Raw genomic sequence first — 57671 nt, 5'->3', positions numbered from 1 at the left:
ACAGAATGCACTATATCTCGTCTTATCCATCCATTGTATATCTGTTTTCCGTTCTTCCATCACTTGGGCAAGACGACCATATAACTGTCTTCCCTCCGTATTTCTGATGTTATGAGGTGGGAAAAGTACAGTTTCCGGGTGATACGGATCATTTTCTTCGTGCAGATCCACAGCCATGATTACCTCATGTTTGTTCTTACAATAGGCCTCGGTTACAGCTGCAATCGTCTCTTCAATCTCTACTGCCGGCTGACCTACTGGCAAAGAACCTGTCACAAAATCCTTCGTAAAATCAATGACAATCAGTGCTTTCATCGTCAACACTCCCTTAGCCCAGAAATGGTTGATCTTGATTCAATCAGATTGACACATCTACACCTTATTACGTATAGATGGACAGGCGTGGTACGAGTTCTGTAAAACGATATAACTGCGCCGGACGCTGCGAGTACTGGTTGGAACTCACGAGGTTTCCCTCTTCATCTCTTACTTCTTCCACAATGCCTTTACGGCTGCGAGTAGACGTAATCTTGCGTATGAAGTTTGGTTCTTCAAAATCCGGTACAACACTTTGAATAACCTGATATAATTCACTTAATGTAAAATCACGTGGCAGGAACTGACGAGCAATCGTCGTTTCCAGCATCTGCTGTTGGATACGTCGATAAGCATCTTCGATGATTGTTCTGTGATCAAAGGCCAGCTCCAGTTCTTGCAGCGCCTCCTGAATCGTGAACAATCCAACATCCTCAGCATCATCTGCGGCTTGGCGTTGATCCAGCATCCAATCTTCCACAAGCGCGAAAAATGCGTGAGAGATAATCCAGCCCCTCGGGTCACGACCCGGCTGACTGTATACATTCAAGTACTCCAGATGTCCACCGTCTACACCTGTCTCTTCCATCAGCTCACGCTTAGCTGCACCATAGATGGATTCATTTTCCTGACAAAATCCACCGGGTAATGCCCATCTGCCTGCAAAAGGCCAGCCTTTGCGCTTAATCAGCATCACTTTCAGTTCCCGAATGGGAAGTGTCTTCGTCACCGTCTTACGCTCCCGCTTCGTCAAGGTGAACATAACGATATCCGCAGGAACACCATCGGGGGTACGATATTTTTTGGAACTATAAGCACGTGCTGCTTGTTCGTCGCTCTCTGCATTAAAGTGTTCGTAGTTTTCGCTCATGGGCACCACCGACTATTTTCATTTTGATAATTTCATTATGACATAATAATATCTTTTGTCAACCGCAGGATTCGTTCGTTACGTTCTAGGGCGTGCTATGCGGAATGTCGCCGTAGCCATACATCCCAACGTGCCCGATGCATCACGAACCTCTGATTGAGTCGTCACACTGCGTCCTGCTTGATGCAGTACGGTAGCTGTCACCGTTAATTCCCCTTGTTTCATTGGTGCGAGAAAATGTACGTTCAGATTCGTTGTCACACAGCCGTCCACTTCCATTGCTGCTGTTGCAACCATACCCATGGCCTGGTCCATCAGTGAAGTCAATACACCCCCATGAATGATCCCCATGGAGTTCGTATGATGTTCGCCTGCTGTCAACGCGATCTGTACTTCTTTACCGTCTCCTTTAATGTAACGACAGCCGAGAAATCCCCAGAATCGTCCGTCTCCGTCTTCCACCATTTTGTCCAAAATGCTCATTATTCATTTCTCCTTTATTCACTGTACGTATATAGCTCTCTTGATGTCATGTGCCTTTATCATTAAAAATCAGTTGCGCCACACAAAATAACCCCACAGCGTGGAGCTTTGTTTGGAATTATATTCCGAGTACTTGGCGATAGCCACTCCACGTTAACGGTTATGCAATGTAAGAAAAGCTTCTGATCGAAGCCCTATCGATGATGCCACATTCGTGGTTCAGCAGTTGCTTTTCTTGCGATTATCGAATCCTTTAGCTACGCTGAAAACTTATAATTCTATAATCGTCAAAAAAGGCGCGGACAGCGTCCGCACCCTTCCGTCATTTAACCGCAACTGGTCGGAGGTGAATCCGTTCCAGCCTCCACGTTTACTTTTTCAGAAACTGTATCCCGGATTACGGAGATCACGAGTTGAAGCAAGTAGTTGATGTCGCTCTGGCTCTGCTGAAATTCCGTAACCAATGGAATACTGTCCAGCTCGCTTTGCAGGTCTTCAATTTCCTGTTCAATTTTGCTGACCATCTCCACATTTTTGAAGCTTTCAAAAGCAACAATCTCTTTTTGTTTTTTCTTGATCGTTGCAATCAACTGCTGGATGCGCTCATGATCCCGAATTTTGGTTTCAGCCTGTTGAAACTGTCTAACTTCCTCACTCGTTCCGAGCATATCAGCCAATTCTTTGGCTTTTCCCATAATGTCGTCGCGTATGACCAGATTGCGCGTATCGTAGGTTGGCATTCCATAATGGTTGTACTGCACTTCTTCCTGCGCCACTGAAATCGCTCCATTCTATGAGATGATATAAGATGAGAACCTGGGCTCAAATGAGTTCAAACGTCTGCTCCATGACCGCTGCGGGTACGGATCGTTCTTTTGATCGCTGTTGTCTCCGGATTTTTCTGATTACACTTGTTCATAGTTAAAATCCGGAGACAAAGGCGAACGCTTCGCTTCTACAGACCGATTCCGTCCCCTCCGCTACTTGCGCGAATGTCCGAACCTGATATTGAACCCCAAAATTCTCATCTTATTGGTGTGTGTATTACTGATTGGCAGCTACCGGCTCGGAGAGCAGGTTGCCCCGAATATAAAAAGTCATCGGATCGGTGATTTCCACTTGTACGAAAGTACCGATCAACTCTTTGGGTCCTTCAAAATGCACCAGCTTGTTGCTGCGCGTACGTCCTGCCAGAACTTGGGAATTCCGTTTGCTCTCACCTTCAACGAGCACTTCAACAACTTTGCCACGTTGTTCTTCATTGCTTCGGTGGCTGTATTCGTTGATTGTTTCGTTCAAGCGCTTCAAACGTTCCTTCTTCACTTCCATCGGCACGTTGTCTTCCATCACCGCAGCTGGTGTACCTTCCCGTGGGGAATAAATAAAGGTATAGGCAAAATCATACCCTACTTCACGGACAAGGGAAAGTGTATCTTCAAATTGTTCTTCCGTTTCCCCCGGAAAACCAACAATAATATCCGTTGTCAACACAACATCAGGGATGGCCTTTTTAATTTTGTCAGCCAGTTTCAGATAGTGTTCCCGGCTATACTTGCGGCTCATACGCTTGAGTACTTCCGAACTGCCAGACTGCACTGGAAGATGAATGTGCTCCACCAGGTTTCCGCCCTTGGCCAGCACTTCAATCAAGTGGTCATCGAAGTCACGTGGGTGACTGGTTGTAAACCGTACACGCGGAATATCAATTTGGCGAATGGCATCCATCAAGTCACCAAAGCTGTAGTTCAGGTCGGTGAAGTCCTTGCCGTACGCATTCACATTTTGACCAAGCAGCGTGATCTCCTTAAATCCTTGTCGTGCCAAATCCCGAACTTCGGCAATGACATCTTCAGGACGACGGCTGCGTTCTTTGCCCCGTGTAAACGGAACGATGCAATATGTACAGAACTTGTCGCAGCCATACATAATGTTCACCCAGCCGCGCATACCCTCACGTTTCTTCGGCAGGTTCTCAATAATGTCGCCTTCCTTGGACCATACCTCAACAACCATTTCTTTGCTGAACAGCGCTTCCTGGATTAGATGCGGCAGTCGATGCACGTTATGTGTACCAAAGATCATATCCACAAATCCATGCTTCTGCATGATTCGATTGACTACGCCTTCTTCTTGGGACATACACCCACATACGCCAAGTAACAATCCCGGACGTTCGAGTTTTAGCGTTTTCAGGTGACCCAGCTCACCGAATACTTTATCTTCCGCATTTTCCCGTATGGCACAAGTATTGAGCAGAATGATATCAGCCTCTTTGCGATCCTCTGTGGCCTGATAACCCATAGACTCAAGCAATCCTTTGATGGTCTCCGAGTCATGCTCGTTCATCTGACATCCATACGTATATACAATATAGTGTTTGTCTTTCCCTATGTTTTTCAGTTCATCGGGAACGGCATTTTCGTAAAGCACCTGGACGTCTTCCTTACCCCGCTGTTTCTCCTGACGATGATTGGGTTCCGATTTGATGTTAATCTCACGGCCCCGGATTCTTATCTTTTTGCTGAATTCATCTTGCGAAATTACTTTGGCATCGGAGAAATCAAAATATTGGGAGTAATCCTTTTTTGAGTCTTTAGCCATTTCCTTCGGTCACTCCTTACAGCCTCTAGTAATAAAAAATCGTTCATTCATCCTTGTTCCACGTGAATTTCTTGCTTGGAACATTAAAAGAGCATTACAGCAAATTATAGCATGAATTGGGCTGTAGTTCCACATCCAAAGCGCATGTCCCTTCGTCTAATCCGAATCATGCCATGCTCAGAAGAACACTCAGAAAATACAAAAACCTGAGCCTTGCCATCAGGGCTGGAATTAACCTTCCCCTGTTGACTGTGCTCAGGTTTATATGTTATTCAGACCGCCTAATTGGCGGCTGAAGCTATTACATGTAATTAATCGATGATTTCAGCAGTGTCGCCATTACGAGCGCCAGCAGCGTTAGCTTCATCCGTATCAATATGCATGTCCAGTGCAAAAGAATCGGATACACGAGCCAGTACATTTTCCAGTACCAGACCGCGATCTCCGCCGAGACGAACTTTCAGCATTTGTTTGTCCTCGATACCCCATTTAGCAGCATCAGAAGTATGGAAGTGAATGTGACGAGCAGCAACGATAACACCTTTATCGATCGTTACTTCGCCAGCAGGACCTTTAATCGTGATTCCTGGTGTACCTTCAATGCTTCCAGATTCACGTACAGGTGCTTTAACACCAATCGCAAATGAATCTGTCATGGAGATCTCCAGTTGCGTTTCAGGGCGAACAGGTCCAAGGATACGCACTTTATCAAACTGTCCTTTCGAACCAATGACCGCTACAGTTTCGTTAGCAGCGTATTGGCCAGGCTGGGACAGAGGTTTAAATTCAGTCAGTTCATAACCTTTGCCAAACAAAATTTCAACGTGCTCTTGGGATACATGAATGTGACGGGCAGATACGCCCACAGGTACTGTTTTACTCATTGTAAATTTCACTCCTTGTTTATCTATGGCCTGTTCTCAGGCTCTTAACAATCCAATGGTATTATACCCCTTTTTGGAGTGAAATGAAAACGAACTGGTGAAAATTCATGAAATACACTTATTTCAGCATCATTCCACTCCTTTATTTGGAAAACAAGTTTCAATTCAACCCGTTCAATGCATACACCAGTTCACTATTTCATGGAATTCCCCTTCATCTGCATCTTCGGATTGCTCTCTGGCAAGTGTTCCCCCAGATAACTCATCGCATTCCCCCACAACCAGCCGCGCACTAAATGTTCATCATAATGCTTGAGTAAGATTTCTGTCAGTCTCGGGTAATGTCCTGAATGTTCAAGTCTCTGAATATACGTTGAAATCCCATCAAAATCAGACCCCATCACCAGGTGATGCTGACCGCCCAAAGAACAGATCTGCTCGATATGAGGCAACAGATCTTCTATAAGCACTTCCCCCTCCTTTTTAACAAACCAGGGTACAAACGTCAGTCCGATCCGCCCTTCCCGGGCAATGATGGCCTGAATCTGATCATCTTTCAGATTACGCACATGGGGACATATGCTATAACTGTTGGAGTGGGAGGCGATAAAAGGACGCTTGCTTAAGTCAGCCAGTTCCCAGAACCCTTTCTCCGTCAGATGTGACACGTCGAGCAGCATTCCGATTTCATTACACTGGCGCACCAGTTCCTTCCCCTTCTCCGTCAGACCTGCTCCGCGCTTCTCCATGACTCCGTCAGCCGCCCAGTTGGCATAATTCCACGTTAGTCCAATAATACGAACGCCCATCTGATAACATAATTCCAGATAGAACAGGTTGCCCTCCAGGCCATCCACACCCTCCAGTGTGATTAATCCCCACGGCCCCTCTGTTTGCCCCACCTGAGCCACCTGTTCACGCCATAACAACGTCTGTGTGCCGCCAGGCCGCTCCTTACTTATCTCTACACGTCTACGATAAATCTCCAACTGCCCCATCACATGTTCAAACTTGCCTCTGCCAAGCACTTCGGGTAAATAGATGGCGAACGCCTGTAACCCTACATTCCCCTTTTTCAAACGTTCCAAGTTCACATCCAGTTGTGGAGCATCTTGGAATGAAAGAGCAGGCTGCATCAAAATTTTGCTCAGTGCATCACAGTGAAAGTCAGCTACACGCCAATCAGACATGGACATCTTAAACCCTCCTCCATATTTTATTGCAAAGAAAACGCAAAAAAACCTGTCTACATCCATCGTAAACAGGTTCAATGCATAGTCCATGTATTATCTGGGCTCCACAATCAGCTTAATGGCCGTTCGGTCCTCGCCGTCGATCACAATGTCTGTAAAAGCTGGAATACAAATCAGGTCAACTCCGCTTGGTGCTACAAATCCCCGGGCTATCGCTACCGCTTTAATGGCTTGGTTCAGTGCTCCCGCTCCAATTGCCTGCAGTTCAGCATTTCCACGTTCACGAAGAACCCCTGCAAGAGCGCCGGCTACAGAATTAGGATTGGACTTTGCTGAAACTTTTAATACATCCATGGTAAGTACCTCCCTGGGAATGTTGAAAGTTTGTTTCCACTTACTAGATGTTATTCGCGGGAGGCAAAAAAATTCCTTCTTTTTAGACGGGTTTCCCTGCAAAATGGGACAATACCCCTATTCCATGCGCCACTCGTCCTCCATCAGACGAATTTTTTCGATGCGTGTTGCCGCACCTGTAGCTTCATCAATTTCAACAAACACACCATGGAAATGCCATTTGCCATCATCCACAACGAAACGTACGGGGAGCTGGGTGTAGAACTTGCGCAGCACGGCCTCACGCTCCATGCCCAATATGCCGTCACGCGGCCCTACCATGCCCGCATCCGTCAGGTAAGCTGTTCCTCCAGGCAAAATCCGATCATCGTTACTCTGTACATGTGTATGTGTACCTACAACGACAGACGCACGTCCATCCAGATGCCATCCCATGGCAATCTTCTCCGACGTCGCTTCAGCATGCATATCGACCAGAATACATTTATAATCTTGGCGCAGCTCATCTACAATTTCATCAGCTACACGGAATGGGCAATCCAGAGCAGGCAGGAACGTTCTCCCTTGCAGATTGACAATGGCCAGCTCTTTCCCTTCGCCTTTGACAACCGTATATCCTCGTCCTGGTGTGCCTGGTGGAAAGTTCGCTGGACGAATCATGCGGGGCTCATCATCTATAAAATCAAAAATATCCTTATTGTCCCAGGTATGATTACCAAGTGTAATACCATGTACACCCCAGTTGAAAAACTCATTTGCAATTGCTCCGGTAATGCCGCGACCTGCTGCCGCATTTTCACCATTCACAATCACTACATGTGGCTTATACTTCGATTTCAGGTACGGTAAATTTTCCTTTAATGCCTTACGTCCCACGTTGCCTACAATGTCACCAATAAACAAAACTTTCATTGATTACTGCCTCCTCAATTCCTGCAAAGTCCTTTTACTTCACATGTTGAACCTTTGCAGGACTCTATCTCATGCTCCATGATGTGTTGTTGCCTTCTAACAGGCTATCAACAGGAAAAGTGGCCCACTACTGCGGCCACTTTTCCGTAATGCTCTATTTTGCGTATTCAACCGCACGGGTTTCCCGGATGACGGTGACTTTGATGTGACCCGGATAGTCGAGTTCATTCTCAATCATCTTCGTGATGTCGCGGGCTAAGCGGAAGGCTTCAGCATCATCGATCTTCTCAGGCTGTACCATAACGCGAACTTCGCGTCCGGCCTGAATGGCGTACGATTTCTCGACACCTTCGAAGGATTCTGAGATTTCTTCCAGCTTCTCCAGTCGTTTGATATACGTTTCCAGCGTTTCGCGGCGTGCGCCTGGTCTTGCTGCGGAGAGCGCATCTGCTGCGCCAACCAACATGGCAATGACCGAAGTCGCTTCGCAATCTCCGTGATGGGACGCGATACTGTTGATTACAACCGGATGTTCTTTGTATTTCTTCGCCAGTTCCACGCCAATTTCGACGTGTGATCCTTCCACTTCGTGATCCAGCGCTTTACCGATGTCATGCAATAGACCTGCACGTCTTGCCAGAGTTACGTCTTCTCCGAGTTCGCCAGCCATCAATCCAGCCAGATAAGCGACTTCCATGGAATGTTTCAAGACGTTTTGACCGTAACTTGTACGGAACTTCAACCGGCCCAAAATTTTGATCAGATCCGGATGCAGACCATGCACGCCCACTTCAAAGGTAGCTTGCTCACCGTATTCACGGATGCGCTCATCCACTTCTTTGCGGGACTTCTCAACCATCTCTTCAATCCGTGCCGGGTGAATACGTCCATCAGCCACCAGTTTCTCCAGGGCAGTACGGGCGATCTCACGGCGAATCGGGTCAAAGCCCGACAGAATAACAGCTTCTGGCGTATCATCGATAATGAGGTCAATCCCTGTAAGGGTTTCAAGCGCACGGATGTTACGTCCTTCACGACCGATAATCCGGCCTTTCATTTCTTCATTTGGCAGGGTAACAACAGAAACCGTTGTTTCCGCTACGTGGTCAGCCGCACAGCGTTGGATGGCAAGTGTAATAATCTCGCGGGACTTTTTGTCCGCTTCTTCCTTCGCTTGTTGTTCAATGTCCTTGATCATTTGAGCCGTCTCATGACGAACTTCCTGTTCTACGTTGGACAGTATGATACTGCGTGCGTCTTCCATGGTGAGGTTGGATATACGTTCCAACTCTGTCACCTGGTTTTTGTAAATCATTTCGATCTGCTGCTGAGTCTCATCAATTCGTTTCTCTTTGTTAGCCACTTGCTCTTCTTTACGTTCGAGTGATTCCAATTTTTTATCCAGCGACTCTTCTTTTTGCAACAATCGTCTTTCTTGTCGTTGAATTTCATTCCGACGTTCACGAGTGTCTTTTTCAGCTTCAGCACGAATGCGATGGATTTCATCCTTCGCTTCCAGCACCGTTTCTTTCTTCAGTGCCTCTGCCTCTTTCTTCGCGTTCTCCACGATTTGTACGGCAGCTTGTTCCGCACTAGAGATTTTAGCCTCTGCAAGAGATTTGCGAATAAAATATCCTACTCCGAACCCAATGATTAGCGCGGCCACAACGAGAGCGATCGTGATTGCAGGTTCCATACTGTTCACCTCCTCGTTGGTTCCTCCAAGGCATTCCTTGGGTTAATTTGCAGTTTTCAAACCTTACATATGTTTGGGAATAACGAATACTCACGGCGATCCCCCGCCGATTTTCATTTCACATGTACATGTTTCCACGTACTATTCACTGTTTCCAGCGAACCCATAATTAAGAATGGTATAAATCTTAAGAAACCGAAACCGCTTTTTTGGAAGGAAAAAGGGTTGTCCATTTCTTACAGACTCATGTCCATTTTAGTATTTGACGAAAGAAATTGTCAAGAGAATGCAGTATAGAGACTCTGGTCTGCTAATCCCATAACAACGCTTCGTCATCTTCAGCGTCTACAGCCTCATCTTCTTCAATTAAACAATTCACGACCCGGCGCACCATATCCATTGAAAAACCACGTCTCATCAGGAAGGGAAGCGTTTTATTTTTCTTCTCTTTGACGTCTCCTTTGACCTGATTCCATTTTTTGCGTCCGGCACTCAAAGCAGTCTCAAATTCCGCATCCGTACTGACACCTTCCAGTGCTTCAGCAATGAGATCATTGGCAATCCCCTTTTGACGCAGCTCTTGCCTTATCCACAGTTTTCCCTTCCGCTTGCCCTCCATACGCTGTCTTGTCCATTCCTTCGCAAATAGATCGTCATCCACTAACTTCTCCCGCTCAAGTCGATCCAGCGTCTCTTCAATTAACGGTGCAGCAAACTCCTTCTGACGAAGTTTCTGACTTAATTCATGGCGCGTACGTGGCTTATGCTCCAAAAAACGCAGAGACTGTGCATACGTCCGCTGTCGCTCATCAGCTACAATGATTTCTTCCAAATCCTTTTTCATAAAGGTATTGCCTTGAGTCATCCTGTATTTAATCATCACATCTTCAAGAACCGTAATGGAGTGGATGCCAAAAGTGATTCGATAACGAGCTTGCCTGCTTTTCGTTCGTTCTACACGTGTAATAATAAGTTCTTCGTTGTCCGGAAATTGGGATAGGCCATCCTTTTCTGCTTCTTCATATAAATCCTCGTCATGTTGATCCATTCAGGTCTCCCCTTTCATAACATTTTCATTCTGACTACGCCAAGCACATCTTCACATAAGACAGAGAACACTAATACAAAAGGCCGGGACTCAGCCCGGCCTTTATCTGCACAGTTAGCGTACTAACAGCCCCTGTCCATTGGGACAGGGGCTGTTAGACAGCATAAGTACCCTCACTTCAATCCAATATCCAGATTGATCCAAGCTCAATCAGATAAGTTTACGGAGTCCAGTGGGGAACACCCTCAGGTCCTCCCTACAAGGGAGGATTTGAGAGATTACTCGTTGATTTCAAACAATTCTTGTTCTTCTGCTGCTTCTTTTTGTTGCTCTTCACTAGTTGGCGCAGGAACTGCGGTAGTCAAGTTACTAGCTACACGAATTTTTTGTTCAATGATTTCAGCAATGTCTTTATGCTCTTTCATGAACTGTTTTGCGTTCTCACGGCCCTGTCCTAAACGCTCGCCTTCGTAGGAGTACCATGCACCACTTTTATTAACGATATCCAGCTCTGTACCAATGTCGATGATACTGCCTTCTCTGGAGATACCCTCACCGTACATGATATCCACTTCCGCTTGTTTAAACGGAGGTGCCACTTTGTTTTTCACAACTTTAATACGAGTACGGTTACCAATCATGTCATTGCCTGATTTGATACTCTCAATACGACGCACATCCAGACGCACCGTAGAATAAAACTTCAGAGCACGACCACCAGGTGTTGTTTCCGGGTTACCAAACATAACGCCGACTTTCTCACGAAGCTGGTTAATGAAGATTGCGATTGTTTTGGATTTGCTGATTGCACCAGACAATTTACGTAACGCCTGAGACATCAAACGCGCTTGCAAACCAACGTGTGAATCACCCATTTCGCCTTCAATCTCTGCTTTTGGAACCAAGGCAGCTACAGAGTCAATAACGACGATATCTACTGCACCACTGCGTACAAGAGCTTCTGCAATTTCCAGCCCTTGCTCACCCGTATCTGGCTGAGATAGAAGCAATTCATCAATGTTAACGCCCAATTTGCTTGCATATTGAGGATCAAGAGCATGCTCGGCATCGATAAATGCTGCTTGTCCACCAACACGTTGTACTTCAGCAATCGCATGCAATGCGACAGTTGTTTTACCTGAAGATTCAGGTCCATATATTTCAACAATACGGCCTTTAGGCAAGCCGCCTGTTCCTAATGCAATATCCAAAGCCAAGGAACCACTGGGAATAATTTCCACATTCATATGAGTGGACTCACCCAGTTTCATGATGGATCCTTTACCAAATTGCTTCTCTATTTGACGGAGCGCCATATCAAGCGCGGCACGACGGTCTGACAATAAGCTCACACCCTTTACTGTTTATAAGATAATGATACCTTGTTTTAACACGTTTGCCAAGCTTTTTTTCGAACATACATTCGTTTTTTTTGTGAAGGCCGAGGCGCCTCTTCCTCAAAGAAACTTTCCATTAAACAGAAAAAAGAACCGTAAACAAGGCTGTAAAGCCTAATTCTACGGTTCTTCCGTCTTCCTTAATTATACTTGCTTGGAACTGTAAATGCAATCAAAGCGATTAACGAATCAATCCATCGCCACAAGTTTTTGCCATAAGCGATAGAGAATCGCTTTGGCTGAACGAATGCGAACCGTCTCGCGATTACCATTAATACGCAGTTCATGAATTTCCGTCTCTTTTCCACGTTCAGCAAGAGCGATGAAGACAAGTCCGGGTGGCTTGCGTTCCGAATATCCCGGTCCAGCTACACCAGTAACAGCCAAGCCAAAATCAGCGTCACCAATCATGCGGATCTGCTCAGCAAGCACTTTTGCAACCTCAGGACTTACCGCCCCAGGCGCATCTTCACCTTCCAGATAATCATGAGGCACATTCAGCAGCTTTTCTTTAATTTCATTGGAATAACACACAATTCCACCTTTGAGCATTGAGGCACTTCCCGGTACAGAAGTCAGACTTTGCATGACAAGCCCTCCTGTACAGCTCTCAGCAGCGCTAAGCGTCAGCCCCATATCAGACATCATGGTTACAATCGTATACTCTATAGGCACATCCTCGTTCGCGTAGAGATGTTCTGTCAAACGCTCCCGAATCTGAACCTCCATCGCATCCAGCTTCAGCTTCGCCTCTCCCTCACTTGCAGCCTTAGTAGAGACACGTACCGTAACTTCGCCTTCGCTCGCGTAAGGAGCAATCGTAGGGTCTGTCTGCGCGTCAATCAGATCCAACAGTCGATCTTCCAGAGCAGATTCACCAATACCTGCGAATTTCAGCATTCGGGAATAGATCGGCATTTCTTCTGTGAGTACATGCTGGAACAGCCAAGGCTTGACTTCCTGTTCAAACATTGGAATCAACTCTTTAGGTGGTCCAGGCATCACAACATAATGTTTATCATTATCAGAAATGGCATTTCCTGCCGCAAGGCCCGTTTCATTGGCCAGAGGTGTGCCACCATCAATAACAATCGCCTGACGTCGGTTATTCTCTGTCATGTCCACATTACGATCTCTGAAAAAGCTCTCAATTTTGTCCATAGCCATTCGATCTGTATGCAGTTTTCGGTTAAGAACAGCTGCGAGCGCATCCTTGGTCAGATCATCTTGGGTAGGTCCGATGCCACCGGAAAATAAAATAACGTCTGCACGGCCCTGCGCAATACGAATAGCTTCACTAAGGCGGTCCAGGTTATCCCCAACCACCGTTTGGAAATATACATCGATCCCCATCGCAGCCAATTCACGGGATAGGTATCTGGCATTGGTATTGACGATTTGTCCAAGCAGTAGCTCTGTGCCAACTGCAATGATTTCTGCCTTCATTGAGCATCCTCCTGACATGGTGAGTGATCAAAGGGCAATAGGATAATTTCCTATTGCCCCTGACCCAATGCTTCCTTCATGATTACCCATTTAAGAACAAACCATTATGCTTTTGTTAAATGAAGCAGGTTTTTGTTTTTGATAAAGTAATCGATACCCGACCAGATGGTAATAAGCGCTGCTGCCCATACCGCAATAATATCGACGTGAATACCCGTGTATGAGAACGGGAAATTGTTCAACAGCAACAGCACAATCGCCACAATCTGCACTACAGTCTTCAGCTTGCCCCAAGCACTAGCGGCAACAACCGAACCATCCAGCAATGCAATTTGACGCAAGCCGGTAACTGCGAATTCACGACTAATAATAACAACTGCAATCCAGGAATCCAGCTTGCCCATCTCCACAAGCGAGATCAAAACTGCAGTAACCAGCAGCTTGTCTGCGAGTGGATCGAGCAGTTTTCCCAGATTGGTAACCATGTTATTTTTCCGCGCAAGGTATCCGTCAATTCCATCTGTGCTTGCGGCGATGATAAAAATAACAGCAGCAATCAGTTGATTATACGGAAGCAAAAAGCTTCCAAGCTGCAAGGGCTCTGGATAAAATGGAAAATCCACGAGCAGGAACACCATCAAAAAAGGGATTAAGCAAATTCGTGCAAGCGTAATCCGGTTGGGTAAATTCACAAGACGCCCTCCCTCATATCCTCCATTACTCCAAACAATCATCATAATCCCGTTATCATCATCCGGAACATGAAATGTACAGTTTCAATGTCAATCCATATTAACATGATCCCACTATGTAAAAACGCAAAAAATAAAGTCAACCGCTCAAAAGCAAAACCGCTTTAAACGTTCCGGTGACTTCCAGAAGATGTACTGCTTTTCACAAAGTCAGCAAACGATGAGGACTGGACTTGATGCATGACTGCCAGCAATGCACATTTAGTATAATATACGCCCGATACCGTGTCAAAAAACACTTTTGCTACAAAAAGGCTATATTACTTGAAATTTGTATATTGCAAATCCAGAGGCAGATTAGCACCATTTAGCAACTGCATGACTGCTTGCAAATCATTTTTACTCTTACCAGTTACCCGGAGTTGGTCTCCCTGAATCTGACTCTTCACCTTCATCTTGGAATCCCGAATAAGGATATTGATTTTCTTGGCGATGTCCTGATCAATCCCCTGTTTAAAATTCAAACGCTGGCGGACTGTACCAGAAGATGCTGGCTCTACCTTTGCGTAATCAATGTTTTTCAGTGGTAGACCACGCTTCGCCATTTTGGATTGCAGCACGTCAATGACAGCCTTGAGTTTGGTCTCATCATCAGATACGATCGTTAACGCATCTTTATCGAGTTTCAGGCTGCTCTTGCTGCCCTTGAAGTCATAACGAGTGCCAATTTCCTTCTCGGTTTGTGTAACGGCATTTGTCAATTCTTGCAAGTCCATTTTGGACACGATATCAAATGAATTTTCTGAACTCAAACCAGTCACCCTTTCAGTTAATCGTATGTTCTGTAACATTATAGAGGATACCTTAAGCAAAAGTCTAATTTCAAGCTGTTTTACACAAAGAAAAAGCATTTTTGGCTTCCACTTGAGGTGGTTGCCAAAAATGCTTGATGGTCCAGCATCCAACTAATAGCGACTGCGGTTGGGCTGTCTGAACATATCGAGCACACCCAAAACCACATGTGCAAGTCCAAAACCCAATATTCCGTAACCCCAAGCACTTGGAGTCAGGTAATAACCCAGGAGGCTGACAATGATCCCTAAACCCGTTACGATCCAGCTGACTGTCACAGCCATCCACCTCACTTCATCAAAAGTTAACTGCAAGTTAAGACACGATTATTGTCTCCTGCAGTTGACCCGGTTATTCGCTACCAGTGGTACCGTCCGTTGATCCATTTTCAACACCTGTGGAAGAAGTAGTATTACTACTGTCTTCACCAAGCTTCAAACGGATCCGATTGGTTGCCTTGCCATCCGTTACAACTTGCCCGCCAACCTCAATCGTGGTCGCTGCAGCGTAACCGGACTTAATATACATGCCTGCACTATCCAGCTCAAAGGTATAGCTGTCACCGTCGGCTGTATTACCATACTCCAACTTCTCTCCGCTGGAGTTCTCGCCCTTATAAACTTCCAGCCAGCTATGACCTGTGGCTTTAATCGTAACCGTTACAGGTTGCCCTGCACTTCCGTTAACTTTGAAGTTCGTAATATTACCTGATTTCCCATCTTCTGCAACTGTTACAGCAGACGGTGAATTGTCTGCTGGTTCTTCTTGATTTTCTCCGGTCTGTCCGTCCGTTTGACCATCAGTTTGACCGTCCGTCTGTCCTTCCGTATCTGTACCGCCACCGTTACCGCCAGCGTCGCCCTCACCAGTAACGTCAGTACCTGAATCTGTCGCGGGCGGATTAGATGCCTGTCCGTTGTCGGCAGGTTGATCCGGTTTATCCTCAGGCTGTTGTTGACTGTCTGTAATTTTGACTTGATCAAGCCCCGGATTATCTGATTCATCACCCTTGTTATACACCACGTATACATACAACAGTACTACGATCAAAACAGGGAATGTCCACATCAACGCGACAGACATCCACCGATTACTACGCTCAACCGGACGGCTGGAACGCTTCTGAATCACCGGTTCCATCGTTGCTTCCGTCTCTTCTGCGGGTACGTCTTTTTTGTGTCCCTCCAGCAACTCATCAGGGTTCAGTCCCACAGTCTCCGCATAGGTTTTGATGAAAGCACGCACATAGAAGCTGCCCGGTAGCACTTTATAGTCTCCTGCTTCTATGGCCTCCAGATACCTCTTGCGAATTTTTGTCATTTCCTGTACATCGTCAAGACTCATCCCTTTTTGCAGCCGGGCCTCCCTTAACTGCTGACCCAGTTCAGACATGCCATCTCCTCCTTATGTTTATCTCTTGAGTTGTTGCTAATCTATTCCATGATTCCGTACGGTTACTTACAATTCATCGGTGTAGCTAGCCGTAAACGTATCATAAATAATTTCTTCATTCGGATTGTTGCGAAGTTCAATAATAATATCAAAATCATTAAAATCATATTCCGATTCCTGTACAAAAATATCCGGATGTTCGATAACTTTGGTGCTAGGCATGGTCATAATATCCTGCAACAGGTTGTAATGCCGCTCACTGGAGCGAATCGTGCTAACAATACCGTCGATAATGAACACATTATTTGGGTTCAATTCGTCCTCAGAGAGTTGGCTCCTTATGGTCTGACGAAGAAGTGTGGAGGAAACAAACGTCCATCGCTTCATTGCACATACGCTGCCCGCAATAATGGACTCCGTTTTGCCAACACGAGGCATTCCGCGCAAACCAATGACCTGATTGCCTTCCCTCTTAAATACTTCACCCAAAAAGTCCACAAGTAACCCAAGTTCATCTCGTGTGAAACGAAATGTCTTGCGATCATCCGAGTCACGGTCAATGTATCTGCCATGACGCACGGCCAGAATATCCACCAATTTAGGTTGACGCAAAGCCGATACGGTAATGCTGTTTACTTTGCCAAGCATTTCACCAAGCAAACGGATTTTTTCATCATCATCCGATTCAAGCAGCATGCCTCGAGTTTTGCCTTCAACACCGTTAATGGTCAATATATTCACTTCAAGCATCCCCAGCATAGAAGCAATATCGCCTAACAAACCGGGTCTGTTCTTATGTATTTTATATTCCATGTACCATTGTTTAGATTCCATTTCAACACCCCGTAATGCATTATTCCACATTATTCGACAGCAACAGAACGTGTCCACTGGACAACAATCTGAGACATCTTCTAAAAATGGGTCACGTTAATGATATATAAAATGAAAATGAATTACAAGAACAGCTCTGTAATCCGTTTGTAATCATTAGAGAAAAGCCCCCTTGCGGGAGCTCTTCATCTGTAATCTTATGCGTTTTGTTTGGCCAATTTGACCATCAGGCACGCAATCGTACGACGCTCATCTGCATCGCCAACATCCCATAACTCTTTCAATGCCCGGTTGGAATGGTTCGCCGGATCAACTTTCTCATCAAGGAAGTCGCCGATTTCATACGCAAGTTTGTTGATGGTTTCTTCACTCATCCCCATCTTCTCTGCTTGCAGTACGCGGTCACCCAGGAACTTCTTCCATGTGTCAAAACTGGAGAGCACTGTTTTTTCTGTTGACATGATAAATCCTCCTTAGATGACGCATGAGATTTAAAATCAACAGTTGTAATATGTGCTTTCGAGACATTTTATATACGAGCAGTTTGAAAATAATCCGGAAGAGGTCGCTTCTCAGCAACCTTCACCTGTTTCGTTCACAGCCAGTCAAGTTTCTTGGCTTTTTTACGTTAACCAACCGCCATTTGGACTGATGATCTGCCCATTGATATAACCCGATTCAGGGAGGGCCAGAAAATAAACCAGTGATGATATTTCATCAGGTTGAGCAAGTCTTCCTGCCGGAATTTCCTCTTCCAGCATTTTCAGTTCACTCTGATCCAGATGGTTCAGCATGGATGTCTGAACAGCGCCAGGAGCAACCGCATTTACGGTTACTCCTGAAGGTGCGAGTTCTTTCGCAAGCGCTTTGGTGAATGCATTCACCCCACCCTTGGTTGTGGAATACAGCACCTCACAAGAAGCACCAGACAGTCCCCAGATCGACGATACATTAATGATTCGGCCGTACCTTTGGGAGATCATGTGAGGCATCATTTCCTGAGTACACATAAACGTGCCTTTGAGGTTAATCGCCATCACTTCATCCCAGATCTCCTCTGTAACATCAGACAACATCCCATAGTGCGAGATTCCTGCATTGTTCACAAGGATATCTGGCATGAGATTATGCGACTCGAGCTTCTCACGCATGCGCTCAATCTGTTCCCGGCTGCGAAGATCCGCAGACACGGTCATGATTTTTCCACTGCCCTGTTCCATGCACTGTCTGGCAGCTTCATTCGCTGCTTCATGCGATTTCATATAGTGTATAACAACATTCATTCCCACTCTGGCGAAGCGTTCTGCGATAGCCGCTCCAATGCCACCGCTTGCGCCGGTTACCAGTACAGTCATTTCCCCGATTGCCTTCAATTGTCCTGTTCCCCTCTCCATATCAAGGACTCACGACCAGCGATACAGCCAGTTGATCCCAGCGAATATGCTCTCTCAGTCTGAGATTTACATCTTCCAGTGTAATCGATTCATAGAGCGGGAGCATATTGAAGAAATCACCCCCGCGGAATTGCTGACGTGTAAATTCATGCGCAATGTTCTCCGGAGAATTGAGCATACGCAAATAACCACCTATTTTCTTTTTGCGTGCACGTTCAAAATCCGTGGATTCAAACCCTTTTTCTACAATGGCATCCACTTCTTCACGTATACGCGCGAGTAGTTGATCAGGGTCTTTCGTATCACCACCAATGGCTGAAAAAGCATATTGCGGCGAACTGTTATACTCATGTCCAAAGCTGTCCGAGATCAGATCTTCATCGTAGAGCTTCTGAAATAATCGTGTGCTTGAGCCAAACAAAAGATCCATCATTAGCTGCGTTGTCATATCTCGCCGTAACAATTGTTCTCCGGTAAGTCCAACGTCTGTCTCCTTGAATCCAAACAGACATTTGGGCAGTGAAACAGCCAGTTTTGCTTCCCTTCTGACTTCTCCTACCTGCTCAGGCTCCGGTTCGAAGAAACGTTGAATACTTCCCTGTGGCTTATAATCCTTCTGCTCCTGGTTCGATCGAACCATAGCAATGACTTCCTGTGGATCTACACCACCTACCACGAATAAGAGCATATTACTCGGGTGATAGAAGGTGTTATAGCACTCATACAGCATCTCTTTGGTAATCGTACGGATGGATTCCACCGTTCCTGCAATATCGATATGCACGGGATGTTTCTGATACATGGCTTCGATCAGGCCAAAATAAACACGCCAATCCGGATTATCAGCATACATGTCAATTTCCTGTCCGATAATGCCTTTTTCCTTTTCCACATTTTGATCCGTGAAGTAAGGATTTTGCACAAAGTCGACTAATGTTTGTATATTTTCATTCACATATTCGGTCGCTGAAAACAAATAAACCGTCTGATCAAAGCTCGTAAATGCGTTAGCTGAGGCACCGTGAGACGCAAACGTGGCAAAAATATCGCCCGTTGGTTCTTCAAACATTTTATGCTCCAGAAAATGGGCAATCCCATCCGGAACCTTCACTGCTTCCTGTCCTTCCACCTGAAAGTGATTATCCACCGCTCCATACTTGGTTGCAAACGTAGCATACGTTTTCTGGAATCCCGGTTTAGGCAAAATATAGACATGCAGTCCGTTATCCATTACTTCGTAAAATAGTGTCTCCTGCAAATGCTCATACCGAATGCTCTCCACCGATTATTCCTCCTTCTCGTCCCGCAAGAAATAAATCGTATCCAGACGGAATTGTTCTGCCGCCTCACGAACATCTTCCTTGCTAATATGTTCTACCTGAGCCAACAGTTCTTCAGCCGTTCTTTCTTTACCAGACAACTGTCGATTGAAGTCATAAGCGATCATCTCAAAGGCAGAATCCTGCATTTCCTTAAGCAGATTACGGATCATTGCTTTGGTCTGGGACATTTCCAGATCACTGATTGTGCCGCTTTTCATTTCTTCCAGCTGCTGCTTGATGATCGTGACGGCCTTCTCATAATTAGGGATTTCAATCCCGGATTGAATCGTTGCAATGCCCTTATGTCCGTCATATCGCGAAGACGCGTAATACGCCAGGCTTTCTTTTTCACGAACATTTACAAACAGTTTGGAATGAGGATAACCACCGAGAATCCCGTTGTACATTAGTGCTGCGGCATACTGAGGATCTCCATAAGTGATAGATGTACGGAGTCCCATATTGAGTTTTCCCTGACTCACATTCAGTCGCTCAACAACGGTCTCTACTTCCTTATCTCCTCGAACCGCTGCCTGTGTCTGGTAATCGGAGGAGGACGTTCGATCTACATTGAAATGACGCTGAACAAGGTTCTCCACCTCTTCCAGTGTCGTATCCCCTACCACGTACAGATCCATACTCGCCTGTTGCAGCCAATCCTGATAGGACGCAGTCAGTGTGTCAGGCTCAATTCCGGGCAGATCCTTTCGCTCACCCAGTGGGTGAAGACGGTACGGCTCGTTCTTGCACATTTCCTCAATACTGCGTTCAGCGGCATAGCGCATTTTATCATTCACGATGGATTCCAGCTTTTTACGAACAGTCTCTCGCTCTGCTTGTACATAAGACGTCCTGAAATGTCCATTCTCCTGTGCAGGCCGTGTAAGAACCTCTCCAAGAAAGGCAAATGAACGATCCAGTAACTGTTCATCCCCTCCAACAAAGGAATCATTAATGGTATCCATCCGAAACTGTACAATCTGGTAATCCCCGCGTTTATAGACGTCAAAACCAAAACCTGCCCCATACAGATGCTCCAGTTGCTCACGAAATTGTGTTGTTTCCGGATAGGACTCCGTGCCGCGTCGCAGAACAAAAGGTGTCAGCGCTACTTTGGTTACTGTATCTTCCCGTAAGGGAACTCCTGCATATAGCGATATAGCAAACGTTTTGAAACGTTTAGTCGGAAGCACATGTATACGAAACTCTCTATTGCTACCTCGTTCGAATCCTGATGTATTCAAATGTCAAAACCCCTTTACGGCGTCATTTATCATGCAATCGTATTAAGCTAAACGTAACAACCATTTTAACCCATTCAAAAGGCAAGAAGCAACCGAAGTCACGCCTTCCGGTTGCTTCCAACATCATCACATACAAAAAATATGCTGTCCGATTGTTTTCACTTGTGGGCGGGTCCAGATCCATTTGGATGTTGCTGTCCTTGGATTAAAATAATAGAGACATCCGCCGGATGGATCCCAGCCATTCAGAGCCTGCTCCACTGCCTTTTTGGCTTGTGCGTTCGGTTCCAAATAGATCTGTCCGTCCGCTACAGCGGTAAATGCACGTGGCTGGAAAATTACTCCGGAAGGAGTATTAGGGAAACTTGGTGCTTTAACCCGATTCAGAATGACTGCTGCTACCGCCACCTGACCTTCAAAGGGTTCCCCCCGGGCTTCACCATATACAGCGTTAGCCATAATCTTGAGTTCATTCTCTGAGAGACCAAGGGCATTGGCAGATCCCATATTGTCTTGCTCTTTATCTGCCGTATTGTCACTGCCTCCACCCCCACCTGAGGATTCTTTGTGTAGCGGCTGCTCTGTTGGCGACCATTTGGTTGACGCATTGTACAGCTTTAGCTTGGTCTTAGCTCCAACCACACCATCTGCCTTCATGCCAAACTCGGATTGGAACCATTTGACGGATTTCAGCGTGCTGCTGCCAAAATTACTGTCGATCTTACCATTGTAAAATCCCAGGTACTTCAGACGCCCCTGAAGCTCATACACATCTTGACCGTAACTTCCATATTTTACTGTATTGCTGCTAAACGTAGGCAAGGCCTTTTCTTCTATCTGCGGTGTACGCTCTGCTGAACTTTCTTTTGCTGTATTCCCAGGAAGCAAATATCGAATTCCCAATGCGGATATCAGCAAAATAGCAGTGAAAAGCCATAGGTTCATTTTTCGCATCGACTGTGCTCTACCTTTCTCTTGTGGGATTAACAGAATCGCTAAGGTTATTATGACAAGCCTGGTTGCTTCCTATGCACCAAATCATCCGATCTTTGTAGTAGATGGCAAAAATTCATTCTCCTGAAAAGCAAAAAGCCCTCAACCAATACGGTTGAGGGCTTAAATGATTCGTTGTAACAATGTTACACTACGAACTTATTTTATTCTGCTGATACTGTTCAAGTGAAACCAGTACTTCCCTTGGTTTGCTGCCCTCGTAAGGACCGATTACACCCCGGGCTTCCATGGAGTCAATTAAACGCGCTGCACGTGTGTAACCAACCCGCATACGACGTTGCAACAGAGAAACTGAAGCTTGTTTTGCCTCCAGAATAATCTGTACAGCTTGCTCATATAACTCATCCTGTACTTCATCTGCTGCCTGAATGGAGTCATCCACTTCAGGTACAATGGATTCATCATACTGCGCTTCACCTTGACCACGTACGTAGTTTACAATATTCTCGACTTCTTCATCGCTCATAAATGCACCTTGTACACGAACCGGTTTTGATGCGCCCATAGGCATGAACAACATGTCTCCACGACCCAACAGCTTCTCAGCCCCACCCATATCCAGAATCGTTCGGGAATCCACTTGTGAGGATACACCGAAGGCAATTCGCGATGGAATGTTAGCCTTGATTACCCCGGTAATAACGTCAACCGAAGGACGTTGTGTGGCAATAATCAGATGGATTCCGGCTGCACGGGCCATCTGAGCGAGTCGTGCAATGGCATCCTCCACATCTCCGGCTGCAACCATCATCAGATCTGCAAGCTCATCCACTATGACAACGATATAAGGCAGAACAGCAGCAGGATTATCTTTCATCAGATTATTGTAGCCCTCGACGTTACGTGTCCCTGATTTGGAGAACAATTCATATCGTTTCTCCATCTCGACCACAATCTTTTTGAGAGCAAGTGACGCTCGTTTAGGATCAGTTACTACTGGTGCCATCAGATGTGGAATACCGTTATATACGTTCAACTCAACCATCTTGGGATCGACCATCAGGAACTTCACTTCATCCGGCTTGGCTTTGTACAATATGCTGGTAATAATTCCGTTAATACACACCGACTTACCGGAACCTGTAGCACCCGCGACCAGCAAATGGGGCATACGAGCCAAGTTACCAATAATCGTCTGTCCCGAGATATCTCGGCCAAATGCAATGGTCACTTTGGATTCTGCATCCTGGAATGTCGCCGTCTCCATTACCTCACGCATCGTTACAACCGATACCTCACCATTAGGTACTTCGATTCCAATAGCAGACTTTCCGGGAATCGGTGCTTCCATCCGAATATCCTTTGCCGCCAAAGCCAACGCGATATCATCAGTCAGGCTGACAATCCTGCTGACCTTAACACCAATATCAGGCTGGATTTCATACCTTGTAACAGCAGGCCCCCGAACCACTTCAAGTACTTTGGCGCGAACACCGAAGCTCTCCAGTGTAGCTTCCAGCTTGCGTGCTGTCTGCATATAATCCTTCTGGTCACCCGCCTTGCCCCCATTGTTTGGCTTGGCAAGGAGACGGAATGACGGCAGCTTGTACGGCTTAGGAGGTGGCGGTGGTGGTTTCACAGGTTGTGTGTCCTGCCCTTCAGAGGTTGGAGTATCTGATCCCTGCATTGCATCTTGAGGTACTTCTTCTCCACTCTGAATCTCATCCACAGCATTCATCCCGTTCGTACCCGCATCGGATGCAGACCACTCTGTCTCTACCAGTTCATCCGTTATTTTAATGGCATGCTCGCCCTGTTGTACTACGTTCGGATCGGCCAGATCATCCGGGAAAGGATAAGCATCGTCCAGATCATCTTCAATGCTTGCCTCTTCTGCTCTGACGTGCTCGAAAAAGTCTCGAATGATCGGCGCTGAGTTAGGTTTAGCCTGAACAGGAACACGTGATGAAGCTGATTTGTTCGCTACATCTTCGGTCGCATCCTGCCACGCCTCTACATTGTGATCTTGTTCAGCACGGTATACAATCTGTTCCGTTTCTACCGAATCGGCCTCATCCATTTCAGGTCCTGATGTCGTCTGTTCCCGATTAGCTCCCCATTTTCCAAAAAGTTGGAAGAATATTGGCGCTTTACGTTTTGGCAGATGCTGTTCCTCTAACTCATCCTCATACTCGTCTTCGTCATCTTCAACAGGAACAGGTACCACTTTACGAGCGTTACCTTTCTTCCTTCCATCAGATGCTGAAGCAGAACGTGCAGAGGGCCTCGACTCCAGCTTCTTGTACATCGAACTCCCGGCATCCCAAATCTTGGTTCGGAATATTCGAATCAAATCCACATAAGATAGACTTGTAATCAGCATAAAACTGATCACAAACATGACAATCATGATAAGTCTCGCCCCAAGGCTGCCGAACAGCCAGAGGAAAAGAGCAAATTGCCCAGCTCCGAGATAACCACCGCTGATGTCCTTGTTAAGCATAGAGTCCCTCTCACCTGGCGCAGCAGGGGTTAGCAACTCGGTTTGCATATCATTATGTACCTGTGTAATCACAGCACCAGGCTCAAGCGCACCAACCGGAATGAGCTTCTGGTGCATTGCAGAGACGGTACTCATCAGGGTTAAGGCAAAAACCAGCAAAACCAGTCCTGTTTTGCGTGTGGTCCAGCCACTCGGCCATTTCCGGTGAATCATCACCATGAGACCATAATAAATACCAACAAGTGGAATCGCAAAATAAAACTTACCAAGCATCAGTCCGAACATCTTGGAAAGCGAACGTCCAACGGTGGCTTCACCCGATAATGCTATGACAGCAAGGGTAATAAGCACAATCCCGTAAATTTCATATTTTAAAACGCCGCTAAAACCAGCGCCCTTTTTTTTCCTCTTTTTTCTTCTGGCCAAAATCAGGTCACCCCCAGAAGAATATTATACCATACAAATATAATCCGTACATATGTTCTTTTTCTGCTCAATTTGTCTGAATTCGTCGCGTTATGCTGATCCCAAGTTACCTGAAAGCGGAATGGTTGAACCTGGCATATTAGCAGGATTGAGATAGGCTTCAAGTGGACAATCCAGCAAACGTACAATAACAGCTTCATTGTCATTTACAGGTCTCACCTGCATTAATAAACCATTCATCTTGATCTCCCTTGTATCTTCGCCCTCTTTCCACATTCCCGACCAGAGTTGTTCCGGGGGCATCACTGTATATAACGTCATTGGGTATAACCTCCCGCTTGTAGGGTCTGTCTCTTGTCTCCTATGAGCTGATTTAACTGGGCAATGGCTTGTCCAATACCGCCTACCGCATCCATCAATCCATATTTAACGGCATCTGCGCTTCCTACAGCTGTACCGATGTCCCGATTCAACTCACCAGTCTTAAACATCAGTTCTTTGAACATCTCTTCAGAGATATTCGAATGAGAAGTCACGAACCGAACAACCCGCTCCTGCATTTTCTCCATATATTCAAACGTTTGAGGTACACCAATGACAAGGCCATTCATCCGAATCGGATGGATCGTCATCGTTGCACTTCCGGCAATCAGGGAATACGTTGAAGCTACAGCAATCGGTACTCCAATGCTATGCCCGCCTCCAATGACCACAGTAACCGTAGGTTTGCTCAGAGAAGCGATCATCTCTGCAATGGCCAGACCGGCCTCCACATCTCCACCTACCGTGTTCAAAATGATCAGAATACCTTCAATACGCTGATTTTGTTCTGCGGCCACCAGCTGTGGAATGATATGCTCATACTTTGTTGTTTTATTTTGTGGCGGCAAAATCAAATGCCCTTCGACCTGTCCAATAATGGTCATACAGAAAATATTCGATTCACCTGCAGGCGACTGTGTCTGCCCAAATTGCTGAACAGTCTCTGTCACGGGAGAGATGGCCTTGTCCTCCTGAATCGGAATCTCCGGCGCTTCAACTTCCGGTTGATTGGATCTTGACGCCTGTTTGCCATTCATACGTTCATTCATTTCAATAATCCCCTTCTCCAGAAACATTTAATGTATTTCCTTAGTATGGGGATTTTTCCAACCGCCTTATACCCGCTACATCAAATTGCTTCACATATTGATCCTATTGCAGATCTTCCTGAAAACGCAAAAAAAGCCCCTTCTCTACGAGGAACCGTCCAATATTACTCGTAGAGAAGGGGCGACTGTGTGCCTGAATATATGTTTTTGTTTAGCCTATTTTAAACTTCCATAATGATTGGCAAAATCATCGGTCTACGACGAGTTTGCTCATACAGGAAGCGTCCCAGTGCATCTTTAACATTCGTTTTGAGTGAAGCCCACTCGTTAACGTTCTCACTCATCAACTTCTGCAATGTGCTGCTAACGATCCGGTTGGCCTCATCCAGTAGTCCTTCCGATTCACGTACATACACAAATCCGCGAGAGATGATGTCAGGACCGGAAACAATTTTTCCATCCTGTTTGCTCAGTGTTACCACAACAACAAGGATACCATCTTGTGACAACAATTTGCGGTCACGAAGTACAATGTTACCCACATCGCCTACACCCAAGCCGTCGATCAACACATTACCTGCAGTAACTTTACCTGCTCTGCGTGCTGCTCCACCTTGAATTTCAATCACTTCACCGATATCCGTGATGTAAATGTTCTCAGGTTCCACCCCTACAGATTCAGCAAGAACTGCGTGGCGACGCTGCATACGGAATTCACCGTGAATTGGCAAGAAGAATTTCGGTTTCATCAGGTTGAGCATCAGTTTCAGCTCTTCCTGGCTACCGTGACCAGATACATGGACACCACTGTTAGCACCGCTGTAATGCACGTTAGCACCCAGACGGAACAGTTCATCAATCGTACGGCCTACATATTTTTCATTACCTGGAACTGGTGTTGCTGCGATAATGACAGTATCACCTGGCAGGATGTCCACTTTACGGTGTGTGGAACGAGCCATACGTGTCAGTGCTGACATTGGCTCTCCTTGACTTCCTGTGCAGAGAATCACGACACGATCAGCTGCCATCTTGCCTACTTCTTCAGGTTCAATGATCATGCCATCCGGAATCTCAAGATAACCCAGTTCTGAAGCAATACCCACCACATTCACCATGCTGCGTCCGATAACTGCAACTTTACGTCCAGTCACTTCTGCTGCATTGATCACTTGTTGGATACGGTGTACGTTGGAAGCAAATGTAGCTACAACAACACGTTGACTCGCTTTACGGAAGATATCTTCCAGAACGATACCGACATTTTTTTCCGAAGGTGTGAATCCAGGTTTCTCAGCGTTCGTACTGTCAGACAACAGCGCTAGCACGCCATTTGTTCCGATCTGTGCCATACGCTGAAGATCTGCATATTGACCATTGACTGGAGTATGGTCGAATTTGAAGTCACCTGTGTGAACAACTGCACCTTCCGGTGTTTCTACACATACACCAACAGAATCCGGAATACTATGGTTAGTAGCGAAGAACGATGCTTTCAATGCAGTTCCAAGTTGAATCTCGGAATCCGCATCAATCAGAATACGTTTTGTTTCACCCAGCAAGTTCGCTTCTTTCAACTTGTTTTCTACAAGTCCAAGCGTCAGTCTTGTTCCGTATACAGGAACATTCAGATGTTTGAGAACGTATGGAAGACCACCAATGTGATCCTCATGTCCGTGAGTAAGGATGATTCCTCTTACTTTGTCACGGTTCTCAGTCAGGTAAGAAATGTCAGGGATGACAATATCAATACCAAGCATATCTTCTTCCGGGAATTTAAGACCAGCATCTACGACTACAATGTCGTTGGCGTATTGGATGACGTACATATTTTTACCAATCTCGCCTACGCCGCCCAAAGCAAAAATCATCAGTTTATCGTTATTATTTTTCTTAGACAAATGAATCTAAACCTCCTATGGTAGTTGGACGTCGTACCTTATTATTTATTGTAAGTTAAGAAAAGTAGTCCATACATCACATACCCATCTATCGGGATGAATGCAAAAGAACACCTTTATTCACGATATTTGGAAGAAGTTCTTCGAAGTTATTCCCTTTTGACCAACAAGTTGGATTTGAAATTTCCTCTTAGCCGTTCCTTCCTTTTTCACCGCAAAGCTACACCACAAAACGATGTGGCTTTCAATTTCAAAAAAATACCGCACCCAGTCACTTGACATCATTATACATGATTAAAAACAAAAAAAACAAGTCACTCTCTCGTTAACCTGTAGGTTTCCCCTTAGCAGTGAAAAAGAAACCTCACATTACTCGTAAAAAAAAGAACCGCAGCCTCTACAAAGAGGAGCGGTTCTTTTACTGATCTGAAGGATGTTCCCATAGTTAATAAAATAGTCCATATACAACCAAAATGATTACAAATTAAGCAATTTTTTGATATAAACTTGTTCCTCTTCCGTTGGCGGAATAAGAGGCAACCGTACGGAGCCCACGGCTAGACCACGCAATGTCAGCGCATATTTCACCGCTACCGGGTTCGGCAGAGGCTGAGGACACTCAAACAGCCCTTTAAACACTGGGAACAGCTGCTGATGAATCTGAGCAGCCTGAAGAGGCGCTCCGCCATAGAAGGCGTCAATCATTTTCTTCATTTCTGCGCCTACGACATGACTGGCCACGCTGACAATTCCATGTGCTCCAACCGCAATCGCTGGTAAGCCTGAAGCATCATCTCCGGAATAAACTCTGAAATCTTCTGGAGCACTTGCTGCAATCAGCGTAACCTGCTCCATAGACGCACATTCCTTCGTAGCGACGATGTTAGGAATCTGTGCAAGACGAAGCGTTGTGGCTGCAGACAGGCTGGTTACTGTACGCCCAGGCACGTTGTAGAGCATAACTGGCAGCTTGGTTGAGTTTGCAATTGCTTCAAAATGCTTGAACAAACCTTCTTGACTCGGTTTGTTGTAATACGGAACAACCAACAATATGCCATCCACTCCGGCACGTTCAGCTTCCTGTGTCAAATGGATGGAATGTGCCGTGTTATTGCTTCCCGTTCCAGCTATAATTTTGCACCGACCGGCAGCATGTTTCACTGCAAATTCGAATAATTGAACTTTCTCAGTATCACTAAGTGTTGGAGACTCCCCTGTTGTTCCAGAAACTACAAGCGTCTCCGACTTTTGATCTACAATCAGATAGTCGATTAGACGTGCCGTTTCCTCCCAATGAATCTCTCCTTGTTCATTGAACGGAGTGACCATTGCTGTAATCAATCTTCCAAAGTCCAATTCGATTCCTCCTTCAAAACAGGTTTGGCTCCTCTAACTTCATTTATTTATAAATGAAGTTCGAATGAGGCGTGAAGTGCCCTCAAGGCCTGAACCATATCTTCTTTTTTTACGAGCACCCAGATCGTTGTATTCGAATCTGCCGATTGCAGGATCTGAATGTCTGCGAGTGTCAAGGACTCAACGATACGAGCCATAATTCCAGGTACACCATTTATACCTCCGCCAATGACGGACACTTTGGCACAACCGGACAGGCTTTGTGGCTTGAGACCTATCTCCTGTAATACATGTATGGCTTTCTCGGAATCACTGTCAAAAACAGTATAGACAACTCCCGAGGGGGTAACATTAATAAAATCAACGCTGATCGAATTTTCAGCCATGGTTTTGAATACTTTTAGTTGCAATCGATCTGCACCACCAGGCACATCCACCGTAATTTGCGTTACATTGCTTACGTAGGCGATGCCTGTTACATAACGGTCAACTATGCCTGTCTGCACATCCTGGAATCCTTCCGGATGCGTAACCAGCGTTCCTTCCGTGTCTGCAAAAGTAGATCTTACCCGCACTGGAATCTGGGATTGCATCGCAATCTCAACCGCACGTGGATGGATTACCTTGGCCCCGTGGTGGGCCATGTTACAGATCTCTGCATAACTCACAACAGTCAGTGGGCGTGCATCCTCAACAATTCGCGGATCAGCGGTGAGTATCCCGTTCACATCTGTGTAGATATCCACCATTTCGGCACGTAATGCTGCACCGAGAGCTGTTGCAGAGGTATCGCTTCCCCCACGACCCAGTGTCGTGAAGTCTCCGTTCTCCGTCTGCCCCTGGAATCCGGTTACAATAACGACACGGCCAAGCTGAAGCTGCTCCAACACACGAACAGGACGGACATCCAATATCCGGGCATTCCCGAAATTGTCGTCCGTCACAAAGCCTGCTTGTGCACCGGTCAGCACTGTAGTTGGAATGCCTTCATGTTCGAGTAAACTGCTCAACGTTGTCGCAGATATGATTTCACCACAGCACAGCAGTAAATCCTTTTCACGTGCGGATAGTGCGTTTCCGTTCTGTGCAGCCCAGTCCAGCAACGTATCAGTCGCATATGGCTCGCCGCGGCGCCCCATCGCAGACACAACGATGACCAGACTCAATCCTGCTTCAAGTTCACGTTTAACGTGACGGAGCACATGCTCTCTCGCCTGAACAGTGGAGAGGGACGTGCCTCCGAACTTCTGTACCATGATACGCATCTTTATTCCTCCATTTGTGTACGCAAGAAGACTGGACACGGGTCAAATCAACAAATGGATCACTCTAGGGAGCGTTCTGATGCGATAATTTCAGCATTTTATACGGCATTCCATGCCGCTCCTTTTTTTGTAATTGTCTGGGACAATCGCAAATTAAAGGCCGCGGATGTTATCGAGGTCATGACGCATACATTCACAATAGACCTCTCCCGCTTGCTTAAGCTGTACTGCCCGCAAGCAGGAATGCCTTATATACAGGAACGTGGACATAGTAGCTGTTCAATCCAGCATATCGTCCCCCATGATTTTCTTTGTCTCTCGAACCCTTCATTTCTCCAAGCGCATAAACGTTGTCACCGAATCATTGTTCCATCAAGCCTGTGAAGAACGCTCCACAATCATCGGCTGCAACTGTTTGCCCTCAAGAGCACTCCAGCAAGCCTCTGGAATCAATTCCATTTTGGCGACTAACGAGTTTGGTTTTTTCATTGGATCGTCCTGCCCAAATGGCACAAAATACAAGTATTTTGCCACGAGCAATTTGGCGATATTTGCAGCATTCAATCCCAGACCGTCATTCGTGGAAATCGCGAGCACAAGCGGACGCTGATTGCGCATCTGCGCTTTGGCTGCCATTAGCACTGGACTGTCGGTCATCGCATTAGCCAGCTTGCTTGTTGTATTCCCTGTGCATGGAGCAATAACCAGCACATCAAGCAGCTTGGAAGGCCCTAATGGCTCCGCTTCAACAATTGTAGAAATGATATCATTACCTGTTATATCTTTCAACTGTTTTTGCCAATTTTGCGCCGTACCGAAGCGTGTATCCGTCGTCAGAACCGAATTCGAAATAATCGGAATAACGTTCGCACCTTCAGCTACGAAGCGGCTAATTACCGGCATAACCTCTTCAAACGTACAATGAGAACCCGTAATTGCATAACCTACCGTTTTTCCCTGCCAGTTCATGATTTAACCTCCCGTGCGTTCTGTTCTTCCAAAAGCAAACGGATCAACGCGTCGGCAATAATGCCGCCAGCCGTTTTGGGAGCAACAATGCCGGGGAGGCCAGGCGCAAGTAGCGCTTTGATACCGCGTTTGTCAGCATACCTGAAATCACAGCCGCCAGGAGCGGATGCGAGGTCGATAATGACAGCCTTTTGCGGCATTCTGGACAGGATTTGTGCTGTGATTATCATAGTCGGTATCGTATTAAAAAGCAAGTCAACTTCCCCGGTTTGAGCGGCCAAATCCGTTGTCATGAAAGGCTTCCAGCCCATTATTGTAGCGCGGGCAGCATCCTCTTCCCGCCTGATTCCCACCCGTACATTTGCTCCAAGTCCCTGCAATGTTTTGGCCATTGTGAATCCTGTTCGACCAATGCCAAGCACAATGCATTCCGAACCATGGATTGTGAAGTCCGTCTCCCGAATAGCTATGGCGATGGCTCCCTCAGCTGTTGGAATAGAGTTGTAAAGTGCAATATCATCACGATCAAGTACTTCAACAAGTCGCAGCCCATTTTCAAGACAAAGTTCGCGCAAGAACGGTTTAGCCATACCTGTGAACACAATACAATGCTCCGGTAATGCTGCAATATGTTCCTTTTTCAAATAGATCGGCGTATCACTGAATGAAGTGCTTACTTTTCCCTGATCATCGCAACCGACGACAGGCAGTACCAGTACATCTGCGGAAGCAAACACTTCGTCCTCCAGTTCCTGGTGCTCGATCCCTGGAATGGAACGCTCTATTTTATCGAAACCCACCACACTTACCGTTGCGTCCAGCTCAGCGCACTTTTGAATGACTTCAAGCTGCCGCGCATCTCCGCCCAGGACTACAATCCGGACTCCGGTCAGCATCGGGACGTCACTCCTTTCACCACATGTATGCCTTATCGTATGCAGGGGCCCACATGGGGGTGAAAACAATAATTCCATTCCACCGTCCGTTTCTCAAATGTAAAAAAGAGCCGCCCCTGTCAGGGACGACTCTAAATAATGGGATTATTAACCTGCTTATTTCCCGGTATGACCGAATCCGCCTTCGCCACGTACCGTTTCCGAAAGTTCATTCACTTCAGTCAATTCAACCGCAGGCACGGTCTGGAAGACGATCTGTGCGATGCGCTCTCCCCGTACAATCGTGAACGGTTCCTGACCCAGATTAATCAACAGCACTTTAACTTCTCCGCGATAGTCCGCATCAATGGTACCCGGTGTGTTGAGGCAGGTAATTCCATGTTTGAAAGCCAGTCCGCTCCGTGGACGGATCTGTGCTTCCAATCCAGCAGGCATTGCCATCGCAAGTCCGGTTGGAATCAGCGTACGCTGACCCGGCTGCAATACAACATCTTCCTGAAGTGCGGCTACTACATCAAAGCCGGATGCCAGCTCCGACATTTTTTGAGGCAGTTTAATATCTTCATTGCCCGGCAGTTTCTGTATTTGAACGTAATGCAACAAAATCATCCCTTCTCAATCCAGCGATCGTCTTATCTGAAGCGCCAACCATGGCAAGTGCAAAAGGCTCAGCAAACATCAGATCAAGTACCGCGTTAATATCGTCCATGGTAACTTGCTCAATTTTGGTGATCATCTCATCCAGCGTATGGTGTCTGCCCAGCATGAGCTCGTTTTTGCCCAGACGGTTCATGCGGCTACCTGTGCTTTCCAAGCTTAGAATCAAGCTGCCCTTCAGCTGTTCTTTACCTTTACGAAGTTCATCTTCGGACAAGCCGTTTACAGCCAAGTCGCACAGTACCTCTTTGGTCAGATCGAGCACTTCTTTGGTCTGTTTCGGTGCTGTACCCGCATATATCGTGAAAAGTCCGCTGTCCGCATGAGAGCTATGATAGGAATACACGGAATACGCAAGCCCCCGTTTCTCACGAATTTCCTGGAACAGTCTGGAGCTCATGCCTCCACCAATGGCGTTATTCAGAACAACCATAGCGAATTGCAGCGGATCTCCGATTTTACAGCCCGGGAACGAGATACAGATATGATTTTGTTCCGTTTTCTTTTTGTGAAAGAGTTGTCCGCTTTGGAAGGCTGGCATCGTGACTGCTTCCGTTACTCCATTTACATCAAAAGCACCAAAATGCTTCTCCATCAGATCGATTACACTGTCATCAATATTACCTGCGATACTAATAACCGTGTTCTCAATCGTATAGTGCTCCTTCATATATGCACGCAGATGGCTGGAATCCATCGCTTTGAGACGTTCTTCCGTACCCAGAATAGGGTATGCGAGCGGATGCTCACCATAGGCGGCCAAGGCCATCAGATCATGAACCATATCATCAGGTGTATCTTCATACATCGAAATCTCTTCCAGAATAACGTTTTTCTCCTTGATCAGTTCACCATCATCCATCTTGGAGCGGAAAAACATATCAGACAACACATCAACCGCAATCGGCAAATGTTCATCCAACACTTTAGCATAATAACATGTGTATTCTTTGGAAGTGAATGCATTCACGTTACCGCCAATCGCATCGAACTGCTCCGCAATCGCCTTGGCATCATAACGATCTGTCCCCTTGAACAGCATGTGTTCAATAAAATGTGATACTCCGTTACTTGCAGGTTGCTCATTGCGCGAACCTGTCTTGACCCATATTCCGAAAGACACAGAACGGCAGGTCGGTATCTGTTCCATGACAACTCTGAGGCCATTGCCCAGCTGAATTTTTTTCATGGTTGGCCCTCCTACATCTCTATAATTGCCTTGATCTCAACCTTGAATTGAAATCGACATTTGGTTCCAACTTTTTGATATTAACAAAAAAACAACGTTCACTCAACCGCAGCGGTATTTACACGTTCCGAAGACAACGTCTCACTTACCGTTCCGAGCACGAGACCTTTGGCCCGAATGGATTGAATCATACCCTTTAAAGCTCCCGAAGAAGCAGCGGTAGGGTGCATTAGAATTAGCGTGCCTGCCTCTGTATTTTTCGCTATTTTGGCAACAACGGCATCCGAGCTTGGCTTACGCCAATCCACAGTATCTACTGTCCATAACACGGTTTGCAATCCCATGGAAGAAGCAATGTCAACAGTCTTCTGATTAAAGTCACCCGAAGGCGGAGCGAACCAGCGATTCTCTACCCCCAGTGTTTTATGGAGCAGATCCTGGGTTTTGCTAATTTCCAGCTTGGCCCGTTCCGCGCTCAATCGACTCATATTAGGGTGAGAATATGCATGATTGGACATCTCATGTCCACGCTTCTGAATTTCTTTGGCCAGTTCAACGTTTTTGCTTAGCCAACTTCCATCCAGAAAAAAAGTAGTCTTCACTTTCTCGGCATCCAGCGTATCCAGCATCGGTTTAATGTATTCGTTCCCCCAGGCTACATTAATCATAAAAGAAACCATCGGTTTGTTCGCATTCCCCCGATAGATCGGATGTGCACCCAAATCTTTAAGCTGGATCTCCGGCTCAATCTGACGGTAGACATACGCTATTTTGGTATTAAACGTTCCACTCAGCGCCTTACGGTATGTCGCTTCCACATCAATCTCCATGCCATTATAACCAGGAATCGCTTTCCATACCCGATCCACTCTGGCATTCACCGGAGCAATTTTCGTTTCAGCCGCTTTATCCCGAATCGCAGACAACAGCGCATCTTCTCCATTTGCCTCTTTAAACATGTCAAAAGCATTTTGCGTACCTGGCCCATCACGGATCTCCGTAATGTATGTACGTACACTGCCAACTTGTCCGATCAATATGACCGCAGTCACACCCGCCAGAACAGCCGCCAGCTTTTTGGATTGGTTTCTCACAGCTCCATCCTCCCGCCGTCTTTGTCCCCATCATATGAGGACAAGGGCAAAAATATGAATGATAAGCTATGGTTTCATCCTTGCTTTACATATTTAAACGTTAAAAAAAGAGCCAGAAATTCACATTCTGTCTCTTCATTCAATCTATCCATTTATAACGTGTAGCTTCGTATCCTAGGATTGAGCCGGAGCTTCAGCAGTCAAAACTGCTTTACGGGACAAGTTGATTCGACCTTGTGGGTCAATTTCCGTTACTTTTACCGTAATGGAATCACCGATCGCTACAACATCTTCCACTTTGGCAACACGTTCAGTTGACAGTTGCGAGATGTGTACCAGACCTTCTTTGTTCGGAAGTACTTCAACAAATGCACCGAATTTCTCTACGCGTTTTACTTTGCCAACATAAATCTCGCCGACCAATACTTCACGCACAATACCTTCGATGATCGCTTTGGCCTTATCATTCATCTCCTGGTTGGAAGAAGCGATAAAGACACGTCCATCCTGTTCAATATCAATTTTAACACCGGTTTCTTCGATGATTTTATTGATAATTTTACCACCTGCACCGATCACATCACGGATTTTGTCCGGATTGATATACATCGTTGTAATTTTAGGTGCATATTGTGATAACTGCTCACGTGGCGTATTCATCACTTCAGTCATTTTGCTCAAGATATGCAAACGACCTTCTTTGGCTTGAGCCAATGCTTCAGACAAAATTTGACGATCGATACCATCAATTTTGATGTCCATTTGAATCGCGGTTACACCTTCAGGTGTTCCGGCTACTTTGAAGTCCATGTCACCGAGGTGATCTTCCATACCTTGAATATCACTCAGAATGGATACATGATCTCCATCTTTGATCAGACCCATAGCTACACCCGCAACTGGAGCTTTGATTGGTACACCTGCATCCATCATCGCCAGTGTGCTGGCACAGATACTTGCCTGGGAAGTTGAACCGTTGGATTCCAGAACTTCAGATACCAGACGAATTGTGTATGGGAAGTCTGTTTCGGAAGGGATGACTTTGGAAAGCGCACGCTCACCCAGAGCACCATGTCCGATTTCGCGACGGCCTGGAGCACGTAATGGACGAGCTTCACCTACGCTGAATGGTGGGAAATTATAGTGATGCATGAAACGTTTCGTTTCTTCAAGGCTGATTCCGTCCAAAATCTGAACATCGCCCAGTGCACCAAGGGTACAGATGCTAAGTGCTTGCGTTTGACCACGTGTGAACAAACCTGAACCGTGCGTACGTGGCAGCAGGGAAGTATCACATTCAATTGGACGAATCTCAGCAAGTCCACGTCCATCTGGACGAACTTTATCATGCGTGATCAGACGGCGCACTTCTTCTTTAACGATATCGTGCAGGACTTCCTTCACGTCTTTAAGCAATTCTGGACTTTCAATATATTTCTCTTCGAAGTGAGCAACCGTTTCGTCATTCACTAGATCGATTGCATCTTGACGAGCATGCTTCTCGGCAATTTTAACGGCTTCAATCAGACGAGCACTAGCGAATTCACGCACACTGCTGTTGACTTCAGCATTAACGGCATGCAACTTAACAGCCATTTTCTCTTTACCAGCAACTTGCACGAGTTGTTCGATTACCGCAACAATGTTTTTGATCTCGTCATGTCCGAACATGATTGCTTCAAGCATTACCTCTTCCGGTAATTCGTTAGCTTCAGCTTCAACCATCATGATGGCATCCTTAGTTCCTGCAACCACCAGCTCAAGTTCACTGACTTCAAGCTGTGCAATCGTTGGGTTAATGATGAACTCGCCATCAATACGTCCAACTTTCACGCCACCAATAGGTCCGCTGAATGGAACATCCGAAATGCTCAGTGCTGCTGATGTACCGATCATTGCAGCGATTTGCGGTTCGCAGTCTTGGTCCACACTCATAACAATGTTCAGAACTTGTACATCATTCCGGAAGCCTTCCGGGAACAATGGACGAATTGGACGGTCTGTCAGACGGCTGGAAAGAATTGCTTTCTCACTCGGTCTGCCTTCACGTTTAATAAATCCACCCGGAATTTTACCTACAGCATACAATCTTTCTTCATAGTTCACCGTTAATGGGAAAAAGTCCAAATCTTTCGGCTCACTTGATGCTGTCACGGTACACAATACCACGGTATCCCCGTATGTTACCTTAACCGCAGCATTAGCCTGCTTGGCCAAACGCCCGGTTTCAAACGTAAGCTTTCTTCCGCCAAGCTGCATTTCAACACGCTGTTCCATGAAATTCCTCCTTTTATTCGTCCTAACTCAATGGATTCTGCATATTCACAGTATTTCCTGCTTGTCCTGCATTCATTAGCTATGTAAGATCCTGCAACATGCTAATCTGCACAACAAAAGCTCCTCACGGAGCCCCATCTACAAATATATGGCAACATGTTCATCTACAAAACAACCCGGCTGTAAGTTCCGCTTGTCCTTTTAGACAAAAGAATGACGGATAACAGCCAGGTTGGTTTTGAAAACATGTACGATAATTAACGACGCAATCCGAGTTTTTCGATCAGTGCGCTGTAACGTTTAACATCTTTGTTTTTCACGTAAGCCAAAAGCTTACGACGTTGACCTACCATTTTCAAAAGTCCACGACGTGAGTGGTGGTCTTTCTTATGCGTACGCAAGTGGTCTGTCAAACTTCTGATGTTTTCCGTAAGGATAGCAACTTGCACCTCTGGAGATCCTGTATCGGACTCGTGAGTTTTGTGCTCGTCGATCAGTTGTTGTTTACGTTCTTGAGTCAATGCCATCCTGTTCACCTCCTTCAATATAATCGCCATTAGCCTCGTCACCGCCGGTGAGAGCAAGCAACCAAGCCAAGGTTAATGTTGTCTCAATCGACAACGTAGTACAGTATATCATAATTGCCTAGTTAAAGTAAATGTAAACATGCATTTAAACCTGAACCTTTAAGATAACAGGCGGCCGGCTGTTAATGCATCTTCACGAATCTGGCTAATCAATGCATCAATGGAGTCAAACTTTCGTTCTGCACGAATATAGTGAACGAGCTCAACCTTTAGTTCCTGGTCATACAAGTGTCCATCAAAATCAAGCAGGTGCACTTCAAACGTAGGTTTCATCCCGCTTTCATGAAACGTAGGTTTCACACCAAGATTCATGACGCCATGCAGTTCCTGTTCGCCATACTGCACACGAACAGCGTAAACACCCTTCGACGGGGTAACGTAATGATCCGTGAGTTCAAGGTTGGCCGTAGGAAATCCAATGGTTCGTCCACGCTTCTCCCCGTGAATGACAGTCCCTCTGATGCTGTAAGGTCGGCCAAGCCACTGACTGGCCTCATCCATCTCCCCACGCTTCAACAGGCCACGAATGAGAGAACTGCTCACTTTTTCACCGTTTAACAAAAACGGAGGAACGGTTTCCACCGTCATCTCTCCTTCTCCCAAAGTACGAAGAAGTTGTTCATCCCCTGCACCTTTATGACCAAAACGGAAGTCAAAACCCACCACCGCTGTTCGTGTCTGAAGAGGAATCAACAAGTCGTGTACGAATTGTTGCGGCGTGAGCCGTGAGAAATCTTCATTGAACTCCACCACATAGAGTACATCAACGCCCATTCCTGCCAAGATGTCTTCTTTATCTCTCAAGGGAGTTAAATAACCCTCGTAATCCCCTTTGCGCATAACTTCCTTCGGATGTGGATGAAAGGTCATGACCGCTGCCTGCATGCCCGTTTCCCGTGCAATGCGGACAGCTGATAAAATGACACTTGCATGTCCGAGATGCAGTCCGTCGAATTGACCAATAGCAAGCACTTGGGGCAGTGTGCTCAGCTCAGTCGAATGTAACGTCTGCGGATAGGTTAGCATTACGGTTTTCACAATCATTCACCTGCATTTCACTAGATAGGCCAAGCTTGAGCATCACCACAACTCCAAGCCCGAAACCTCTTTATTCCGGCAAAAAGACTTTAACTGCCCTCACCGTTGGTTTTAATTCATCCCGTTCAAATATCCCCAGAAACGTACCATCCTGAGCATACAACCGCAATAAACCAGGTTGCTCTACAGGCGGTTCCAGAAGACGTGCAGACAGTTTCTGACCTTGAAGTGCTCCTTTGGTCTGCTCTTCTCCAACCTTGTGGGCCGGAATTGAAGCAATAGCCTCGTCAACAGGAATCAGCGCCTCCGCCAAAGTCCCGTCAGCCATAAGTTGTTCCACTTCTTCAATACGAAGACAACGATCTGCAGAGATACCTGCCGATATCGTACGCTCCAGTTGAACCATGGTCGATGGATATCCGAGTTGCCTGCCAATGTCTACACACAATGTCCGAATATAGGTACCTTTTGAGCACAAGGCCCGGAAGGATATATCGGTGGTCTCACCCTGAGTCTCAATCCCAGTAAGCTCAAGCTCATAGATTGTGACCTCACGGCTCTTACGCTCTACCGTTTTCCCTTCACGAGCAAGCTCATAAAGACGTTTGCCGTCTACCTTTACCGCAGAATACATGGGTGGCACCTGTGAGATCCTGCCCAGGAACTGCTCAAGCACCTGTTGAACCTGTTCCTGCGTTACTTTCACAGTTGTTTCAGCCCGTTCAATAACTTCCCCTGTCATATCCTCTGTGTCAGTAGACAGTCCCAATCTGAGCGTAGCCAGATATTCCTTCGGAAGCTCCTGCATGTACTCCACCACACGTGTCGCCCGTCCAAGACAGAGCGGCAGAACGCCTGTAACTTGTGGGTCAAGTGTGCCCGTATGCCCAATGCGCTTCATTTTGAGAATGCGACGCATTTTGGCTACAACATCATGAGAAGTAAATCCCGCCGGTTTATATACCGGAAGTACACCTTCAAATGGCTTTACCATTGTAAATTCACCTGCTTCAGTACTTTTGCAACAATATCATCAAGTCTGCCTGCCAGACGACATCCGGCTGCGAGCACATGCCCGCCTCCGCCAAAGGTCTGTGCTAGTGCAGCAACATCAATCTTGCCAGCTGAACGCAAAGAAACCTTGACTGCATTCTCGTTGATGACTTTGAAAAAGATACCAACCTCCACGCCCTGAATGTTTCGCGGATAGTTCACTACCCCTTCAAGGTCTTCATTAGCTGCTCCGCAAGCCACCATATCATCTGGTGTAATAACAACCCAGGCTATCTTTCCATCATCTGTCATCTGCAGGCTTGACAGGGCTTGATTCAAAATCCGAACCTGGGGAAGAGTCACCTGCTCTAACAACGTCTGGGCGAGATAGGGTCCATCCACACCATGTTCAAGCAGTCTGGATGCCGTTGTCATTACATTAGGACTGGTGTTGGCATAGCGGAACCCACCTGTATCCGTAAGTAATCCTGTATAAACTGCCGTCGCAACATCTTTATCCCATGTTATTTGGAACAGGTTAAGAAAATCAAACAAAATTTCAGCCGTTGCAGCAGCATCTGACTTAATGATGTTGACTGTACCATAACCGTCATTCGTAGGGTGATGATCGATATTCAGAATAACAGCATCTTCTTCGAAATAATGACGTGTCAAACCTACTCTGGCAAAGTCTGCACAATCCACACAGATAACCGCTTTATATTTTCGCTGCGGTGGTTGTTCGGTCATGTTCACAATGTTGCCTGCTTCCCACAAAAATTGCATGCGCCCGGGGATTTCGCCTTCATTAATCATCGTGAATGTCTTACCCAGACATGACAGCAGCCAGCCCACCGTTACCGTCGAGCTGACTGCGTCACCGTCCGGCTGTACATGCGACACGACCAGGTAATCATCATGCTCCAGCAGAAATTGCTTTCCGGCCTGGAGCGCCTGTTCATAAGTGTGCATTGCCGTCTCCTCTATTCTGTTACTGGGATTCGTTCTTTTCGGAACCAATATCGCCAAGCAGCTTCTCAATTCGGCTACCATAAGCGATGGATTCGTCAATCTTGAATATCAATTCGGGAACATGCCGGAACCGGATACGTTTGCCCAGCTCGGAACGCAAAAATCCATTTGCTTTTGCCAGAGCTTTGAGCGTGTTATCTTTTTGTTCCTGTTCACCGAAGACACTCAGATAAACTTTGGCTTGCGACAAGTCTCCTGTCACTTCGACTCCCGTTACCGTAATAAAGCCGATACGTGGATCTTTCAGTTCAGACTGGATGAGCAGACTAATTTCTTTCTTGATCTGCTCCCCCACTCTACCTGTACGGATCTTAGCCATTGTTGTTTCACCTCATGCTTCCTTGCTTATCGTTGTACTGTCTCCATAATGAAGGCTTCGATAACGTCGCCCTCTTTGAGATCATTGTATTTATCCAGTGTGATACCGCACTCGTAACCTTGGGCTACTTCTTTGGCATCATCTTTATAACGTTTCAGGGAATCCAGCTTACCTTCGTAAAGGACAATGCCATCACGAATCAGGCGTGCTTCCGCAGAACGCGTAATTTTACCCGATGTAACCATACAACCAGCGATGGTACCCACTTTACTGATGGAGAACGTGCTCCGAACTTCAGCATGACCGATAACTTTTTCTTTGTAGATCGGATCAAGCATACCTTTCATCGCTTGTTCAATTTCTTCGATAACACTGTAGATTACACGATGCAGACGAATGTCTACTTGCTCTTGATCTGCAGTTGCTTTCGCCTGGTTATCAGGACGTACGTTGAAACCAATCACGATGGCATTGGATGCTGCCGCCAAAATGATGTCGGACTCAGTGATTGCACCAGCGCCGCTATGAATGATTTTCACGCGTACACCTTCAACTTCGATCTTCGCAAGGGAACCTTTCAATGCTTCAACCGAACCTTGTACATCACCTTTGATGATTACGTTCAGATCTTTGATCTCGCCATCTTTGATATGCTGGAACAGATCATCCAACGTTACGCGAGTATGTGTACCCAGATCGGATTCACGTTGCGTAATCGCACGTTTGTCAGCGATGGAACGCGCTTTGCGCTCATCTTCAAACACCATGAATGGATCTCCCGCACCTGGAACTTCAGTCAAACCTGTGATTTCTACAGGTGTTGAAGGTCCAGCCTCTTTCAGACGACGACCTTTGTCATTGACCATCGCACGGACACGACCGAAGCAGTTACCTGCTACGAAAGCATCGCCGACTTTCAATGTACCGTGCTGTACGAGGATACGTGCAACTGGGCCACGTCCTTTATCGAGCTCGGCTTCAATCACTGTACCACGGGCACGTTTGTCCGGGTTCGCTTTATATTCGTTCACTTCTGCAACGAGCAGAATCATTTCAAGCAGACCTTCCAGACCCATTCTTTGTTTTGCTGATACGTTAACAAAGATGGTATCTCCGCCCCACTCTTCCGGAACGAGTTCATAGTTAGTCAATTCTTGTTTTACTTTATCCGGATCAGCGCCGGGTTTGTCAATTTTATTGACAGCAACAATAATTGGAAGCCCCGCAGCTTTGGCATGGTTGATTGCCTCAACCGTTTGTGGCATAACACCGTCATCGGCAGCTACGACAATAATTGTAATATCCGTAACCTGTGCTCCACGTGCACGCATCGCTGTAAACGCTTCATGACCCGGAGTATCCAGGAACGTAATTTTTTTGTTGTTGATTTCGACTTGGTATGCACCAATATGTTGCGTGATTCCGCCTGCTTCGCCGCCTGTTACATTCGTGGAACGAATGGCATCCAGCAAAGTTGTTTTACCATGGTCAACGTGACCCATGATTGTAACTACTGGAGGACGAGCTTGCAAGTCAGCAGCATCATCATTTTCTTCCAGTGTTTCGAAACGGTCATCTTCAAGCACAATCTTCACTTCAACCTCAACACCGAATTCCCCTGAAAGCAGAAGGATCGTTTCGATATCAAGCTCTTGGTTGATTGTTGCCATAACGCCCATAGCGATGAGCTTTTTGATAACTTCGGAAGCATCCTTATGGAGCAACTTCGCTGTTTCACCAACGGTCATATCACCACGAACGATGATTTTCTTAGGTGTGTTATCAATTTTCTCACGTTGTTGGTACTGTTGTTGATTTCTGTTGCGGTTGTTCTTGCCACCACGGTTACCACGGAAGTTGCCACCACGATTGTCATCATAACGACGTCCACCGCCACCGCTATTCGAACGGTTGCCACTATTGTTGTTGTTGCCTGTAGTGCCACCTGGGCCGCTTCTACGTTGGCCTTGTCCTTGGCTCTGACCTTGGCCACCGCTACGATTGCCAGCAGTACCGGTATTACCACCGCTGTTAGGTCCTGAAGTTCTTACTTGACCGCCACCGCTGTTATTCGGACGTTGACCCGATCCTTGCGGACGGGATGCAGTACTGCTTTGTCCACCTTGAGCTGGTCTTGGACGGTTCGTTGATTGTCCTCCTTGGCTTGAGCCTTGGGAAGAGTTCGTTCTGTTGCGGCTGTCTTGGCCGCTGGGTCTTTGGGTGCCATTGTTATTGTTGGAATTTGGTCTATTGTTCATACCTACCTGCTTTTCCTGTTGTATTTTTGTTTGTACGGGACTACCGGATGGGTTACTGCTCTTCGGCGTGTTCACTCCGCCGGCCGGCTTGTTGCTGTCCACTGGTTTGTCACTGCGCACTGCCGAAGTAGCAACTGGTTTTGCATCGTTGCCTTGTTTCGAAGCAGCAGTGGATTTTATATCTTTAAAAAATTGTTCCACCTTACCGACTGAACCATTCTCCATGACACTCATATGATTGTTTACGGGAATTTCCAGCTTTTTAAGAATGGTTATAATTTCTTTGCTACTCATATTAAGGGACTTCGCATATTCATAAACTCGCAATTTATCCTTGTTTTCCTGTTTACTCAATATACTCCACCTCCGACATTATACCGACTTGCTTGGAGATCATTTTTGCAAACCCTCGATCCGTTACTGCAAGAACAACACGCGTGTCTTTACCGATACTTGAACCCAGACTATCCCGGTCAAATCCGATCAACAGAGGAACTTTATAAGTTCCGCATTTATCGCGAAATTTCTTTTGTGTATTGGCTGAGGCGTCACCCGCAACAATAACCATTTTAGCTTCGGAAGAACGGATCGCTTTAAGTACAATTTCTTCACCTGTTACAAGTTTACCTGCACGCATAGAGAGTCCCAGATAAGACAGCGTTTTAATATTAGTCATGTTCACGCTCCTGTGCTGCTATGAATTCATCCTCAACCGCAATGAAGTCAGCTGCTAGTTGCTCGTAAATTTCAGGTGAGACTTTGCCTTTTAATGCCCGATCCAAAGCCCGGTTTTTGAGTGCGAGCTTAAAACAGGACTCTTTGCCGCATAAATAGGCACCACGTCCGGATTTTTTGCCAGTCAAATCGATCAGCACTTCATCCTCTGGCGTTTTAACAATGCGAATCAGCTGCTTTTTGGGCATCATTTCCTGGCATGCCACACATTTGCGCAGCGGCACTTTTTTTGGTTTCATACGTCAGCGCCCCCCGTACTTTACTTTAGTCGACGGAGACGGAATCCTGATGCATTTCAGAAGAAGAATCTTTTTCTCTGCCGAATTCCTGTTCCGCCTGGCTCTCGCTCTTAATGTCGATTTTCCAGCCAGTTAATTTGGCTGCCAATCTGGCATTTTGGCCTTTGATACCAATTGCGAGCGACAGTTGATAGTCCGGAACGATAACCCGAGCCATCTTTTCTTCCTCAAATACATGAACTTCCAACACTTTGGAAGGACTCAGTGCATTGGCAACATATTCGTCTACCTGATCGGAGAAACGAACGATGTCGATTTTTTCACCGCGCAGCTCACCCACAATGGTCTGCACGCGCATTCCCTTAGGACCCACACAAGATCCAACTGGATCAACTTCGTCATTGCGGGAATGAACGGCAATCTTGGAGCGGAACCCTGCTTCGCGAGCGACGGAGCGAATTTCAACTACACCGTCAAAGATCTCAGGCACTTCCAGTTCAAAGAGACGTTTCAAGAGGCCCGGATGGGTACGGGACAAAATGATTTGCGGCCCTTTCGTCGTATTCTCGACCTTGGTGATATACGCTTTAATACGGTCACCATGAACAAACTTCTCGTTCGGCATCAATTCGGTCAGCGGTAAAGCCGCTTCGATTTTGCCCAGATCGATGTAGATATTGCGCAAATCCTGACGCTGCACCACTCCCGTAACGATATCTTCTTCCTTATCAACGAAAGCGTTGTAGATCAGGCCGCGTTCGGCTTCACGAATCCGCTGGGTCACTACCTGTTTGGCAGTTTGTGCGGCGATACGTCCGAAATCACGCGGCGTAACTTCAATCTCCGCAATATCTTCCAGCTGGAAGTGTGGGTTGATTTCTCGTGCAGCAGGCAATGAAATTTCGGTACGTGAATCCAGGACTTCTTCCACGATCAATTTACGGGCATACACCCGAATAACTCCCGTATTACGGTTCATGTCAACACGCACATTCTGGGCTGTGTTGAAATTCCGCTTGTAGCTGGAAATTAGTGCAGCCTCGATCGCTTCAAACAGCACATCCTTGCTGATCCCTTTTTCCCGTTCCAATTCATTCATTGCTTCAATAAAATCCATACTCATGAATGTTGATCCCCCTTTCAAACATGGCATCTCATACGTAAAACGGCGAAAGGCTCTGAACTCATGAGCACCTTGCCGTTATCGTGAGATGTGTCTTTTTCATTAATAAAGTGAACAAGGCACTTAAAACAAAATAGCTAGGCGCGCACTGGCAACCTTATCATAAGTGATGGCATGCTGTTTTTTGCCTGCTTCGATCACGAGTTCCCCGTCATCAAAGGAAAGCAGCTTGCCTTCAAATTCCTTCAATCCGTTCACCGGTTCGTAGGTTGTAACAAAAACATTTTTGCCTACAGCTTTGGTAACGTCCTCAGGTTTTTTCAGTGGACGCTCCGCACCGGGAGAAGACACTTCAAGGAAATAGATGGTTGGAATCGGATCGTTCTCATCCAGCTTGGCGCTCAGCTTTTCGCTGATCAAGACGCAATCGTCGATGTCGATGCCACCCTCTTTGTCGACATACACCCGTAAAAACCAGTTGCTGCCTTCTTTGACGTATTCGATGTCAACCAGCTCGAAGCCTTGTTCGTTCAAGTAGGGTTGGATCATTTCTTCCACGGTAGATTTAATGTTCGTTGTGCTCAAAACCAATAACCTCCAACTTAGGTTACACCAGCAAAAAAGCACTGGCAGATTATTCAATACCCAAGATTCTTGTATACCAAAGACTAAAGAGTGGGTTTCCCCACTCTTTAGAAATTCGTACTATCTCGTTCACTTCAAAAATTATAACATAGTCTGGTAATAGTGACAAGTAAGCGATGGTTCAGGCAGTTTACTTACTAATGAAGGAAAAATTACGTTCCCCCCATTAATCACCATTCCAATATCCAATTTCAATCCTAGAAGAGAGAAAGCTGGTTGCTCTCTGGCAAGCCACGGAAACATCCCATATTCGACAGCAGTTCAACAATGGTCTTACTTGCTTTGGACTTCTGCTGGAAGTCCTCAACCGATAGAAACTCGCCATGGTCTCTTGCTGCAGCAATATTGCGAGCAGCATTATCCCCGATTCCTGCCAACGCCGAAAATGGAGGGATCAATGATTTTCCGTCAACGATGAACTTTGTCGCTTCCGAACGGTATAAGTCAATGGATTTCAGCGAGAATCCGCGTGCTGCCATTTCCAGACCCATTTCCAGAACAGGCAGCATGTTTTTCTCTTTTGGAGGTGCCTGAAAACCTAATTGCTCAATCTCCGTAATTTTCCGGTAGATCGCGTCATACCCCTGACACATCAGTTCAATATCAATCTCATCCGCCCGAACGGTAAAGTAAGTTGCGTAATATTCAATCGGATGATATAGCTTGAAGAACGCCGTACGTACTGCGGAAATAACATAAGCGGCCGCGTGAGCCTTCGGGAACATGTACTGGATTTTGAGACACGAATCAATGTACCATTGAGGCACTTTACAATTCTTCATCTCGTCAATCCATTCCTGTGGCAAACCACGTCCCTTACGAACGCTCTCCGTGATTTTAAAGGCCAGACTGGCGTCCATTCCCGTTTTATAGATCAGGAATAACATGATGTCATCCCGACAACCGATTACGGTCTTAATGTTGCACGTTCCGTTCTTAATCAGATCCTGAGCGTTTCCGAGCCACACCCCTGTACCATGGGACAATCCGGAAATCTGCAGTAAATCGGCAAAAGACGTCGGTTGGGATTCAACAAGCATCTGACGTACAAACTTCGTTCCCATCTCCGGCACGCCAAACGTCGCGACTGGCGACCTAATCTGTTCCGGTGTAACACCCAGAGCTTCGGTTGAGTTGAACATGCTCATGACTTTGGGATCATTCATCGGAATGGTCGTTGGGTCGACCCCTGTCAGATCCTGCAACATCCGCATCATCGTCGGATCATCGTGCCCCAGAATATCAAGTTTCAACAAATTTTCTTCAAAAGCATGATAATCAAAGTGTGTTGTTTTCCACTCCGCATTGACGTCGTCAGCCGGAAACTGAACAGGTGTAACGTCTTCGACCTCAATATAATCAGGTACCACGACAATACCGCCGGGGTGTTGTCCAGTACTCCGTTTCACCCCAGTACAGCCAGAGGCCAAACGATTCAATTCAGCTCCGCGCCATTTCTTGTGATGTTCTTCCTCATACTTCTTGGCAAAACCAAATGCTGTTTTCTCAGCCACCGTACCAATGGTCCCTGCACGGAAAACACTCTTCTCACTAAATAGTACTTTCGTATAATTATGAGCATGAGGCTGATAATCACCAGAGAAGTTCAAATCAATATCGGGAACTTTATCTCCTTTAAATCCAAGGAAGGTCTCAAATGGAATATCCTGGCCTTCTCCTTTAAGTGTGCCACCACAGTTCGGACACTCTTTCTCTGGAAGGTCAAATCCACTTCGTACACTGCCGTCCAGGAACCACTCGCTGTGTTTGCATTCCGAATTCACACAAATATAATGAGCTGGTAGCGGATTAACCTCGGATATACCCAGGAATGTAGCAACGACAGAGGAGCCTACCGATCCCCGCGAACCTACGAGATAACCATCCTGATTTGATTTTTTAACCAGGCGTTCCGAGATCAGATAGTTGGCAGAAAAACCATATTTAATAATTGGAATGAGTTCTTTCTCCAGTCGTGCCACGATTACTTCTGGTAATTCTTCGCCATAGATGGACTTGGCAGTGTTATAGCAGGTATTACGAATTTCTTCGTCCGCACCCTCCAGAATCGGAGTAAACAGTTTGTCCGGGAATAACTTAATTTCCTCAAATCGATCAGACAACTCCACCGTATTAGTAACAACAACCTCGTATGCTTTGTCCTGACCGAGGAACTGGAACTCTTCCAGCATTTCCTCTGTCGTTCTAAAATGTGCATCCGGTTTACGTTGATCTTTCAGTGGACTAAATCCTGTAATTCCGTGAATGGTGATATCCCGATATAACTTGTCACGAGGCTCCAAATAATGCACATTACCTGTGGCTATGACCGGTTTGTTAAGCTTTGCACCTATATCGATAACTTTACGGATCGCTGTTTTGATCTCTTCGGGTGTAGCTACCAGACCTTTATCCACCAAATGCATATACATGGTAAGTGGTTGGATCTCCAGTATGTCATAGAATTCGGCGATCTCTTCGGCTTCTTCAAGTGATTTGTTAAGTACCGCTTCGAAAAACTCCCCTTTTTCACAGCCCGATATCACAACAAGGCCTTCACGCAAATTAATCAGTTTTGATTTGGGAATGCAAGGTACACGCTTGAAATGTTCCGTATGAGAGAGAGATACCAGCTTATATAGATTTTTCTTACCGACATCATTCAATGCATAGATTCCACAATGGAAAGGTCTTGTATTCGACAAGTCGACACCTACATAATCATTCAAACGATCGAGCCTCGTTAAACCTTTCATCTGTGCAGCATCATTTAGCAGTCCAATCAGGATACCCGCGAGTGCAACAGTATCATCAATGGCACGGTGGTGGCTTTCGAGTCCAACCTTATATTTATCCGCCATCGTATTCAGACGGTGGTTTTTATTTTTCGGAAATAACAATCTCGCCAGTTCCAATGTGTCAAGGACCGGGTTAGGAAGCTCTGGCAATCCAATTTGCTTTAGGGAAGCCTGGATAAAGCCCATGTCAAAACGTGCATTATGCGCAACAAGCACACCATCACCAGCAAACTGCACAAAATCACGGATAACAGGCTCCAGCTCAGGTGCGTCTTTTACCATATCATCATTGATATTAGTCAACTGCTGAATGTTGTAGGGAATGCGTTCATGCGGATTCACAAAAGTTGCAAACCGGTCGATTTCTTTGCCATCTTGCATCTTCACGGCAGCAATCTCAATAATTTTGTTCTGCGTTACCGAAAGACCTGTGGTCTCGATATCAAATACGATGTATGTCGCGGTTTGCAGATCCAAAGGCTGCGGAGCCATTACAACGGCAACAGAGTCATTTACGACATTGGCCTCAAGGCCGTAGATCATTTTAATCCCATTTTTCTTAGCAGCCTTGGAAGCCTCTGGATATACCTGCACCCCACCATGATCACTGACAGCAATCGCCTTATGTCCCCACTCCGCTGCCATTTTCACGTATTTGTCAATTGAAGTTACAGCATCCATGGTACTCATCGTAGAGTGCAAATGGAACTCCACCCGTTTCTCTGGTGCATTATCTTTGCGAGACGGCGGTGCTTTGACTTCAATCAGATCCGATGGAATCATCGCCAGTTCAGGAATTTGCATAAACCGGTCATACTCTACACGACCACGCACTTTTACCCACTTACCGTTAGCCAGCAAACTGAGAATTTTAACATCCTCTTTTGTTTTGGCAAACATCTTCATTTGCATGGAATCTGTAAAGTCAGTCAAATAGAAGGTAAACAAGGTATTCCCGTTTCGCAGTTCCTTACGATCCAGACCAAACACCGTACCTTGAAGCGTGACCTTTTTCTCTTCATCCTGGATTTCCTGCATAGGCACTGCCGGCTCCTTGATATCGTAACCCATCTGCAAACGCAGATCCCCCTGCTCCTCATCCACCGGGATTTCTGTATCCACTTCACTCATCATCTTTTCGATGACCTCAAGTTCCTCCACACGCTTTTGGGCCTGGAACTGTTCCATGGCCTCTTTATTGCTTCCCACTTCGCCTACTTGCATCTTAATGCGGAGCGGTAGATGAAAGTATTTTTCATAGAACGTCTTAATGGCCTGATCAATCTGTTTCTTACGAGCCAATTCCATTGACGTTGCATCACTCATTGTCAGTTGCAGGAGATCTGCTTCACATTCAAACGTAGTCCGGTTCATCCAACCATTCACGGATGGAATCTCACGTGTAACCCACTCCCGAAACAAATTCCAATATTCACTAACGATATCGCCATTCTGTACCTTGTCCGTATATTTAAAGCCAAATGAAATTTTGGCGATATGATTCATCTTCTCTTGAATATGCAGACAAAATGTGCGATAGATTGGAGCAGGTACCAATGTATCCTTTGCAATCAGAATATTCCATTCCCGATTACTTCGATTGGTCTCTACTTGTTCAATCCATCCATCCAAAAAATAGGGCTCTAACAGACCAGACGGTAGCTCTGCCTGTTTCATCAACAACTCAAACCGCTTTCTCTTCTCCTCGAATCCGCTCATCGTGTTCCTCCTTGTACCCCCTTTAAAGCATGAAAAGCCCCTGCATTCAAAAATGTCACCGATCCGAACTCGCACCGACTCATTTTATCCGACAGAAGCTCCCATTCATTACTCTTACAGTCCGTACGTGCCATTATATAAATTGAACAAAAAGATATTTACACTTACCACTCCGATAACAGAACAACCTTCTCATCGCTGTTATCCCCAGATTTTTTGATTCCCTTTTACTAAAGAGAAAAATCTGGAGATAAAGGCGAACGCTTTGCTTCTTCAGGTTATTTCTGTTCTCTACGTTCTCATGTAAATGTTTAGTTCAATATATATAGTCAGGTTATCCTGACTTAATACGCTCTTGCAAACACAACCGTGTGTTCTGCCTTTTCACCACAAGCCAGGCACGTATGCTTTTCTTCCGCAGGCTGGAACGGAATGTTCCGGCTTGTTGCACCAGTGACTTCTCTTACTTTATCTTCGCAAGCTTCTGAACCGCACCATCCAGCCAGTGTAAACCCGCGTTTATTTTCCATCAGTTCTTTCATCTCATCGAGTGTATCCACGGAGTAGAAGTTATCCGACATAAATGTGCGAGCACGTTCCAGCATATCTACCTGAATCTGTGTCAGCATAGCCTGAATCTCTTCTACCAGGTTCGCTTGTTCAACTACTTTCTTCTCACCTGTGATCCGTGATACGAGTACACAAACGCCATTTTCCATATCACGTGGACCAATCTCCAGACGAATCGGAACACCGCGCATCTCGTATTCATTGAACTTCCAACCTGGGCGAACATCGCTGCGGTCATCCATTTTCACACGGACTCCAGCTTTTTTCAACTCAGTGAACAACTCATCTGCACGTCCAACCACAGCGTCACGCGTTTTAGGAGGTCCAATTGGAATCATGACCACTTGTGTTGGTGCGACTTTAGGAGGAAGTACGAGACCACGGTCATCTCCGTGAACCATAATTAATGCACCAATCAAACGTGTGCTTACTCCCCATGAAGTAGTGTAAGCCAGCTCCAGCACATTGTTCCGGCTAAGATATTGGATTTCAAATGCTTTTGCAAAGTTCGTCCCCATATAGTGAGATGTACCTGCTTGTACAGCACGTCCATCCTTCATCATGGCTTCGATTGAGTACGTATCCACCGCACCCGCAAACTTCTCGGATTTGGTTTTCTGACCCACAATCACAGGAATAGCCAGGTACTCCTCAACTACTTCACGATAAATCTCAAGCATTTTCATCGTTTCTTCACGAGCCTCTTCTTCGGTCTCATGCGCAGTATGACCTTCCTGCCACAGGAATTCACTTGTGCGAAGGAAAGGCAACGTTCTTTTTTCCCAACGAACTACGTTAGCCCACTGGTTGATCAGTACCGGAAGATCCCGATAAGACTGAATCCACTTGGAGTACATGTGACCGATAATCGTTTCGGATGTAGGACGAATTGCCAGACGCTCTTCCAGCTTCTCTCCGCCAGCTTCCGTAACCCATGGTAATTCAGGGTTAAAACCTTCCACGTGCTCCTTTTCTTTTTGAAAGAAGCTCTCAGGAATGAACATCGGGAAATACGCATTGCGATGTCCCGTTTCCCGGAAACGACGATCCAACTCATCCTTAATATGTTCCCAGATTTCAAATCCGTCTGGCTTGAACACAATACAACCACGTACGGGTGCATAGTCCATAAGATCAGCTTTTTTGATAACATCAATATACCAGCGTGAGAAATCTTCACCCTGTGGTGTGATTTCAGTCACGAACTGTTTATCATTTTCCTTTGACATAAGACTCCAGCGTCCTCCCATAACGACTATACTCTGAACGAAATGTTCAGAGCGTAGTCCAACCGTAATTATCCGTTAATTAAACGTAAAATATCATTGTAAGTTACTGCCAACATCAACACAAACAACATCGCAAATCCGATGAAATGCACCATGCCTTCGCGATTGGGATCAACAGGTCTGCCGCGTAGTGCTTCAATCCCCAAAAATACAAGTCGGCTGCCGTCCAGTGCAGGTATTGGTAGCAAGTTGAAAATTCCAAGATACAGACTCAAAATCGCTGCCCATCTTGTTAACTGCTCAATCCCTTGTTTAGCAATCTGCCCTGTCACTTCAAACGTACGAACTGGACCACCAATATCATCCATGTTGAATTGATTGATCAAGTGTTTAAAACCTTCAAATATCACTTTGGTTGTATCAACCATGGCCACGCCTGAGACTTTAAATGTCTCCACAAATCCGACAGATCGGGTTGGCAACGTAGGTACGATTCCCACTTTACCGCCCTCTTGTCCTTCTACAGCACGTGGAGTAATCGTTATATTAAACGTATCCGAACCCCGGCGCAGCGTCCATTCCATCGGCTTGTCTTTGGAATCAGCAATCATCGATACCATTTTTTGAGAATCTGTACCAATAACAGTACCATTGATGGTCTCGATAATATCGCCCTTTTGCAGGTTCGCCTGATCGGCTGCCCCACCTTCAAGCACTTCACCAATTTCAAGATTCTTCGGGTTTTCCACCGGAACTCCTGCCATTTGCGCATATACAGCAAACAGCACAAAGGCCAAGATAAAGTTCATCAGAGGTCCCGCAAAAATAGCCAATGCACGCTGTCCAACGGTTTTGCTGCCAAATTGACGATCTTTCGGTGCAATCTGCGTTTGTTTACCCCGACTCACCAACATCGCTTGGGGATGAATTCGGTACTCCTGAATTTCACCATCTACGTCCAGTTGCAGTTTCAGGGCATGCTCCATATCAATGGAGATAACTTCACCACGTATTACATTTTTACGGTTATCCAGCTGGTCCAGATAAATCATCTTCACCTGGTCATCCGCTGATCTTACCGCGATGGTCTGACCTTCCTGGATCTCTACCAGTTCCGGATCTTCCCCTGCCATCCGTGCATATCCACCAAAAGGCAACAAACGCAATGTAAACTGGGTCTCGTTTCTTTTATATGAGAACAATTTGGGACCAAAACCGATCGCAAACTCCCGTACAAGAATACCGGCGCGTTTGGCAAAATAATAATGCCCCCATTCATGAACCGTCACGATGACAAAGAACATGAGCACCGTTAGAAATACCACTTGTATGGTTTCCAATCCCTATCCATCCTCCTTCACGGCACATACCGCAGTCTGTCCCTCTAGATTATCATTATTCTCTGATGCCGCACAAGAGAATCACTTCTTCCAATTTGTTATGAAAAAAGAGATTACAGACTGGACGCAAGCTTACGGCTCTCCTGATCACAACGCGCTATCTCCTGTAGATCAGGCTCGTCCACATTGTGGTGTGCTTCTAGCACAGAAGCAATAATATCTTCTATTTTAAGGAATGAAATCTCTTTACGCAAGAAACGGGCTACAGCAACCTCGTTGGCTGCATTAAACGCCGTTGTTGCGGTTCCTCCCATTTTACCACACTCATACGCCATTCTTAAACACGGGAACCGTTCCATATCCATCTCACGGAAATGTAATTTCCCAGCTTGAGCAAGAGACAGACGCTGTGCCGGTGATGACAAGCGGTCAGGGTAAGTCAGTGCATATTGAATGGGAACTCTCATATCCGGATTCCCCAGTTGAGCGATGATGCTGGTGTCATCAAATTCGACATAGGAATGAATAACACTCTCTGGGTGAAGCAATACATTAATCTGATCATATCGAAGACCAAATAACCAATGTGCTTCAATGACCTCGAGACCTTTGTTTACCATTGTTGCCGAATCTATCGTAATTTTGGACCCCATTGACCAATTTGGATGTTTAAGCGCATCCTCAATAGTCACGCTCTTCAACTGTTCACGGGTAAGATCACGGAATGATCCACCTGAAGCTGTGAGCGTGATGCCTGTCAGGCGTTCTCTGTTTTCACCATTCAAGCATTGGTATATCGCAGAGTGCTCACTATCGATAGGCAGTAAAGAGACTCCTTTGGCAGCCGCTCTTGTAGTAACAATATGCCCCGCCGTAACCAATGTCTCTTTGTTGGCCAGACCGATCTGTTTGCCTGCGTCTATGGCAGCAAGCGTTGACTCCAATCCAACACTCCCCACTACCGCTGTAACAACCGTATGCGCATCGGTTCCTGCCGCAACTTCGACGAGTCCTTCTGTGCCATAAAACAGCTGCGTTCCTGCAGGCAAGTGTGGAGCTACCTTCTCTGCCAATTCTTTGGAACCCACCGACACCTTCTTCGGTCGGTAACGTTTGGTTTGTTCGATCAGCAGGTCTGTATTGCCTCCGGCAGCCAGTCCCTCCACTTGAAAGAGTTCTGGATGCATGTCAACTACATCCAGTGTCTGGGTTCCAATGGAACCGGTTGACCCGAGAATCGCAATTTTTTTCATGCTGCACCTCATCTTTAATTATCCAATGCCTACCTCGAACAATGCTGTTATCTCAGACTCATGTTCATCTTTAGTAGGGCAGTAGCATTAGTATATGTACGAATGGAAAAACAACAATCCAGCTGTCGCACCGATCAAGAATGCCTCCATGCCCTGGGAGAAGACTTCCTGAATCCTTGATATTATATACACGTTTGTATGCAGACTGGATCAAGTCACCCATCTGACCTACAACTGCACAGGCAATTCCGATCACAATCGCTCTCTGCCAGGAAAGCAAACCATTTGATACTAATGCAAAAATAACTGAAGTAACAATTGCAATTACGATGCCACCCAATGCACCCTCCACAGTTTTGTTTGGACTGATGGAAGGCCACAGTTTGTTTTTACCAATTAGTTTCCCTACAAAATAAGCTCCTGCATCACTGGCCCATATGGAGCCCAGCAACAGGAACGTCCAGAACAACCCATGATGCAGATGTCTGGATTCTGCAATGTAATAGAAACCGATCCCTATATACAACACACCAAGTAAAAGCATGGCTACTGTATTCACGGGAACCTTATTTTTGGTGACAACCGAAGCTGTCATCAGTACAAGCATTACTATCCAGATGACCTGAAATAAGGATAGCGGTCTTGCCTCCCAAAGCATTTCCCAAGGAAACACAATGGCAAAAACACCAGCATATCCAATCAGGGCCACACCTGAAAAAGGCATCACCCCGGTCATTTTAACAAATTCATAATAACCGATGAGAGCCATAAGCAATACCAAACCATGGTACCAGGGTCCGCCCAGCATGCAAAAACCTAAAAACAACACACCTGCTATGATTCCTGTCGTTAGTCGCTGTTTCAACGGCTTCATCCTCCATCTATTTCAAACCGCCGTAACGCCTTGTTCTGCGCTGATATTCGGCTACTGCTTCAAGCAAATGCTTTTTGCCAAATTCGGGCCAGTATATATCCGTAAACCATAATTCACTATATGCAAGCTGCCAAAGCATAAAGTTGCTTAATCTCAGCTCTCCGCTCGTCCGGATCAGCAGATCCGGATCGGGCATGTCAACCGTCAGCATATGTCTATCAATGAGTTCAGGTGTTATGTCCTCTGCCGATATTTCCCCCGATTTCACCTGCAGAGCGATCTGTTTAACACAGTTCGTCATTTCACGACGACTTCCATAGTTCATTGCAAAGTTCAAAACGAGACCTGTATTATGTTCCGTAAGACGAATGGCTTCCCGCAAGGCATTAATGGTATGAGAAGGTAAATGTTCCTCTTGACCCATCATGCGAATGCGCACATTTTTTTCTATAAGTTCATCTAGCTCTATGGCTAGAAATTCTTGCGGAAGTCGCATCAGAAAATCCACTTCTTCTTTTGGACGCGTCCAGTTTTCTGTCGAAAAAGCGTACATCGTCAGATATTTGATGCCCAGTTCATCCGCCGCGATGGTCGCACGTTTGACCGCCTTCATGCCATTTTGGTGCCCGGCTATACGCGGGAGTCCCAAACGTTTGGCCCATCGTCCATTGCCGTCCATGATGATGGCGACGTGCTGCGGGATATTGTCCTCGGATATAGTCAGCGTTTCCTGCTTGTCAGCCCCATTCCACCACGACCGAACCCGTTTGATCATTCCTGTTCCTCCAAAATCCCTGAAGTTTCTTTATCTGAAGCTTGGAAAAAGAGACAAAACCCCACCGTATTGGAGGGGCTGCGCTTGTCTTACACTTCCATAATTTCTTTTTCTTTGGCAGCGAGTACCTTGTCGACTTCAGCAATAAACTTGTCAGTCGATTTTTGGATATCGTCCTGATGTCTCCGGGACTCATCCTCGGAAATATCTGACTTCTCCATTTTCTTGATGTCATCATTCGCATCACGGCGAATGTTACGAATCGCTACTTTACCTTCTTCACCGAACTTCTTCGTCAGCTTAACAAGTTCCGCTCTACGTTCTTCCGTCAATGCCGGAATAGACAAACGGATCATGCTACCATCATTGGCTGGAGTAAGACCCAGATCCGATTTCATGATGGCACGCTCGATGTCACCCATGGCAGATTTGTCCCAAGGCTGTATCATCAGTGTACGGGAATCCGGAGTACTGATATTAGCGAGTTGATTCAATGGCGTCATTGCTCCATAATACTCTACCTGAATTCGGTCCAAAAGAGCTGGAGTTGCACGGCCTGCACGCAAAGTAGCCAGGTCACGACGCAATGCTTGAATTGCTTTTTCCATACGCTCTTCGGCATGTTGTTTAACCGCT

General features: G+C 46.1%; 52 protein-coding genes (2 of these 52 only partly in view). All 52 read right to left on the bottom strand.

Annotation, left to right across the window (positions count from 1 at the left end; all coding sequences use genetic code 11):
• On the bottom strand, nt 1-315 hold the 5' portion of the coding sequence (locus ABTV53_RS10855) for a cysteine hydrolase family protein (protein WP_036609245.1). 243 nt of this gene lie to the left of the window's left edge; 315 of the gene's 558 nt are visible here — the first part of the coding sequence; its start codon is at nt 313-315; its stop codon lies beyond the left edge, outside the window.
• A 67-nt stretch (nt 316-382) separates the two neighbouring features.
• Nucleotides 383-1186: an NUDIX domain-containing protein gene (locus ABTV53_RS10850; RefSeq protein ID WP_433752853.1), complete on the bottom strand. Its 804-nt coding sequence runs from the start codon at nt 1184-1186 to the stop codon at nt 383-385.
• Between the two features lie 78 nt (nt 1187-1264).
• Nucleotides 1265-1669, bottom strand: a complete 405-nt coding sequence (locus ABTV53_RS10845; protein WP_036609249.1) for a PaaI family thioesterase — start codon at nt 1667-1669, stop codon at nt 1265-1267.
• A 326-nt stretch (nt 1670-1995) separates the two neighbouring features.
• Nucleotides 1996-2409, bottom strand: a complete 414-nt coding sequence (locus ABTV53_RS10840) for a RicAFT regulatory complex protein RicA family protein (RefSeq protein WP_197997748.1) — start codon at nt 2407-2409, stop codon at nt 1996-1998.
• 304 nt (nt 2410-2713) lie between these two features.
• Nucleotides 2714-4270 (bottom strand): tRNA (N6-isopentenyl adenosine(37)-C2)-methylthiotransferase MiaB, encoded by a 1557-nt coding sequence (miaB, locus tag ABTV53_RS10835; RefSeq protein ID WP_433752851.1) that lies wholly within the window; start codon nt 4268-4270, stop codon nt 2714-2716.
• 311 nt (nt 4271-4581) lie between these two features.
• Entirely contained in the window at nt 4582-5154 is a 573-nt protein-coding gene (gene pduL / locus ABTV53_RS10830) for a phosphate propanoyltransferase (protein ID WP_017689107.1), read from the bottom strand.
• Nucleotides 5155-5348: 194 nt separating this feature from the next.
• Nucleotides 5349-6350, bottom strand: a complete 1002-nt coding sequence (locus ABTV53_RS10825) for a dipeptidase (protein WP_433752849.1) — start codon at nt 6348-6350, stop codon at nt 5349-5351.
• A gap of 90 nt (nt 6351-6440) precedes the next feature.
• The gene (locus ABTV53_RS10820) at nt 6441-6701 is read right to left on the bottom strand and encodes a stage V sporulation protein S (protein ID WP_007430104.1); all 261 of its coding nucleotides are present in this window, start codon (nt 6699-6701) and stop codon (nt 6441-6443) included.
• A 117-nt stretch (nt 6702-6818) separates the two neighbouring features.
• Complete coding sequence (locus ABTV53_RS10815; RefSeq protein ID WP_433752848.1) at nt 6819-7613, bottom strand: TIGR00282 family metallophosphoesterase; 795 nt, start codon at nt 7611-7613, stop codon at nt 6819-6821.
• Between the two features lie 154 nt (nt 7614-7767).
• On the bottom strand, nt 7768-9309 hold the full coding sequence (gene rny, locus ABTV53_RS10810) for a ribonuclease Y (RefSeq protein WP_433752847.1): 1542 nt from the start codon (nt 9307-9309) through the stop codon (nt 7768-7770).
• Between the two features lie 310 nt (nt 9310-9619).
• Nucleotides 9620-10357: a regulatory protein RecX gene (locus ABTV53_RS10805; RefSeq protein WP_433752845.1), complete on the bottom strand. Its 738-nt coding sequence runs from the start codon at nt 10355-10357 to the stop codon at nt 9620-9622.
• 278 nt (nt 10358-10635) lie between these two features.
• The gene (gene recA / locus ABTV53_RS10800) at nt 10636-11700 is read right to left on the bottom strand and encodes a recombinase RecA (protein WP_053783851.1); all 1065 of its coding nucleotides are present in this window, start codon (nt 11698-11700) and stop codon (nt 10636-10638) included.
• Nucleotides 11701-11943: 243 nt separating this feature from the next.
• Nucleotides 11944-13200, bottom strand: coding sequence for a competence/damage-inducible protein A (locus ABTV53_RS10795; RefSeq protein WP_433752843.1), 1257 nt, complete (start codon nt 13198-13200; stop codon nt 11944-11946).
• A 104-nt stretch (nt 13201-13304) separates the two neighbouring features.
• Nucleotides 13305-13892 (bottom strand): CDP-diacylglycerol--glycerol-3-phosphate 3-phosphatidyltransferase, encoded by a 588-nt coding sequence (gene pgsA, locus ABTV53_RS10790; RefSeq protein WP_433752841.1) that lies wholly within the window; start codon nt 13890-13892, stop codon nt 13305-13307.
• A gap of 320 nt (nt 13893-14212) precedes the next feature.
• Entirely contained in the window at nt 14213-14704 is a 492-nt protein-coding gene (locus ABTV53_RS10785) for a YajQ family cyclic di-GMP-binding protein (protein WP_017689115.1), read from the bottom strand.
• Between the two features lie 153 nt (nt 14705-14857).
• Nucleotides 14858-15022 (bottom strand): hypothetical protein, encoded by a 165-nt coding sequence (locus ABTV53_RS10780; RefSeq protein ID WP_164764158.1) that lies wholly within the window; start codon nt 15020-15022, stop codon nt 14858-14860.
• Between the two features lie 73 nt (nt 15023-15095).
• Nucleotides 15096-16136, bottom strand: a complete 1041-nt coding sequence (locus ABTV53_RS10775) for a RodZ domain-containing protein (RefSeq protein ID WP_433752839.1) — start codon at nt 16134-16136, stop codon at nt 15096-15098.
• 66 nt (nt 16137-16202) lie between these two features.
• Nucleotides 16203-16970, bottom strand: coding sequence for a DUF3388 domain-containing protein (locus ABTV53_RS10770; protein WP_053783847.1), 768 nt, complete (start codon nt 16968-16970; stop codon nt 16203-16205).
• A gap of 197 nt (nt 16971-17167) precedes the next feature.
• Nucleotides 17168-17431 (bottom strand): DUF3243 domain-containing protein, encoded by a 264-nt coding sequence (locus ABTV53_RS10765; protein WP_017689119.1) that lies wholly within the window; start codon nt 17429-17431, stop codon nt 17168-17170.
• A gap of 162 nt (nt 17432-17593) precedes the next feature.
• Nucleotides 17594-18364 (bottom strand): elongation factor P 5-aminopentanone reductase, encoded by a 771-nt coding sequence (gene ymfI, locus ABTV53_RS10760; protein WP_433752837.1) that lies wholly within the window; start codon nt 18362-18364, stop codon nt 17594-17596.
• Nucleotide 18365: 1 nt separating this feature from the next.
• Nucleotides 18366-19646: an EF-P 5-aminopentanol modification-associated protein YfmH gene (gene yfmH, locus ABTV53_RS10755; RefSeq protein WP_433752836.1), complete on the bottom strand. Its 1281-nt coding sequence runs from the start codon at nt 19644-19646 to the stop codon at nt 18366-18368.
• 3 nt (nt 19647-19649) lie between these two features.
• Nucleotides 19650-20930, bottom strand: a complete 1281-nt coding sequence (gene yfmF / locus ABTV53_RS10750; RefSeq protein WP_433752834.1) for an EF-P 5-aminopentanol modification-associated protein YfmF — start codon at nt 20928-20930, stop codon at nt 19650-19652.
• Between the two features lie 126 nt (nt 20931-21056).
• The gene (sleB, locus tag ABTV53_RS10745) at nt 21057-21884 is read right to left on the bottom strand and encodes a spore cortex-lytic enzyme (RefSeq protein WP_433752832.1); all 828 of its coding nucleotides are present in this window, start codon (nt 21882-21884) and stop codon (nt 21057-21059) included.
• A 190-nt stretch (nt 21885-22074) separates the two neighbouring features.
• On the bottom strand, nt 22075-24813 hold the full coding sequence (locus ABTV53_RS10740; RefSeq protein WP_433752830.1) for a DNA translocase FtsK: 2739 nt from the start codon (nt 24811-24813) through the stop codon (nt 22075-22077).
• 90 nt (nt 24814-24903) lie between these two features.
• Complete coding sequence (locus ABTV53_RS10735) at nt 24904-25134, bottom strand: YlzJ-like family protein (RefSeq protein ID WP_036609282.1); 231 nt, start codon at nt 25132-25134, stop codon at nt 24904-24906.
• Complete coding sequence (locus tag ABTV53_RS10730) at nt 25131-25904, bottom strand: ClpP family protease (protein ID WP_433752828.1); 774 nt, start codon at nt 25902-25904, stop codon at nt 25131-25133. The genes ABTV53_RS10735 and ABTV53_RS10730 overlap by 4 nt, the downstream gene beginning before the upstream one ends.
• A gap of 221 nt (nt 25905-26125) precedes the next feature.
• Nucleotides 26126-27805, bottom strand: coding sequence for a ribonuclease J (locus ABTV53_RS10725; protein WP_433752826.1), 1680 nt, complete (start codon nt 27803-27805; stop codon nt 26126-26128).
• 477 nt (nt 27806-28282) lie between these two features.
• Nucleotides 28283-29161 carry a 4-hydroxy-tetrahydrodipicolinate synthase gene (gene dapA / locus ABTV53_RS10720; RefSeq protein WP_433752824.1) on the bottom strand — a complete coding sequence of 293 codons (879 nt, stop codon included), beginning with the start codon at nt 29159-29161 and terminating at the stop codon, nt 28283-28285.
• A 47-nt stretch (nt 29162-29208) separates the two neighbouring features.
• Nucleotides 29209-30426: an aspartate kinase gene (dapG, locus tag ABTV53_RS10715; protein ID WP_062833837.1), complete on the bottom strand. Its 1218-nt coding sequence runs from the start codon at nt 30424-30426 to the stop codon at nt 29209-29211.
• Nucleotides 30427-30798: 372 nt separating this feature from the next.
• Entirely contained in the window at nt 30799-31395 is a 597-nt protein-coding gene (locus ABTV53_RS10710; protein WP_076208872.1) for a dipicolinate synthase subunit B, read from the bottom strand.
• Nucleotides 31392-32291, bottom strand: coding sequence for a dipicolinate synthase subunit DpsA (gene dpsA, locus ABTV53_RS10705; RefSeq protein WP_076208873.1), 900 nt, complete (start codon nt 32289-32291; stop codon nt 31392-31394). Before dpsA ends, ABTV53_RS10710 begins: the two co-directional genes overlap by 4 nt.
• Before the next feature lie 156 nt (nt 32292-32447).
• Complete coding sequence (gene dut / locus ABTV53_RS10700; RefSeq protein ID WP_017689132.1) at nt 32448-32894, bottom strand: dUTP diphosphatase; 447 nt, start codon at nt 32892-32894, stop codon at nt 32448-32450.
• Nucleotides 32854-34137 (bottom strand): M16 family metallopeptidase, encoded by a 1284-nt coding sequence (locus ABTV53_RS10695; protein WP_433752821.1) that lies wholly within the window; start codon nt 34135-34137, stop codon nt 32854-32856. The genes dut and ABTV53_RS10695 overlap by 41 nt, the downstream gene beginning before the upstream one ends.
• 98 nt (nt 34138-34235) lie before the next feature.
• Nucleotides 34236-35231 (bottom strand): polysaccharide deacetylase family protein, encoded by a 996-nt coding sequence (locus tag ABTV53_RS10690; RefSeq protein WP_433752820.1) that lies wholly within the window; start codon nt 35229-35231, stop codon nt 34236-34238.
• A 174-nt stretch (nt 35232-35405) separates the two neighbouring features.
• Entirely contained in the window at nt 35406-37508 is a 2103-nt protein-coding gene (gene pnp / locus ABTV53_RS10685) for a polyribonucleotide nucleotidyltransferase (protein ID WP_433752818.1), read from the bottom strand.
• 257 nt (nt 37509-37765) lie between these two features.
• Nucleotides 37766-38035: a 30S ribosomal protein S15 gene (gene rpsO / locus ABTV53_RS10680; protein WP_056700672.1), complete on the bottom strand. Its 270-nt coding sequence runs from the start codon at nt 38033-38035 to the stop codon at nt 37766-37768.
• A 159-nt stretch (nt 38036-38194) separates the two neighbouring features.
• Entirely contained in the window at nt 38195-39133 is a 939-nt protein-coding gene (locus ABTV53_RS10675) for a bifunctional riboflavin kinase/FAD synthetase (RefSeq protein WP_062835982.1), read from the bottom strand.
• Between the two features lie 70 nt (nt 39134-39203).
• Complete coding sequence (gene truB, locus ABTV53_RS10670) at nt 39204-40127, bottom strand: tRNA pseudouridine(55) synthase TruB (RefSeq protein ID WP_433752816.1); 924 nt, start codon at nt 40125-40127, stop codon at nt 39204-39206.
• Nucleotides 40121-41098 carry a DHH family phosphoesterase gene (locus tag ABTV53_RS10665; RefSeq protein ID WP_433752815.1) on the bottom strand — a complete coding sequence of 326 codons (978 nt, stop codon included), beginning with the start codon at nt 41096-41098 and terminating at the stop codon, nt 40121-40123. The genes truB and ABTV53_RS10665 overlap by 7 nt, the downstream gene beginning before the upstream one ends.
• A 19-nt stretch (nt 41099-41117) precedes the next feature.
• A complete protein-coding gene (gene rbfA, locus ABTV53_RS10660) occupies nt 41118-41477 on the bottom strand; it encodes a 30S ribosome-binding factor RbfA (RefSeq protein WP_433752813.1) in 360 nt (119 codons plus the stop codon).
• 26 nt (nt 41478-41503) lie between these two features.
• On the bottom strand, nt 41504-44089 hold the full coding sequence (infB, locus tag ABTV53_RS10655; protein ID WP_433752811.1) for a translation initiation factor IF-2: 2586 nt from the start codon (nt 44087-44089) through the stop codon (nt 41504-41506).
• The gene (locus tag ABTV53_RS10650; protein ID WP_017689142.1) at nt 44082-44411 is read right to left on the bottom strand and encodes a L7Ae/L30e/S12e/Gadd45 family ribosomal protein; all 330 of its coding nucleotides are present in this window, start codon (nt 44409-44411) and stop codon (nt 44082-44084) included. The genes infB and ABTV53_RS10650 overlap by 8 nt, the downstream gene beginning before the upstream one ends.
• Complete coding sequence (gene rnpM / locus ABTV53_RS10645; protein WP_036609307.1) at nt 44404-44709, bottom strand: RNase P modulator RnpM; 306 nt, start codon at nt 44707-44709, stop codon at nt 44404-44406. Before rnpM ends, ABTV53_RS10650 begins: the two co-directional genes overlap by 8 nt.
• A 25-nt stretch (nt 44710-44734) precedes the next feature.
• Nucleotides 44735-45832, bottom strand: coding sequence for a transcription termination factor NusA (gene nusA / locus ABTV53_RS10640; protein WP_433752809.1), 1098 nt, complete (start codon nt 45830-45832; stop codon nt 44735-44737).
• 123 nt (nt 45833-45955) lie between these two features.
• Nucleotides 45956-46417, bottom strand: a complete 462-nt coding sequence (gene rimP, locus ABTV53_RS10635) for a ribosome maturation factor RimP (RefSeq protein WP_433752807.1) — start codon at nt 46415-46417, stop codon at nt 45956-45958.
• Nucleotides 46418-46674: 257 nt separating this feature from the next.
• The gene (locus tag ABTV53_RS10630; protein WP_433752805.1) at nt 46675-50994 is read right to left on the bottom strand and encodes a PolC-type DNA polymerase III; all 4320 of its coding nucleotides are present in this window, start codon (nt 50992-50994) and stop codon (nt 46675-46677) included.
• 344 nt (nt 50995-51338) lie between these two features.
• Nucleotides 51339-52793, bottom strand: a complete 1455-nt coding sequence (proS, locus tag ABTV53_RS10625; RefSeq protein WP_091017266.1) for a proline--tRNA ligase — start codon at nt 52791-52793, stop codon at nt 51339-51341.
• A gap of 68 nt (nt 52794-52861) precedes the next feature.
• Complete coding sequence (gene rseP / locus ABTV53_RS10620; RefSeq protein WP_433752804.1) at nt 52862-54133, bottom strand: RIP metalloprotease RseP; 1272 nt, start codon at nt 54131-54133, stop codon at nt 52862-52864.
• A gap of 113 nt (nt 54134-54246) precedes the next feature.
• Nucleotides 54247-55386, bottom strand: coding sequence for a 1-deoxy-D-xylulose-5-phosphate reductoisomerase (locus ABTV53_RS10615; RefSeq protein ID WP_433752802.1), 1140 nt, complete (start codon nt 55384-55386; stop codon nt 54247-54249).
• A 70-nt stretch (nt 55387-55456) separates the two neighbouring features.
• Nucleotides 55457-56251: a phosphatidate cytidylyltransferase gene (locus tag ABTV53_RS10610; protein WP_433752800.1), complete on the bottom strand. Its 795-nt coding sequence runs from the start codon at nt 56249-56251 to the stop codon at nt 55457-55459.
• Between the two features lie 16 nt (nt 56252-56267).
• On the bottom strand, nt 56268-57035 hold the full coding sequence (locus ABTV53_RS10605; protein WP_433752798.1) for an isoprenyl transferase: 768 nt from the start codon (nt 57033-57035) through the stop codon (nt 56268-56270).
• Between the two features lie 89 nt (nt 57036-57124).
• Nucleotides 57125-57671: the 3' portion of a ribosome recycling factor gene (frr, locus tag ABTV53_RS10600; RefSeq protein WP_433752796.1), read on the bottom strand. Its footprint extends 8 nt past the window's final position; the window shows 547 of its 555 coding nt (coding positions 9-555); its start codon lies off the right edge, out of view; its stop codon occupies nt 57125-57127.

This window comes from Paenibacillus amylolyticus, from assembly GCF_050990605.1.
GTDB lineage: Bacteria > Bacillota > Bacilli > Paenibacillales > Paenibacillaceae > Paenibacillus > Paenibacillus amylolyticus_H.
The sequence above is the reverse complement of the archived record's forward strand: the minus strand, read 5'-3'. Positions and strand labels throughout refer to the sequence as shown.

Bases quoted from the DNA above. Each gene is read 5' to 3' on its own strand.
- ABTV53_RS10850 (WP_433752853.1), bottom strand. From the start codon at position 1,186: ATGAGCGAAAACTACGAACACTTTAATGCAGAGAGCGACGAACAAGCA.
- ABTV53_RS10845 (WP_036609249.1), bottom strand. From the start codon at position 1,669: ATGAGCATTTTGGACAAAATGGTGGAAGACGGAGACGGACGATTCTGG.
- ABTV53_RS10840 (WP_197997748.1), bottom strand. From the start codon at position 2,409: ATGCCAACCTACGATACGCGCAATCTGGTCATACGCGACGACATTATG.
- miaB (WP_433752851.1), bottom strand. From the start codon at position 4,270: ATGGCTAAAGACTCAAAAAAGGATTACTCCCAATATTTTGATTTCTCC.
- pduL (WP_017689107.1), bottom strand. From the start codon at position 5,154: ATGAGTAAAACAGTACCTGTGGGCGTATCTGCCCGTCACATTCATGTA.
- ABTV53_RS10825 (WP_433752849.1), bottom strand. From the start codon at position 6,350: ATGTCCATGTCTGATTGGCGTGTAGCTGACTTTCACTGTGATGCACTG.
- ABTV53_RS10820 (WP_007430104.1), bottom strand. From the start codon at position 6,701: ATGGATGTATTAAAAGTTTCAGCAAAGTCCAATCCTAATTCTGTAGCC.
- ABTV53_RS10815 (WP_433752848.1), bottom strand. From the start codon at position 7,613: ATGAAAGTTTTGTTTATTGGTGACATTGTAGGCAACGTGGGACGTAAG.
- rny (WP_433752847.1), bottom strand. From the start codon at position 9,309: ATGGAACCTGCAATCACGATCGCTCTCGTTGTGGCCGCGCTAATCATT.
- ABTV53_RS10805 (WP_433752845.1), bottom strand. From the start codon at position 10,357: ATGGATCAACATGACGAGGATTTATATGAAGAAGCAGAAAAGGATGGC.
- ABTV53_RS10795 (WP_433752843.1), bottom strand. From the start codon at position 13,200: ATGAAGGCAGAAATCATTGCAGTTGGCACAGAGCTACTGCTTGGACAA.
- ABTV53_RS10775 (WP_433752839.1), bottom strand. From the start codon at position 16,136: ATGTCTGAACTGGGTCAGCAGTTAAGGGAGGCCCGGCTGCAAAAAGGG.
- ABTV53_RS10770 (WP_053783847.1), bottom strand. From the start codon at position 16,970: ATGGAATCTAAACAATGGTACATGGAATATAAAATACATAAGAACAGA.
- ABTV53_RS10765 (WP_017689119.1), bottom strand. From the start codon at position 17,431: ATGTCAACAGAAAAAACAGTGCTCTCCAGTTTTGACACATGGAAGAAG.
- ymfI (WP_433752837.1), bottom strand. From the start codon at position 18,364: ATGGAGAGGGGAACAGGACAATTGAAGGCAATCGGGGAAATGACTGTA.
- sleB (WP_433752832.1), bottom strand. From the start codon at position 21,884: ATGCGAAAAATGAACCTATGGCTTTTCACTGCTATTTTGCTGATATCC.
- ABTV53_RS10735 (WP_036609282.1), bottom strand. From the start codon at position 25,134: ATGACGTTATATACAGTGATGCCCCCGGAACAACTCTGGTCGGGAATG.
- ABTV53_RS10730 (WP_433752828.1), bottom strand. From the start codon at position 25,904: ATGAATGAACGTATGAATGGCAAACAGGCGTCAAGATCCAATCAACCG.
- dapG (WP_062833837.1), bottom strand. From the start codon at position 30,426: ATGCGTATCATGGTACAGAAGTTCGGAGGCACGTCCCTCTCCACTGTT.
- ABTV53_RS10710 (WP_076208872.1), bottom strand. From the start codon at position 31,395: ATGAACTGGCAGGGAAAAACGGTAGGTTATGCAATTACGGGTTCTCAT.
- dpsA (WP_076208873.1), bottom strand. From the start codon at position 32,291: ATGCTGACCGGAGTCCGGATTGTAGTCCTGGGCGGAGATGCGCGGCAG.
- ABTV53_RS10695 (WP_433752821.1), bottom strand. From the start codon at position 34,137: ATGAAAAAAATTCAGCTGGGCAATGGCCTCAGAGTTGTCATGGAACAG.
- pnp (WP_433752818.1), bottom strand. From the start codon at position 37,508: ATGGAACAGCGTGTTGAAATGCAGCTTGGCGGAAGAAAGCTTACGTTT.
- rpsO (WP_056700672.1), bottom strand. From the start codon at position 38,035: ATGGCATTGACTCAAGAACGTAAACAACAACTGATCGACGAGCACAAA.
- truB (WP_433752816.1), bottom strand. From the start codon at position 40,127: ATGGTAAAGCCATTTGAAGGTGTACTTCCGGTATATAAACCGGCGGGA.
- ABTV53_RS10665 (WP_433752815.1), bottom strand. From the start codon at position 41,098: ATGCACACTTATGAACAGGCGCTCCAGGCCGGAAAGCAATTTCTGCTG.
- rbfA (WP_433752813.1), bottom strand. From the start codon at position 41,477: ATGGCTAAGATCCGTACAGGTAGAGTGGGGGAGCAGATCAAGAAAGAA.
- ABTV53_RS10650 (WP_017689142.1), bottom strand. From the start codon at position 44,411: ATGACTAATATTAAAACGCTGTCTTATCTGGGACTCTCTATGCGTGCA.
- rnpM (WP_036609307.1), bottom strand. From the start codon at position 44,709: ATGAAACCAAAAAAAGTGCCGCTGCGCAAATGTGTGGCATGCCAGGAA.
- nusA (WP_433752809.1), bottom strand. From the start codon at position 45,832: ATGAGTATGGATTTTATTGAAGCAATGAATGAATTGGAACGGGAAAAA.
- ABTV53_RS10630 (WP_433752805.1), bottom strand. From the start codon at position 50,994: ATGAGCGGATTCGAGGAGAAGAGAAAGCGGTTTGAGTTGTTGATGAAA.
- proS (WP_091017266.1), bottom strand. From the start codon at position 52,793: ATGTCAAAGGAAAATGATAAACAGTTCGTGACTGAAATCACACCACAG.
- ABTV53_RS10615 (WP_433752802.1), bottom strand. From the start codon at position 55,386: ATGAAAAAAATTGCGATTCTCGGGTCAACCGGTTCCATTGGAACCCAG.
- ABTV53_RS10605 (WP_433752798.1), bottom strand. From the start codon at position 57,035: ATGATCAAACGGGTTCGGTCGTGGTGGAATGGGGCTGACAAGCAGGAA.